Genomic DNA, 57,671 nt, shown 5'->3' with positions numbered 1-57,671 from the left:
TCATAGCAAAGGGTTTTATTAAAGTCTTAAGTTTAAATGTATAAAATCTTTTTATAATCCAAAATTAGGGACTATAAGTTTTTATAGTAATTAAATGCTTCGAGTAATCTTTCGTTAGATATTTGGCAGTCTAAAACAGCCTCTCCAAAGCCCTTCAAAAGTATAAAGTTTATTTTACCGTGCGTATTTTTTTTATCAAATTTTAATAATTCAATAATATGCTGATAATCTTCATGGTTAAGAGAAATTTTTCCATAAATACTCAATAAAGTATTACAAATTTCTTCTTTTTCTTGGCTAGGAAACTCATATTCTGCTTCAGAAAGGTGCAATGCAAGTATCATTCCTGCAGCAACTGCTTCGCCGTGTAATACAGCGTCTTTTGTATCGTGTTCTAATAAATAAGATTCTATAGCATGACCTAGCGTATGGCCAAAGTTTAATGTCTTCCTTAATCCTTTTTCTTTAGGGTCTTTGGTTACAACATTATTTTTTATCTGTACAGACTCATAAATAATAGCATCATAAGACTCTAAGGTGAGATTCTTTAAATCTGAACATTTGTCCCAATACGATTTACTAGTAATTAATCCATGCTTTAAAATTTCGGCATGACCACTTCGCATTTGTTTTCCAGGCAGTGTTTTAAGATAATTTGTATCTACAATAACCATTTCAGAATGTGATATTACGCCAATCTGATTTTTAAGCACTCCTAAATCTACGCCTGTTTTTCCACCAACAGAGGCATCAACCATTGCTAATAAAGATGTAGGTATATTTATATAAGGTATGCCTCTTTTAAAAGTTGAAGCGACAAAACCACCAAGATCTGTTACAACGCCACCACCAAGATTAAGAATAATACTTTTTCGATCTGCATTCAACTCAGATAGAGCATTCCAAACACCTACACAGGTATCAATTGTTTTAAAACTTTCGCCTGGTTCAATCTCAATTGTTTCAATAACAATTTCTGTTTCTAGTTTAGCTAAGAAAATAGGTAAACAATCTTGTAGGGTATTAGAGTCTACAAGAACAAAAATTTTAGAAGGTTTTTCCTCTTTCAAATAACTGTTTAACGCTGTATAACCTTCATTTTCAAAGTACACAATGCTATTGCCAGAAGCTATGGGATCAAATTTCATAAGTTAATTTCAAATTTTAATTCGAAAGTATAACAAACAATTAAAAGTAGTGCTGCAATACCTATATTTGTGCGTCAAAAAAATAGAAATGATTACAACAAAAATATTTAACAATACCAAGAGGGCATTCAGTTTAAAGACAGATGGAGAGTTAAACCGTGCTATTTTCATGTTTAAATCTATTGGCAGTCCTGTTATGGTTAAAGTAGGTACATTTTTAACTAATGTATCTTTAAATTTAAGGTTACCTGTTGAAGGGTTAATAAAGAAAACAGTATTTAATCAGTTTTGTGGTGGTGTAACCGAGGAAGATTGCTTACCTAATATTCGAAAGATATATACAAAGAAGCTACACGGTATATTAGACTACTCTGTAGAAGGTAAAGAAACCGATGAAGAGTTTGATGCTGCTACGCAACGTAAAATAAACATTATAAAGTTTATAGCAGATAAACCAGAAATGCCATTTGCAGTATTTAAACCAACTGGTGTAGGTGCTTTTGATATTTGGGCAAAAGTGACTAACAAGGAAACCTTAACAGCAGAGGAAGAAGAATCTTGGAATAAAATTAAAGATCGTGTTAAACGTCTTTGTAAAACTGCATACGATCTAGATGTATGTGTTTTAGTTGATGCTGAAGAATCTTGGATGCAAGATGCTGCAGATGATTTGATAGAGGAAATGATGGCGCTTTATAACAAAGAGAAAGTTATTATTTTTAATACCATACAATGTTACCGTTGGGATAGATTGCAGTATATAAAAGACTTGCACGAAAGAGGCCAAGCTAAAGGTTTTAAAATTGGAGCCAAGATAGTAAGAGGTGCATATATGGAAAAAGAGAATGCAAGAGCATCTAAAATGGGCTATCCTACACCAATTTGTGAAGATAAAGAAGCTACAGACGTTAATTTTAATGCCGTAATGGCTTACATAATGAATCACTTAGAAGATTTCGAATTATTTATAGGTACTCACAACGAAGTGTCTTCATACTTGGCAATGCAGCTAACACAAGATAGAGATTTAGCTAAAGACGATGGTCGTATTTGGTTTGCTCAACTTTACGGTATGAGTGATCATATTAGTTTTAACCTAGCGGCTAATGGCTATAACTCTGCCAAATTAATACCATTTGGTCCTGTAAGAGATGTTGTGCCATATCTTATACGTCGTGCTCAAGAAAACACATCTGTAAAAGGACAAACAGGAAGAGAACTTGCCTTATTATTAGAAGAAAAAGACAGACGAAAAGGAAAACATAAAAAGACTATTCATTAAATAGAAATTATAGTTTGAATACTTATAGCATTGCAAAGCGCTTACAGTTAAATATCTGTAAGCGTTTTTTTATGTTTTATATCCAAAATACCAGTTTTCTAAAAAAAATCTTAAACCCATTAAAAAGCTCACAAATTACTCCCAAAAATCTTAAAATGACGTTAAATGTTACATCAAAATATTAGTGTAAATAATTGATAAACAATTAGTTATAATGAAACGGGTTGAATTTCATTCACATATCGTTAGCAACAAGTACGCAACCATCTCGTTATCTTTACATCTTAAATAAAAGCAATGTTTAATAACAAAAACCAAAAAATGAAAAATTTAAAAACAATCCTTTTAGGATCTTTAGTAATAGGTTCTCTTGCTGCTTGTAGCAGTGATGATGATAACGGTGGAGATTCTACGCCTCCAACTGCAGATTCTAGAACAGAACTTTACGCTTCTAATAACAATAACGGTAACATTACAGTATTCGATTTAGAAGATGGTACTAGTAAAACACTTTTAACTGCTTCTTTAGCAGCAGAAGGTATTTATTATGATGCAGATGCAGATGCAGTAACACAAGCATCTCGTTCTAACCTTACATTAGATAGCTATGCAGATGCATCAATTTCTAACGATGGTATTACTTTAACTGCTAGCTTATCTAGTGAAGCTGTATTAGAAAACCCAAGAGCAATTGCTGTAAGTGGTGATTTCTATGTAGTAGCAGACTCAGAAGATGTAGATGGTGATGAAGCTACTGCAGATGGTCGTTACTTTATTTTCCAAAGAACAGATTCTGGTTTCACATTAAGAAACACAGTAACTGTTGACTTTAAAGTATGGGAAATTGCATTTGTAGGAGCAGATTTATATGCTGTTGTAGATGCAACTAATGAAGTAGCATTATTCTCTAACTTCTTATCAACTCACACTACAGATGTTTCAATTTCTGCAGACAAGAGAGTTGCTTTTGAAGGTATTGTAAGAACTCACGGTATGGCTTATGATGGTACTACTATGATCTTAACAGATATTGGTGCAGCTTCTGGTGATGGTGCAGATACAGATGGTGGTTTCCACGTAGTATCTAACTTTACATCTAAGTTTAGTGCTGCTGCAGATGGTGGTATGGTTGCTGTTACTGATCAAGTAAGAGTTGCTGGTGAATCTACATTATTAGGTAACCCAATATCTGCTGAGTATGATGCAGAGTCTAACACAGTATTTATTGCAGAGATTGCAAATGGTGGAGGTAGAGTTGTTTCTTTCGTAGGAACAGACTTCGAAGCTGGTGGAGATGTAGCTCCTGCAACAAACGTTGCATTATCTAGTGCTTCTTCTGTATACTTCTACAAGAACTAAGGTATAGTTTAAGTAGATAAAGCAAAAGCTTTAAATTAAAAAGCCCTCGATATAATCGAGGGCTTTTTATATATATAATTATAAGTGTTATTACTTGTTTAGCTTATTTGCAATTGCCTTAGGAAGTGCATCTTTATGTACAGTAACAGAAATAGCTTTTAATTTAAAATAAGCTTTACTCATATAAATATATCCTCCATTAGCGTTACGGTTAGCATCTGTTCCCCAAGAGTTTTTTACTTTATAATATGTATTACCCTTTTGGTCTTTTATGGTACCCACAATATGCATTAAGTGATCATCTGTAGTGTTGTAATTTTCAAACTCCTGTTGTCTGTAATCTTGTGTAATTTGTTTTTCAGGTTTAATTTCACTTAAAATAGCTTTACTGTCGCTATCATTACTTGGGATAACTGCAACACCATGTTTAGAAGAAAATGTTTGCTCGCTTACATCCACATCTAACTCAACAGAAAAACCATTTTTTAAAGCATTATCTGTAACTTCAACCAACTCATCTAAAGGAACGTTATAAAAGCTACCATTAGAAAAATTATCAGGAATATTTAATATAAATGTAGAATAAAACGGCGCTTGTTTAAAAGAAGTTACAGTAATATAATCTTTTGGAGAAATACCTGTCATCTCTAAAAAACTCATTGGCGTAAATGTAGTACCATCATATTCAAATTCATTTACAGTAGCTCCCAAATATGCATCTAGAACACTACTTACAGCCATTTTCCACTTTGGAGACAGTTCTTTAGCAGGATTCTCAATATAACGGTTTAACATAGCGGTTAAAATAGCAACCATCTCAGTATGGTTATGGTCTGTTTGGTTAGTATCTAAACCATCGTATACAGATTGTGGTACTAATCCATATTTAGATACAGAGTGCAATACATCGTGAGCTAATCCACCTTGACTAAATTGTGCTTTGCCTTGACGCATGATATAATTTTCTGCCTTCTCAGGATAAATTTGTCGTACTGTATACATTTCAGATAAATCGATAGGTTTACCTTTTAATCTTATAATTTCAGATTCTAAAAAAGAAGAAGTGGAAAAACTCCAGCAGGTTCCGGTACGACCTTGGCTTATTACAGGCGTACAGGCAATGTTAATGTCTTCTGAAAATTGATAATTCTGTGCTTGTAAAGCTACACTGCTAAAAAACAGGAAAAAGATGATGACTCTCATAATAATAGTTGGTTTTTAAAACTGAAAAGTAATGAAATTTGATTCAACATTCTAAATCCAATTTCAATTGATTATTTTTGAAGCCTCAAACCAAAGACTATGACTCCTAATTGGAAATCCGTAAAAGAATATACAGACATTACCTATAAAAAAAGTGATGGCGTTGCACGTATTGCATTTAATAGACCAGATGTAAGAAATGCATTTAGACCTCATACAACATCAGAGCTTTTAGATGCATTTCACGATGCTCAAGAAGATACAAGCATTGGTGTAGTTTTATTATCTGCAGAAGGACCTTCTTCTAAAGATGGTGTGTATAGTTTTTGTAGTGGTGGAGACCAAAAGGCAAGAGGACACCAAGGTTATGTTGGCCAAGATGGCTACCATAGATTAAATATCCTAGAAGTACAGCGCCTTATTAGGTTTATGCCAAAAGCAGTTATTTGTGTTGTTCCTGGTTGGGCTGTTGGTGGTGGTCATAGTTTACATGTAGTTTGTGATATGACTTTAGCAAGTAAAGAACACGCCATATTTAAACAAACAGATGCAGATGTTACTAGCTTTGATGGTGGCTATGGTTCTGCTTACTTAGCAAAAATGGTAGGACAGAAAAAAGCTAGAGAAATTTTCTTTTTAGGAAGAAACTACTCTGCACAAGAAGCTTTTGAAATGGGAATGGTTAATGCCGTTGTTCCACATGCAGATTTAGAGCAAACAGCTTTTGAATGGGCGCAAGAAGTGCTTGCAAAAAGTCCTACATCTATAAAAATGCTAAAATTTGCTATGAATCTTACAGATGATGGTATGGTAGGACAGCAAGTTTTTGCAGGAGAAGCTACTCGTTTAGCATATATGACAGATGAAGCTAAAGAAGGAAGAGATGCATTTCTCGAAAAACGTAAACCTAACTTTGATAAGAAATGGTTGCCTTAGGAGTGAGCCTTCTGTTTTCTTTTGTTTAAAATTATACGTAATCCAAAAACTATAATTACAGAAATGCAAGCGGTTGTGCCTAAAGCACCACCAAAACCTTCAAAAAAATAACTTGTATTTAAGTAAATAGCAGAAAATACAAGACCACCTAAACCTACGAGATAGTGTTTAGAAATTATTTCTTTTGAAACCATACCTACAAAGGAAGCTCCAAAAAATACAAGTTGTATTTGCAATGCTAAGTCTTCTTTAAATATATCATCAAAAAGAAGACACAATAGTGCTACTATAAAAGATAAGCCAGCAGAAGCTTTTATGGCTCCTAATTTTAAGGTGTTACTAGCTATAAAAGTTGAGAGAGCTGCAATTGTTCCCGTTAATAATAGTATTATTTCAAACATTAATAAACTAGGTTTGTGAGGTATATAAATAATGTAGCAAAAGCAACACCACCAAATGCAATTGTGCCAAGCTTTCCACCAAAACCATTTAAAAAGGGCTTGGCAATAATATAAACCAACCCGCCAAGTGCTCCTGCAAATGCAATGAATAAATAACCATTTGCAACTAAAGTAGACGTCATTCCTATAAATGTACCACAATACAATGCTGCAGGTGCCTCTTTAAATAATTTATGTTTCGGGATAAAAGCGCCTAAAAGTCCTAATGCACTTGCAACAAATACCGTATTGAGACTGGTTTCTACGCTAAGAGCAAAAGTGGCCAATGCGCCAAGTAATACAAATACAACATTTAATGCATCAGAAAATGTATAGGTAACCTTTTTTATTGGTGTGTGTTTATAAGTATATGTAATAAGAAATAGGGCTATAATTAAGGCAATTAAATGATAGTTACTTTGAGATCTTTCTGCCAAGACCGCTACAATAAATGCGTAATGTAATCCTTTAAATATATAAAGTGTAAATCTCAATATAATAGTTAGTTATAGTTGTTTACTTAAATGTATTAATTAATTGATTCTTCGCCAGTAACCTCACCGCTATTTCCAACATTTTCAACTCTGGATTTTGCTAAGTAGACGCCATCTTCTAAGTCGCAAATATAACGAACCAAATCTTCTCTAAGGCTGCAATGTAAATCCCAAGTAGAAGAGGCATCTTTTGCACTACAAAGGGCTCTTATAGTAATAGTTTTGTCACTCATATCTGTAACTTGAACAACTGGTGGATGATCTTGGTCCCAATCTTCATGGTCCTCCAATAATTCCTTGAACTTACTTCTAAGTTTAGAAACATCTGTTCTATAATCAGCTTGTAAATAAATAGGCCTTATTTGATGTGAGCTTGTCATAGACCAGTTTTCAAATGTATTTGAAATTACATATTTAAGCGGCACTACCAATCTTCGTAAATCCCAAGTTCTTACTACCATAAATGTAAACTTTATGTCTTCTACGTAGCCCCAATCATCTTCAATAATTACAGTATCACCAACTCTAACAGGTTTTGTAAATGCTATTTGTAATCCAGCAATAATATTACCTAACGTACTTTGTGCCGCAACACCAATAATTACTGTTGCTACACCTGCAGATGCTAATAAGGAGATACCTAACTTTTCTAAAGATCTAAATTGTGAGAGTATGATGTAACCGCCAATTATAATTACTAAGAAAGTAATTAATCGCCTAGCTACAGAAATGTAGGTAAGTAATTTTCTAGACTCTTCATTTTCTTCTTCAGAGACATCACCAACTTTTCTATCTGCTACATACAGCATTAAGTAATCTATAAATTGCATTATAAACCAAGTGATAGATCCTACAACTACAATTAAGAGACTTGTATATATAACAGTTGCCAATGCGCCAGAGAAGGAGATAAGCTTATTTAAGGTTATATAGAAAAATAAAACCGCTATGGTGATAGCTACTGGCTTTGCAAGCTTATCTGAAATGCTTTTAATCCAATATCTTTTTGAGTTTTTACAAATCTTGCAAACTAGAAAATATATAAATCTTGCTAAAAAATATGCGATTACAATAAGTAGGATAGTACCAACAACTTTCCAAACAGGGACATTTAAAAATTGTACACGAGCCCAATTGGGCATCATAAGATCTAACTCTCTAGGGCCATATTGAGCGTACATATTCTCAATATTATCTGTCGTATTAGCAGATATTAACCAAAAAGCTCCATAATTTTTATACCTAACACGCTGCAATCGTAATACAATATCACGGCCTTTATAATCTACTTCTCCAAATACCAAACTACGTCTTGGTGCTCCTGCAACCGCACTGTTTGTAGTCGTGCTAATGTCTATTTGGCCATCTGGTCTGTCTGATAAATTATCCCAATCTATATTTACTCTTTGGTTTATTACAAAGTATAATTTTTCAGCTAAGATTGCTGCATCTTCTTTTGTAAGTGATTTTGGAAATAAATTAAAATTAAGTGCATAAATGGCTTTATCAAATTCCTTGTTTCTGCAGCTAACTATAAAATGCTCTAAGGTAGCCTGTGGCGTCTGTAAATTATATTCACTAGGAGATAAGCCTATTTGTTCATTTAAACGATCTACAATGTAATAGGCTTCATTAAAATCTCCAATAGGATTGCTTTGATAATTAGCATCATCTTCAAAAAGAGATTCTTTTTTAGGTGGTTGGTCATCTTTCTGTTCCTCCTTTTGTTCTTGAGACCAAGTAATTTGTCCCAGAAAAAAGGCACCCAAAACAATAAATATATAAGTTAAACGTGTAGTTTTTAAATGCATTTTAGGTTGGTTAGGCAATTAATTATGTGACCTAAAGTTAACCATAAAAAAAAGACCTGCATAAGGCAGGTCTTTAAATAATACGTGTTAGCTCTATTTTGGAAACTGAGTTGGGTTGCTTTCGTGCATAATTTCATAAACAGCATCAAAAATATCTTCGGTTGATGGTTTTGAGAAATAATCACCATCTGTACCGTAAGCAGGTCTATGTGCTTTTGCAGTAAGAGTTTTTGGTTTGCTGTCTAAATACCTCCAAGCGTTTTGCTCTTCTAAAATGTGTTGTAATATATATGCTGAAGCTCCACCAGGAACATCTTCATCTATTACTAGAAGTCTGTTTGTATTTTTCACACTTTCAACAATATCATGATTAATATCAAATGGAAGTAGTGATTGTGTATCTATGATTTCAGCATCTATACCAACTTCTTGTAGCTCTTTGGCTGCTTGCTGTACAAGTCTTAAGGTAGACCCGTAAGATACTAAAGTTATGTCTTTACCTTCTTTAACAGTTTCAACCACACCAATAGGTGTTCTAAACTCACCTAGGTTAGTAGGCATTTTTTCTTTTAAACGGTAACCATTAAGGCATTCTACAATTAATGCAGGCTCATCTGCCTCTAAAAGCGTGTTGTAAAAACCAGCCGCTTTAGTCATGTTTCTCGGAACAAGTATATGTATACCTCTTAAAGTATGTAATAATGCTCCCATTGGTGAGCCACTATGCCATATACCTTCTAAACGGTGACCACGTGTTCTTATGATTAAAGGTGCTTTTTGTTTTCCAACAGTTCTGTATTGTAACGTAGCCAAATCATCACTCATGATTTGTAATGCATATAAGACGTAATCTAAATATTGGATTTCTGCAATTGGACGCAATCCTCTTAGCGCCATACCTATACCTTGACCTAAAATAGTTGCTTCTCTAATACCAGTATCTGCAACTCTTAGTTCACCATATTTTTCCTGCATTCCTTCAAGACCTTGGTTTACATCACCAATTTCTCCGGTATCTTCTCCAAATATTAATGTTTCTGGATGATTAGAAAATATATGGTCGAAGTTATCTCTCAGTATTAAACGTGCATCAACATCTTCTGAATTATCGTCATATGTTGGCTTTATCTCATTAACACCTGTGACATTCCATTCGCTTTCACTTACTAAGTGACTGCTGTAGTTTGGTTGAACCTTTTCAATATAAGATGTAAGCCAATTTTCTAGTGTAGATTTAGCTTCAGATGATTCTCCAAATGTATAGCGTAAAGCTTTCCTAGAATAAGATACCAAATCTTTCTTAAGTGGTTCTTTTTTAGAGGCTAGCTCTTCATATAATGCGTTGATGAATGTTTTGTTAGAGCTGGATTCAGCAAGATTTTTTAATAAAGGCAACACCTCTTGGTGTGGTGCTTTTGAAATGTTGGTAAAATCTGACCAAGCGGCCTTTTTACCATCTCTTACTTGCTTTTTAATATCCTTTTCTATCTCAGACAATTGTTCTTCTGTGGCAATGTTGTTAGTAATCATCCATTGGCGCATCTGTACATTACAATCGTATTCTTTTTCCCAAGCTAAACGATCTTCACTCTTATAGCGCTCATGAGATCCAGAAGTAGAATGTCCTTGTGGCTGTGTAAGTTGGTTTACGTGAATTAAAACAGGCACATGCTTTTCTCTGGCAAGCGCACTAGCTTTTTGGTAAGTATCTACCAATGCTGCATAATCCCAACCTTTTACAACCATTATTTCAAAACCTTTGTGCTCGTCATCTCTTTGAAAGCCGCTAAGGATAGTTGATATATTTTCTTTTGTTGTTTGGTGTCTTGCGTGAACAGAAATACCGTATTCATCATCCCAAACACTCATAACCATAGGTACCTGTAAGACACCTGCGGCATTAATAGTTTCCCAGAATAAACCTTCACTAGTACTTGCGTTACCTATAGTTCCCCAAGCAATTTCATTTCCTTTATCAGAAAATTTTTCTGCATCTATACCATCTACGTGTCTGTAAATTTTAGAAGCTTGTGCCAAACCTAAAAGTCTTGGCATTTGTCCAGCAGTAGGAGAGATGTCTGCACTGCTGTTTTTTTGTTGCATTAAGTTTTTCCAAGAACCATCTTTGTTTAAACTGTGAGTTGCAAAGTGACCACCCATTTGGCGTCCTGCACTCATTGGCTCTTTTTCTAAATCTGTGTTAGCATATAGGCCTGCAAAAAACTGTTGTATGTTTAATGCGCCAATTGCCATCATAAAGGTTTGGTCTCTATAGTAACCACTTCTAAAGTCTCCATTTTTAAAGGCTTTAGCCAATGCTAACTGTGGTACCTCTTTACCATCTCCAAAAATTCCGAATTTAGCTTTACCTGTAAGTACCTCGCGACGTCCTAGTAAACTGCACTCTCTACTGGTTACGGCAAGCTTGTAATCATTTAAAACTTCTGTCTTAAAATCTTCAAAAGAAATATCTTTAGCTGTGGAAGGCGATTTTTGCATAATTATGATTCAAAATTTATCATGCAAAGGTAATGGAAATGCATCTGAAAACCAATACAGCAATATGCTAAATAACTAACAATTCAATAATTAAAAGTCATATTTCTAATGAAATTTGCAATAAAAAAATGCAATTGAGATGTTCAATTGCATTTTGTTTAATTTGAAACTAATAAAAGTGATGAATTACTCGATATAATTATCATTTTTTGAAGCTGGTTTAGTGTCTTGCTCCTCGCCAAGTTTTGGTTTGTTTAAAGCAGGACTGTCTACACCGTAAAACTTAAGGATATCTGATGGTGTTTTTACCAAAAGAAAAGACGACCCATTCATAGCTACTGGATACTCAAATACCTGAGGACAGTTATTTAAAATATCTATCCAATCGTGTTCATCAAAATCTCCATCTTTAATTACATCTTTTGCACTAGGATGGTCTTTTGAAATTAATCCGTCTATAGTAGTACCAACACCTTGGGATAATTCTGCCCATTGTGTACCGGTAAGTTTAGTTTCGTTAATATTTATAAGTTGAATTTTCTTATCTGAAGCTTCTAGGTAGCCAAGAGCTTGCTTGGCTATACTAGAGTCTTCTGAATAATAGAAATTCATTTGTTTATTATCTTGTGCTATCACGCCCATTATATTTTTAAGGATTAGTTAGTATCGTAACTATTAATACGTTTTCATAGAAGCTTTTCGCTTCTCTAATTGCGTTTTTAATTGTTCGGCAACTTCTGCAACAGCGTGTTCAAAATTACTATTACTAGATTCTGCAAATAGTCTAGGACCAGGTGCACTTAATCTAATTTCTGCAATCATACCTGTATCTGGCTCAGATGTGTTTTCCTTTTTAAAGAAAACATCTGCCTTTACTATAAAATCGTATCTATTAGCTAATTTATTTATTTTTTCTGTCGTAAATGCTTCTAAACGCTCACTAGCGCTTACGTGCACATAATTAAAGTTAATCTCCATAATATATTTTTATACTAAGATACAAGACAAGCTTAGGCATAGCAAATATTACAGCCTATTTGGGTTTTTTTTAAGATGTGGTTAAAGTTTTTTTAAATGTAACTAAGCTTAATTAGAGTCATCTATTACATCACTTGCTTGAGGATTCTTAATTAAAACCGAAGCTAAAATACCACCGGCAAGAGCCACTACTATTACAGCTAATGAAAGCCATTCAGGTATTTCAATATGATGAACAAAAATCATTTTTAAGCCTACAAAGGTTAGTATAACTACTAAACTGTAGTTAATATATCTGAACTTTTCGAGCATTCTGGAAATTAAAAAATACATAGAACGTAAACCTAATATTGCAAAGATATTAGAAGAGAATACAATAAATGGATCTTCTGTAATGGCAAGGATTGCAGGAATACTGTCCAATGCAAATAGTATGTCTGTGAGTTCTATTACTAAAAGAGCCATAAATAGAGGAGTGGCTGCTTTAATACCCATACGGCGAATAAAAAACTTATCGCCATCTGTAGCAGTAGTGATAGGGTACACTTTTTTTATAGTCTTAAAAATCCAAGATTGCTTTGGGTTAAAGTGACTGTCGTCACTCTTTAGCATTTTAAATGCTGTATAAAGTAAGAAGGCACCAAATACATAAATTATCCAATCAAACTTAGTAATAAGCGCGATCCCAAAGAAAATCATTAATGCTCTAAAAACAATTGCACCTAAAATTCCCCAAAACAAGACCTTATGCTGGTATAATTGCGGAATATTAAAAGATGAAAATATTACAGCAATCACAAAAACATTATCAATACTTAAAGAAAGCTCTATAAGGTAGCCGGTAATGTATTTAAGTACGGCATTATCTGCTGTGAGATTTGTTGGATTCTCTACAATACCTTGTGAAAACAACCACCAAATTACGCCACTAAACGCAAGAGCAAAAGAAACCCAGATAGCAGTAAATATTGACGCTTCTTTAGTCTTTATTATATGTGCCTTTTTGTTAAATACGCCAAGATCTAATGCAAGACAAATAAGTATAAATACGATAAATATAATCCAGACTGTAAGCATAGTTCTTGAGTGGTTTTAAAAAGCAAATTTCGATAATTCAGGATTAATTATCTATGGTTTGCCTTGTTATCTCACTATTTATTTTAATTAAAATTTTAAGGGTTGTACACTATATTTTTAAAACCATAAATTTTAATTATCTATACACTCGCTTATATTGTTAACATAAATTTGGCAAATAATTCTTATTAAAAATAAATATTCTTTAATTATTTGATAAAAATATTCTAAAAATTCAATTTTTGGTATTTTAATAGAGAATTATAGTATAGTTTTATCCTGTATTATTAAAATCACCTCTTTTATTTAAAAGTTTTAGAATAACTAATTATTTTTTAGGGTATAAGTTTTAAGTTTAGTTTTTCCACTTAATTAGTTATAAATAAAGACCTCTTCCTCACCGAAGAGGTTTTTTATTTTTAATTGTCTTCTTAAAAAGTATCTTTGACCTAAACTATACAATAAATACACTAACTAAAATGGAAGGTCTTTTTACACTCGATAATTTTATCACTTTAGGTATGCTAACTCTCTTGCAAATGGTTTTAGGGTTAGATAACTTACTTTATATATCCATGGAAAGCGGTCAAGCACCACCTAGTGAACAAAAGCGAGTGCGTTTATTAGGAATAGGAATAGCTATAGTTTTACGCATTGTATTGCTCTTTGTCTTGGTAAGTTTAATCGATTTGTTTCAAGATCCTGTTTTTGGTTTTCATTTAGAAGATATAGTTGGTGGTGAGTTTAATATTCACAGCCTTATTGTTTTAGCAGGTGGTGTTTTCATAATTTATACTTCAGTAAAAGAAATCTGGCATATGATGTCTTTTAAAGAGCACAATGAAGATCAGCATAATTCAAAACAAAAAAGTGTTACAAGAATTATTATCTCAATCATTATAATGAACCTTGTATTCTCATTCGATTCAATTTTAAGTGCCATTGCATTAACCGATGTCTTTTGGGTAATGGCTGTAGCAATTGTAATTGGTGGTGTTATGATGATTTGGTTAGCAGGAAAAGTAACTGCCTTCTTGAAGAAGAACCGTATGTATGAAGTATTGGGACTATTTATATTATTTATAGTAGGAATTATGCTAATGAGCGAAGGTGGCCATTTAGCACATATGGAGTTTTTTGGAAGTGAAATTACTCCAATGAGTAAAGGAACATTCTACTTTGTTATCATAACATTGGTTATTATAGATATAGTACAAGGCCGTTATCAGAAGAAAATTTCTGGAGGTCTTAACTAAATCCTAAATGCTAAACAACGCCAGTTTTTTTTAATTTTTTTAACGTGAGTCATTTTAACTAAAGTCTATATTTGTGTAATGGCCAGTGAAAAATTAAGACAACACGTTAATAAGGTAATTGATCTTACAGAAAGTGAGATGACAGAGTTTTTAAGCTTGTTTACTGAAGAGAAAGTTTCTAAGAAACACTTTTTAATTCAACCTGGCGATGTTGTAAATTCAGAGTTCTATGTTCTAAAAGGCTGTTTGAAAGCATACTATCTAGATTCTCACGGCGAAAAACACATTATTCAATTTGCTATTGAAGATTGGTGGATTAGTGATTTTGAAGCCTTCTTTAACAATGAACCAGCTAAACTCTATGTTGAAGCAATTGAAGACTCTGTAGTTTTAAAGTTAGATAAAGCCATACTTGAAACTCTATATATCCGTATTCCAAAATTTGAACGATTCTTCAGAATTAAAACAGCAGGAGCATTTGTGTCTCTTAGAAAACGTGTCTTATCAACATTAGAGAAATCTGCAACAGAACGCTATATAGATTTTTGTAAATCTTATCCTAGAATTGAAAGTCGTGTAGCAAACTACCATATAGCAAACTATCTTGGTATAAAACCAGAAAGCTTAAGCCGTATTAGGAAACAGCTAGAAATAGCCTCTTAACTATCTTTAACAGCTTACGCTAACGTACGTCAAGCATTTCAAGCTGTTCTTCATTGTATATTTGGGTAAAACCAAAAAAATTACAATGAAAGATCAACCTATATTACAACCACATAAAATTGGCGACTTGTCGTTACCTAATCGTGCAATAATGGCACCTATGACACGTAGTCGCGCTGTAAACGATGAAAATGCACCTACAGACTTGCACGTAGAATATTACACACAACGTGCTACAGCAGGACTCATAATTACAGAAGGTGCGCAAGTATCTAAACAAGCAGTTGGTTACATACATACTGCAGGAATACACTCTAAAGCACAAGTAGAAGGCTGGAAAAAAGTAACAAAAAGTGTACACGATGCTGGCGGACGTATTTTTATACAATTATGGCATGTAGGCCGTATGAGTCATCCAGATTTTCATGATGGCGATTTGCCAGTAGCACCATCAGCCATAAATCCACACGCACAATCTTATACTCCAGAAGGTTTTAAAGATACTGTAACCCCAAAGGCAATGACACTTGAGGAAATAAAAATTACAGTAAATGATTTTAAGCAAGCAGCAAAAAATGCAGTTGAAGCAGGTTTTGATGGCGTAGAGATACATTCTTCAAACGGATATCTATTTCATCAATTCTTCAGTAGCTTCAGTAATAAAAGAGACGACCAATACGGCGGAAGCATAGAAAACAGAGCGCGTTTCTTTTTTGAAGTTTTAGATGCTGTAAAACAGGTAATTCCGCAGAATAGGATTGGAGCTCGATTTAATCCATCATTACACGGTACATTTGGAATGGAAGTCGTTGAAGATACCATCCCAACATTCGACTATGTGATTGAAAGATTAGAAAAAGAATACGATTTATCCTACATACATTTATCTGAGCCTTTTACAGATGTCTCAGATGTTGATTATGCAGAAGAGCATATAGCAAAGCGATACCGTCCTAAATATTCAGGGACACTAATGATAAATACTGGGTTTACAAAAGATACCGCTAATAAAGTAATAGAAAATGGTGATGCAGACCTTGTTGCTTTTGGAAAACTATATATATCGAATCCAGACTTAGTAGGTCGATTTAAAGAAAATATACCAACTGCAGAATGGGATGCTAATACCTTTTATTCACAAGGTCCTGAAGGCTATATAGATTATGAAGCCAAAACTAGAGACCTTATACCAACAAGCTAAAACTTAATAAGACTTAGCTTTTTAATTAACCAAAAAAAAAGAAAAAATGATACTAGAAAAAGAAATAGAGATAATAAATAGAGAAAGAGAAAATGGTTTTAACACTATTAATCCTCATACAGGTAAAGTAATTGAAGAATATACTTATATGAGTGATGAAGATGTTACAAATGCTGTAAAGAAATGCCATGAAGCATTTACAGAGTGGAAATCTAAATCTTTTGAAGAACGTGGTAAAGTACTTAAATCTATAGGTAAACTTTTAAAAGAGCGTAAAGAGGAATATGCCAAGCTTATGACTCAAGAAATGGGTAAAGTTTATAAGCAAGGTTTGCAAGAAGTAGAGCTTTGTGCAGGAATTTGTGATTATACTGCAAATACTGGAGCAGACGTACTTAAAGATATAGAGCGTGAATTACCTGAAGGAGGAAAAGGAGTAATTACTCATTCTCCTATTGGTATTGTATATGGTATACAGCCTTGGAATTTTCCTTGTTATCAAGCAGTAAGATATAGTATATCTAACTTAATGGCAGGTAACGGAGTATTGCTAAAGCACGCAGAAAATGTTACAGGTTCTGCTAAATTCTTACAGAATGTATATGAGGATGCTGGCTTGCCAAAACATTTATTCACTGTTTTAGTAATGAACCACGAACAGTCTGATAAGGTTATAGAAAACGACCTTGTGAGAGGAGTTACTATGACTGGTAGTGCAGAAGGAGGTAAAGTAGTTGCTCAAAAAGCAAGTGCTGCATTAAAGAAAACAGTAATGGAGCTTGGTAGTAATGATGCTTACTTAGTTTTAGATGATGCAGATGTAGAGTTAGCTGCTAAAACAAGTGTAGAAGGACGTATTTATAATAATGGAGAAACTTGTGTTGCTGCAAAACGTTTTGTGGTAGTAGATGCCGTTTATGATAAGTTTAAAGAAGCATTTGTTAAGGGAATGAAGGATATTAAACATGGTAATCCTATGGATGAAGATTCAGACATCGGCCCAATGGCACGTGAAGATTTACGTAATAAAATACACACACAGCTTAAAGAAAGTGTTGCTAAAGGAGCAAAAATTCTTGTAGGTGGAGAACTTCCTCAAGGCGACGGGTTTTATTATCCAGCAACAATTCTTGAAAATGTGAAACCAGGACAGCCAGCTTATGATGATGAGCTTTTCGGTCCTGTTGCGTCATTAATTAGAGCTAAAGATAATGAAGATGCTATGCGTATTGCCAATGATAGTAGATTTGGTCTTGGTGGTGGTATCTTCTCTAAAGATGAAGACAAAGCCTTTGCGCTTGCCAAAAATCATTTTGATACTGGTATGGTGTTTATCAATTCATTTGGATTAGCACAACCTAACATGCCATTCGGAGGCGTTAAAAACTCAGGATATGGTAGAGAACATGGTGGCTTTGGTATGAAAGAGTTTGTAAATGAAAAGGCTATTATGAGCTTAAACAGCTAGTATAATCTTTAATATAAATTTTATAAATCCAAGTGTAACAGCTTGGATTTATAGTTTTAATAATAATGATGAAAAACACACCTAAACTTCTCATTTTTGATGTAAATGAAACACTTCTAGACCTTTCTTTAATGGAAAGAGCTATGAATAATGCATTTGGAAACGAAGCCGCATTCCAAATTTGGTTTCATAAACTATTAATGTATTCTTTTGCTGAAACAATACAAGAAACCTATAACGATTTTGGTGCTATCGGTAAAGCAGTATTAAAAATGGTTGAAGCTCATTTTAACGTTCATATATCTGAAGCTGAAACTAAAACAATATTAAACCATATCCTTAATTTAAAACCTCACGCAGATGTTGTAGAAGCATTGCAGGCGTTAAAAACTAAAGGATTTATGTTGGTAGCATTAACCAATGGTAGTAAAGATGCTTTGGAACAACAAATTGAAAACGCAGAGCTCTCTGCATATTTTAATGCTTTATTTAGTGTTAGTGCTGTAAAAGTTTATAAACCACACGCCAACACATATAAATATGTTTTAGACTCTTTAAATGTTTCCGTAGAACAAGCAATGTTAGTAGCTGCACACGGTTGGGATATTATTGGTGCACAACAAGCAGGATTACAAACGGCTTTTATTGAAAGAGAAAAAAAATCTATTTATCCATTAGGTAAAAAGCCTACATTAAGTTGCAGGTCATTAAAAGAATTGGTGAAACAGCTCTCTTAGGAAATATATTTCCAAATGGTTTTGTCTTTGCCTAATAACTTATAAATTTTCCGATAAATAGCATTACTGTCGTCACTTAAGCTAGGATCTTCTTTTAAGATTGCATAGGCATAACTTCTTGCTAGTTTTAAAATATTATTATCCTTAACTATATCTGCTATCTTAAGGTTTAAAACACCACTTTGTTGCGTACCCATCATATCGCCAGGACCGCGAAGTTTTAAATCTACTTCGGCTATTTCAAAACCATCGTTAGTACGCGTCATAGTTTCTAGGCGAGTTTTACTATCATCACTAAGTTTATGACCGGTCATAAGAATACAAAAACTCTGTTCTGCACCACGACCAACACGACCGCGCAATTGGTGTAGTTGGGATAACCCAAAACGCTCAGCACTTTCAATTATCATAACAGATGCATTAGGAACGTTAACACCAACTTCAATAACCGTGGTTGCAACCATTATATGTGTTTTACCTTCTACAAAGCGTTGCATTTCATAATCTTTATCTGCAGGCTTCATTTGGCCGTGAACAATAGAAACCTGATACTCTGGCAGAGGAAAATCTCTCACAATACTTTCATAACCATCCATTAAATCTTTGTAATCCAATACTTCACTTTCCTGTATTAATGGATATACAACATAAACCTGTCTGCCTTTTTCAATTTCATCACGTATAAACCTAAAGACACGTAGTCTATGGCTATCAAACCTATGTACAGTTTTAATGGCTTTTCGTCCAGGTGGCAACTCATCGATTACACTTATGTCTAAATCGCCATACACGCTCATAGCTAGAGTACGTGGTATTGGAGTAGCTGTCATCACTAAAATATGTGGTGGTATGGTATTCTTACGCCATAATTTAGAACGTTGTGCCACTCCAAATCTATGCTGTTCATCAATAATAGCTAATCCTAAATTTTTAAACTGCACCTTGTCTTCTAAAACTGCATGGGTGCCAATTAGTAAATTAAGTGTGCCGTCTTCAAGAGCTTCATGAATTAAGGTGCGAGCACTCTTTTTAACTGAGCCTGTTAGCAAATTAACTTTAATATCTAAGTGAGCCACAAGGTCTTTTATACCTTGATAATGTTGTTGCGCTAAAATCTCAGTAGGTGCCATAAGAACCGCCTGAAAATTGTTATCGATAGCTAACAAAACACACATTAGGGCTACAATGGTCTTTCCCGAACCCACATCACCTTGTAATAGTCTATTCATTTGGGCGCTACTGCCTAAATCATTTCTAATTTCTTTAATTACGCGCTTTTGGGCATTGGTTAACTCAAATGGTAAGTGATTCTCGTAAAAGTCGTTAAAAACCTCACCAACTTGATCAAATGGAAAGCCTTTTAAGCGTTGCTTACGTTGTAAGTTCTTAGAAAGCATTTGTAGCTGTATATAAAATAGCTCTTCAAATTTTAGCCTAAATTGTGCCTTGGCTAGTAATTCTGAATTTTTAGGAAAGTGTATGTTTCGTAACGCTTGAGTTTTGCTAATTAATTTTAGTTCCTCTCTTAAAGGTGCGGCAAGTGTTTCCTCATAAGTTGCTCCAGTTTGTATAAAAACCTGTTGCATCATTTTGCCCATAAACCGTTGGGTAATGCCTTTATTGGTTAGCTTTTCAGTAGATGAATAAACAGGTTGCATAGCTATCTTAACCTCTTCTTTATGAGTTGCATAAGGTTCCATTTCTGGATGAGGCATAGAAAACGTTCCGTTGTAATGGTTTACTTTTCCGTAAATTACATATGCTGTGTTTAATTTAAGGTTTTCCTTAATCCATTTATGACCTCTAAACCAGACCAATTCCATTTTACCGGTATCATCTATAAAATCTGCCACTAAACGTTTTCCGCGTTTTTGCTCTACAGTTTTTATGTGTGTAATCTTCCCTATAACTTGAACGTCTGCAGAATTGCGTTGCAGCTCATTTATCTTATAATACTTAGTCTTATCTATATATCTAAACGGAAAGAAATTAAGCAAATCTTGAAAGGTGTGTATGTCTAATTCTGTGCGGAGTAAATCTGCACGATTGGTACCAACACCTTTTAAATAATCTATGGGAGTTTGTAGAAGACTGCTCATTGCCGCTAAATTACAGAATTAAGTGTAATTGAGATTTGATTTGCTAGATTTGTAGTATACAATTTCTGTAATTTATTATTTAAAAAATCGTTTTAAAGGTAAAGTTTGAAACCCTTTTTTTTTTGAGGTAATATTAATTAAGAAATAAATTAAAATATTAATCTCCTGTTGGAGGTTCTCCGTTTATGAAATACCTATTATTTATATTTTTTTGTTCAATTTTACAATGGCCTTTATTAGCACAAACCCAAGATGTTAAGAGAATAGCAGCTGAAATTGAATTGCTGCCTGAATCAAAATCAATTAAATCTAAAGTTGAAGTTATAGTAGATATACTTCAACAAACCAATGAGTTATATTTAGATTCAAAAATTGAAACTATTGAAAGTGTTGTTTCTGGAAATGATACGCTTCAGTTTATAACAGATAACGGAAAGTTGATTATTAGAGGAGATTTCAAACCTTCAGAATATAGCTTCAATATTACTTACACAACCTCTCCAAAGCAAACCCTTTATTTTGTAAACGACCTAAATGAACATCAAGTTTTTACTCAAGGCCAAGGTAAATATACGTCGCACTGGTTACCGAGTATAGATGATATGACAGATAAAATAGAGTTTGACCTTACGATAACAGCTCCACAACATCTCAATGTAATGGCAAGTGGTGTTTTAGATTCTGTTAGTAGCACTAAAACTAAAAAGACGTGGTATTATGACATGAAGCAACCCATGTCTAGTTATTTGGTGGCATTAGCTGCTGGACATTATGATCACAAATCTCTTACAAGCGCCAGTGGTATTCCTATTCAGCTATATTTTGAGCCTAAAGATACTGAGGAGTTTGAGGCAACTTACCGTCATACTTCAACTATTTTTAATTTTTTAGAGTCTGAAATAGGTGTACCGTACCCTTGGCAAAATTATAAACAAGTGTATGTTAAAGACTTTCTCTATGCAGGAATGGAAAACACAAGCTTAACCATTTTTAGCGATGCTTTTGTAACCGACGATATCGGATTTATAGACCGCAATTATGTAAATGTAAATGCTCACGAGTTAGCGCACCAATGGTTTGGCGATTTAGTTACCGAGAAAAGTAGTGCACACCATTGGCTTCATGAAGGCTTTGCAACCTATTATGCATTGTTGGCTGAACGAGAGATTTTTGGAGAAGATTATTACTATTGGAAACTTTATGAGAGTGCAGAACGTCTTAAAGAACTAAGTGATAGTGGCAAAGGAGAAGCTTTAACAAACCCTAAGGCAAGCTCATTAACTTTTTATGAGAAAGGCGCTTGGGCATTACATATGTTGAGGGAAGACGTTGGAGATTTAGCATTTAAAATAGGAGTGAAGCACTATTTAAACACTTACGCGTACAAGAATGTTACAGTAGATGATTTCTTAGCTGCAATAGAAGAAGCTTCAGGAAAAGAGTTGAGCACTTTTAAAGCCAACTGGTTAGAACAATCTGCTTTTAAAGCAGAAGCTGCCTTGAACAGTTTAAAAGCATCTGAATTTATGCAGCACTATTTTAAAATTTCTGCATTAAGAGAAACTCCAATAGAAGACAAGGCAGATTTGTTTTTTAAAGAACTTTCTGCACCAAAAGTAAATACTTATATAGGGCAAGAAATAGTTTATCAGTTAGCAAACGAACCGCATAAAGAAGCTTTGTCTTTAATGCGTATGGCATTTAACACTAATAATCACCTTATAAGACAGGCTATTGTTGCTAATGTAAAGGAAATACCTAAGGCATTGCAGTCTGAATTTGAGTCACTTTTACAAGATAATTCTTACCAAACAAAAGAACTTGCTTTGTATGCCCTTTGGAGCCAATTTCCAAATAAACGTGTTACTTACCTTGAACAATTAAAAGGAATTAAAGGCTTTTCAGATCATAACGTGGAGTTACTTTGGCTTACCTTAAACTTGGCAACTCAAAACTATGAGCCTACAAATAAATCTGAAACATTTCAAAAATTAACAACGTATACCAATACTAAGTATAGTTACCAGATTAGAGAACTAGCATTTAATTACCTATACCAAATTGAAGCCTTTTCAGACGAAAGTTTAATGAACTTGGTTGATGCTACAACACATCACGTTTGGCGATTTAAAAAGTTTTCACGAGAACTTTTAAAAGAACTTATAAAAAAGCCAGATTACAAAAAACGTTTACTACAACTAAAAGCAACGTTCACAAAAGAAGAAAATGCATTTTTAGATACTATATTATAATGAGAGCATTAGTAATTTCTGGTGGTGGTAGTAAAGGAGCTTATGCTGGTGGCGTTGCGCATTACCTTATTAGGCATCAACATACAAAGTATGATTTGTTTCTAGGAAGTTCAACAGGAAGTTTACTGTTACCACACTTAGCATTGGGCAATCTAAATAAGTTGTATAATATATACACCAATGTTAATCAGAACTCTATTTTTAGTTTAAATCCGTTTCGTGTTAAACGCAAGGATAATAGAGAGTTTGTCTCTATAAACTATGTCAATTCTTTATTACAGTTTATAAAACGTAAACGCACGTTTGGAGAAAGTAAAAACCTAAGACAACTTATACGTAAGAATTTTTCTGAAGCCGAATTTCAAAAAGCCCGAACAAACGCTAAAGATATTGTAGTAACAGTATCTAACCTTACTAAAAACAAAGTAGAATATAAGAGTATTCAAGAATGTACCTATGATGATTTTTGTGAATGGATATGGATTTCCTGCAACTACGTACCATTTATGAGTCTGGTTGAAAAAGACGGATTTGAGTATGCAGATGGTGGTTTTGGTTGCTTAATCCCTATACGTGAAGCAATAAGAAGAGGCGCAACAGAAATTGATGCTATTATTTTAGAGAGTGAGAATATGGAACACAATAAAATATTAGGTAAAAATCCGTTTTCACTTATGGTTGGCCTTTTTAGCTTTATGATGGACCAAACCGAAAGACACAATATTGTAGAAGGAAAACTAGCAGCTATAAATAAGGAAGTAACACTAAACTTATATTACACACCATCTAAACTAACTGAAAACTCATTGATATTTAATAAGAAGCTCATGCGTAGTTGGTGGAAGCAAGGATATGCCTACGCAGAACGTAAAGCACAACAGGCAAAGGATAACGAATTAAAGTGAATTCTCTTAAATAAAAATGAATAGCTATTAACTAAAAACAGATTATGTACAATTACAATTTCATATGGGCTTTTGCATTACTATTAACTACTGCTTATAGCCAAGAAAAGGACTGTAATTGTATGACAGCACTAAATGAAGTGTCTGAGGTTATAAAATCCTCTAAAAGCTATAAAGATCAAGTAACTACAGCTAATTTAAGAATAGAGTTACAAGAATGGCGAGAACAAATAAAAGAAGAAATTAAAAATGATTCATTAAGCACGTTTTTTTGTGTAGGCTATATCCAGAAATACATATCATTTATTAAAGACCGACATAACGAAATTTATTGGATACCTGAAGATATACCAGTAAATATACCAAGCTATTCTAAAAATATAGATACTACTTTAACGGCTTCAGACAGTATTTCAGGAGTTTACTTTGCAGGAAGTGATAAGATTTTGGTTAAAAAAAGCGCAAAAGATGAATGGTTAGGTATTACGTTAAATTCAAATTCTGAAGCGTGGACCAAAGGAAAAATTAGGTTAAGAATAAAAAAGACTTCACCAAAAACTTTTGAAATCTTTGAATTTTATAAAAACGGTCTACTTTTTTATCAGAATACTATTTCTATAAGTGAAGGTCGTATTCACTCAACATTTTGGAATAAAGAGGATAATTACTTTTTTAATAAAAATCACGCCGAGAATTTCAACTATATATCTCTAAACCCTTCATTTGATTATGTTGGTATAAAGACGTTATCTAGAACAAAAGCTTTAATGAAAGAAGCTGATAAATTTTATGATGAAACTTTACAAAAATTAGAAAAAGAAAACCTGATTATAGATTTAAGGAATAATGGTGGAGGCTCATTAAAGCAAGCCAAACCTTTAATAAAATATGTAAAACGAAACTCTAGCTTAAAAACGATATATGTTGTTATAAATTTTAAAACTTCAAGCGCGGCAGAGCTTGCTGTATTAGAGTTATTAGAAGACAATCGCACTAAACTTGTTGGAGAAAACTCAAGAGGTATGTTAGCTTATGGATATGGAAACAAAGCTTATAAAACAACAACCTCTTGTATGGATTATAATATAACACTTTCTACAAAACACAATAATAAAGCATATGCGCAATATGAAACTAAAGGGCTAACACCAGATGTTAAACTTAGCAATACAACAAGTTGGATAGAGCAGATTATTAACATTGAAGAGAATTAACACTTAATAGACAGCACACAACTAATGGCTAAACGAAATGTTACTTTCTCTAACCCTATATTAAATGATGAAATTGAAATTCTTTCTGAATCTGAAGAATCCTTAGTATTTAAAACAACGTTATTGCCGCAAAGTGGGCAAACACAAAAGCATTACCACACCAAGATTACAGAAGTATTTAAGGTTATTTCTGGAGAGTTACAGGTATTTATAAATAATAAGCCCTTTCTTTTAAAGGAGAATGAGACCAGGCAAATTTCTCCATTTACAAAACATCAGTTTTATAATCCTACGAATAAGACAGTTGTGTTTAAAGTAACCGTAAATACACCTGGAAAATTAAGAGAAGGCTTACAAATTATGTATGGCCTAGCAGAAGATGGTAAGGTTTATAAAAATGGACTTCCTAAAAATATATTGTTAATGGCAATTGCATTACAAAAAATGGATACGTATGTACCTAATATACCAAGAGGTGTTCAAAATTTAGGAATAATAGTATTGGCATTTTTAGGAAAAACTTTAGGCTTAGAGCAAAAGCTTTTAAGAAAGTATTGTACTTAGTCTATTAATTACTCCTTAACTCTTGTAACAGTACCACGCTGCTTTTCTGGAGATCCTACTAATGAATATTCAAATGTATAGGAGTCTTTTTCTGTGGTGATAATTCTAATTTGTAATGGCTTTTCTTCAGCCATATTTTTGGGGTTAAGATTGGTGAGTATATATTCACAGTCGTTTACCCAACGTACAGAAGCAGTATCACTTTTACCTTGAAACATATCAATTTCAATAGAATCATTTCTAATAAAACGCGAGGTCACTAATTCGCCATTTAAAAAACTTTCAAATTCAAAAGTACCAGTTTTAAATGCTTTACAGTCACGTTCTGGAGCATAACAAGATGCAAGTATTAAACAGATTAAAAGAGCTGCAAAACGCTTCATAGGATCTTTTTTTTGCAAAAATAAGGCATTAATTTTCAAAAGCCTCAAAACTTCCATCAGTATATAAAACAATAATCTTAGCAATAGCATTACTCTTTACATTTCTAGGTTTTGGAGTAATGTGATTTTCAATTGCTTTTGAATGGTGTTCTGCATCAGAAAATAAATCCTGTGTAGGTGATGTATCAAAATCACTAAATGAAGATTGTGGTCTTGGTGGTGAAGAAGACTGAACTGTTGTATTTGATTTTGGGAATGTTCCTTTACCATTTAATAACCAATATAAATCTACTTCATCAAAAGTAGATACAACTTTCATTACAAAATCTAAACTCGGTTTGTTTCTTCCGGAGACAATATGAGAAATAGAAGAGCGCCCAACTTCAATTTTATCTGCAAAAGAAGAGGCACTCAGATCGTAATACTCAAAGATTTTTTCGAGTCGTTTCGTAAATTCAGTACTGTTTACCATTGTAAACTCAAGTTTTAAAATATATACATTACAAATGTAAACTAATTGACAGATATAACCAAAATCAAGCTATAATAACGTTAATTATATTGAATTAAAGGTTGATATAAGTATATGTAACTAATTGAAGTACAATATTTAAAATGTATTAAATACATATCATTATTAATTTCTCAATTATAGTAGAATCACGACCTTCTCTGTGTTTACATAATTAAACTAAATTAATATTTTGTCTGTATACAAATGTAAATTAGACATTGTTTACATTTGTAACGTGGAAAATAATACAATATATCAGCATCTATTTTGGAAGTCTTACAACGATCATTTTTATAAGCCTATAATTAGTCGTTATATACATCCTTATGAAATTAATTCAGCTTTAAAACGCTTTTCAACAATTGGAAAAGTGTCGTTAGAAGGTCACTCTGTTTTAGGAAAACCAATTCACTCTATAACATTAGGAACTGGTTCTTATAAAATATTAGGCTGGTCTCAAATGCATGGAAACGAAAGCACAACTACTAAAGCTGTATTAGATCTGTTATCAATTATAGACGCTCATAAAGACTCTGCAGAAACTGAGGAGATATTTAAAAGCATCACCTTAAAAATAATTTTACAGTTAAATCCAGATGGTTGTGAGGCTTATACGCGCTTTAATGCTAACGAAAAAGATTTAAATAGAGATGCTCAAGATTGCTCTCAGCCAGAAAGTATCGTTCTTAGAGCGGTTTATAAAGAATTTACGCCTCATTTGTGTTTAAACTTACACGACCAACGCACCATTTATAATGTAAATCTTACACCTAAAACTGCTGCAGTATCTTTCTTGTCGCCATCCCAAGATATAGAACGCTCTATTACAGCAAATAGAAAGGTGGCTATGCAGTATATCTCTGCTATGAATACAACATTGTCACATTTAATTAAAGGACATATAGGGCGTTATGATGATGGTTTTAATATTAATTGTGTTGGAGACACGTTTCAAAATCTAGGCACGCCTACTATTTTATTTGAAGCCGGACATTTGGAAGCTTATGATAGAAATGATACCAGGAAAGCTATTTATGCAGCCTTGCTACAGCTAATATATTGTGCAGTTACTAAAAGTTATGTGGCTGAAACTGTAGAGGATTATATTAGCATTCCGCAAAACGACAAGAAGTTTTACGATATCATACTTAGAAATACACCTATTAAAGAAGAAATAAAAGATATAGCTATTCAATATCGTGAAGAATTAGATGGTGGCTTAATTACGTTTAGACCTTACATCGCTAAAATTGATAACTTAAACGATTATTATGCTCATAAAGAGTTAGAATGCAGTGGTTTAGATATTCAAATAAATACTTCAGAAAAACTTGCAGAAGAAATAGATATTGTTAATGTGTTAATAAATGGTAAAAAATTGAGTTTTGTAAAAAATACTTAATGCTTTTATAAGTTCTATTGCGAATTATTCATTAAATTTGCCGGCTAATCACAATTAATCAGAAAATAAATAATTATGGCAAAGTTCAAATTAGATGATATTGATCGTCAGATACTTGATATGCTGATTGAAAACACAAGAACGCCGTTTACAGATATAGCAAAGAAACTTTTAATATCTGCTGGAACGGTACACGTGCGTGTAAAGAAAATGGAAGAAGCTGGTATCATTATTGGTTCATCTTTAACATTGGACTATGAGAAGTTAGGCTATGCTTTTATTGCTTATGTTGGTGTCTTTTTACAGAACACATCTCAAACTAAGTTTGTTATGGAGCGCATAAACCAAATTCCATTTGTTACAGTTGCTCACGTAACTACAGGAAAGTTTAATATCTTCTGTAAGATACGTGCTAAGAATACAAATCACGCAAAAGATGTTATTTATCAATTAGACGATATCGAAGGTGTTTACAGAACAGAGACTATGATTTCTCTAGAGGAAAGCTTAAACGACAAAAAACGTTTAATGCATAGCATTTTTCAACATCAAGAATAATGAATTGGTAGTAATTACTAATTATAAAAACCCCTAACAGTAATGTTGGGGGTTTTTTAGTTAATTTAGTAGCTAAAAAGTTAGAAAATGACAGTTCAAGACATACAGCCAGATGAGTATAACCCATATTATAAAACATATATAGATAAAGTTGGAGATGGAGATTTATTAGAGCTATTATATAAAAGACAAGAGATTACAACTAAATTCTTCAAATCACTTGACGAGTCTAAATACCTATACCGTTATGCTGATGGCAAATGGACTCCTCTCGAAATTCTGCAACATATTATAGATACAGAACGTATATTTTATTACCGAGCATTACGTTTTGCCCGTATGGATGCGACGCCTTTAATTGGCTTTGAACATAATGATTATATAAATCCATCAAGAGCTAATAATAAATCTATGCCACAAATTATTAAGGAGTATGATGTTGAGCGGCAACATTCTTTAGTTTTGTTTCAGAGTTTAGAAGAAGATGTTTTTTCTTTTAAAGGTACGGCAAACGGTAGTGCTATGACAGCTAGAGCCATTGCTGCTATTATGATAGGACATGAAAAGCATCATATTGAAGTTATAAAAGAACGATACTTGTAATGACAGTAAATTTTAAAACATTTTTAAGTCTTATAAAGTCTACTTACAAGCGTTGGGATAATATAGACCCTTTTGCTAAAAGTGCAATTATTGCTTACTACACCTTATTCTCATTGCCTTCTTTATTAATGATTGTGGTAACCATTGCCGGAAAGTTTTTCGGCAGAGATGCTGTTCAAGGTAGGATTACTTCAGAAATAGGAAGCCTTATTGGAGATGGCGCCGCAGAAGCTATAGAAGGTATGATTGCTAATGCCGCGCTTAATGACAGTTCTGCATTTACAGTCGTATTTGGTGTTGGTGCGCTACTCTTTGGAGCAACAGGTGCGTTTTTTCAATTAAAACGTACTATGAATTTTATATGGAATGTAAAGGAGAAAGATCAAACCATTTTAAGAATGGTTATAGATCGTGTAATCTCATTTGGGATGATCCTCGTTGTGGGTCTTATGCTACTTGTTTCCTTAGTAATTTCTGCAACCATAGGTGCTATAAGTGAATATGTAGAGCAAATTGCACCAAACATTACAGCAATTGCCTTAGATATTGGTAATTTCCTGTTCTCTTATATATTTATAACGGCATTATTTGCAAGTATCTTTAAAATCTTACCAGACGTAAAACTTAAATGGAGAGTTACCTTATTAGGTGCATCTGTTACAACACTTTTGTTTTTAATAGGTGAATATTTATTAGGATTTTATTTTGGGCATAGTGAGCCTGCATCTGTTTATGGTGGCGCCTCTTCTGTGGTGCTTATACTGCTTTGGGTTTACTACACGTGTCTCATAGTATTTTTTGGAGCGTGTTTTACTGTAGAGTATGCACTCTATAAAAATGAAAAAGTAGAGCCAAATGAACAAGGAGAATCTGCTTTAGAGCAAGAACTACAAGAGTTAGAGCTTAAAAAAAAACAAGCAGAAGAAGATCATGAGGATTTTAAAAAGCTGGAAAACGGTGTAGACTCATAACATTGTTTAACAAACTTAAACATAAGCTTCACAAAACATTAACCCACTTAGCCTTAACATCTGCTTATATTTGAGATGAATTTAATTACTAATCAAAATAATAAGAAGATGAATAAGAGAGTCGCAATATTAGCAACAAATGGATTTGAAGAAAGTGAGTTAAAGTCACCTTTAGAAGCTATGAAGAATGAAGGATTTACAGTAGATATTGTAAGTCAAGAGTCTGGAAAGATAAAAGCTTGGGATAATGGAAATTGGTCTAACGAATATACAGTAGACAAAACATTGGATAATGTTTCAGCTAGTGATTATAATGCTTTAATGTTACCTGGTGGTGTAATTAACCCAGATATTTTACGAAGAGATGATAAGGCTATTAGCTTTATTAAAGATTTCTTTAAACAAAGTAAACCAGTAGCAGCCATTTGTCACGCACCTCAATTATTAATTGAAGCAGATGTGGTTAAAGGCCGTAAGTTAACATCATTCAACTCTATTAAAACAGACCTAGTAAATGCAGGAGCAAACTGGGTAGATGAAGAGGTTGTAGTAGATGAAGGCTTTGTAACTAGTAGAAATCCTGATGATTTACCAGCATTTAATGCAAAATTAATTGAAGAGGTAAAAGAAGGTAAGCACGAGTTACAACACGCTTAATTATCAAATAATTTTTGAAAAAGGGAACAGAAATGTTCCCTTTTTTTATAGAATAAATAGAAATGCACATTTGTATAAAATTCTAATATAGATTAATTTGAAATTACATCTATAATTCCGAAATTTATACTTTAAAATAAAAACTTATGATGACTATAGACAGCGTTTTAGAACGCTTAAAAGAAGGGAATAAAAGATACACAGAAGATAAGCTTGATAGAAAGCTGCAAGATAAAAGTCGCCGTGGCGATTTAACTGGAGGACAAGAGCCTTACGCAATTGTATTAAGTTGCGCAGATAGTAGAGTAGTGCCAGAATTAGCTTTTGATGCTGGTCTAGGAGAGCTATTTGTTGTGCGTGTTGCTGGTAATGTAGCAAACACATCTTCTATTGCTAGTATAGAATATGCTGTAGCTAATATTGGAACACCTGTAATTGTTGTGTTAGGACACGAGAGTTGTGGTGCTGTAACTGCTGCTGTAAATGGTGGAGATAACGGTTATAACTTAAATCATTTATTATCACACATTTCTCCAGCGTTAGCAAAGTCTGATGATAATGCAGAAGTTAATGAGGTAGTGAAAACAAATGCAAAGCTTACTGTAGATGAATTAGCTAGCCGTAGCTCAATCATTAAAGATGCAATTGATAGCGGAAAATTAAAAGTAGTTCCTGCATATTATAATTTAGGATCTGGAGAAGTAGAGTTTTTATAAGCCCTACATTTTATAAAACTAAAACGAGAGCTAAAATGGCTCTCGTTTTTTTTGTTCTAATTTATAGATAGAAGCATTATTGACTTAGCATTATCTGTATTCTGGGTTTTCAAAACTCCACCTAGAGCCATTATCCCAATCTTCTCTTGAATTACCATATTTTGGATAACCGTTATTTTCTTTCATTACTTTGGCTAGATGTAAGAGGTTGTACGTCAAAAATGTAGTATTTCTATTAGTAAATTCATTGTTTTTAGCGTCTGCTTCCTCATCTAAATAACTTGGTCCAGGACCAACTTCACCAATCCATCCTGCGTCTGCTTGCGGTGGTATGCTGTAACCTATATGTTGCATTGCATATAATAATCCCATAGCACAGTGTTTTACGCCATCTTCATTACCTGTTATTATACAACCGCCAACCTTGCCGTAAAACACGTATTGTCCTTTATTATTAGTTTTGCCACTCATACCGTATAAACGTTCAATAAGTTTAGTGGCAACAGAAGACTTTTCTCCTAACCAGATAGGTGTACCAATAATTAAGATATCAGCATCCATAATATCTTTATATAATTTTGGCCAATCATCTGTATCATAACCATGTTCTGTCATGTCTGGATAAACACCATATGCAATATCATAATCTACTACACGATGATAGTTTACTGTAACACCTTCAGATTTCATGATATTCATAGAAACATCTATTAAGCCCTTTGTATGACTTTTTCTTGGAGATATTTTTAATGTACAGTTTAAATAAAGTGCTTTAAGAGAAGAAAAATCTGGCTTAGACATAGTGTTATTTTAGGTTTATCCTAAAGATACTGGTTTTATATCTATTGTGAAATGTTAATAGGAGCAACCTGTCCTGGTTGCATGTCTTCTAAATGGTAGTTGCCAATACGTATACGTACTAATCGTAATGTAGGAAAGCCAACTTTTGCAGTCATTTTTCGAACCTGTCTAAATTTTCCTTCGCGAATTGAAATAGATAACCAGCTAGTTTCGCCGTGTCTAGAGCTTCGTATTGCTTTTTGGCGTTCAGGAAATTGAGGTGTTTTATTTAGTTTAAATGCGGTACACGGCTTTGTATCATATTGCTTACCATTAATAGGAATAGTAAGTCCGTTACGCATTTCATTTATAGCACCTTCTGTAATGTCACCACTAACTTGTACAATGTATTCTTTTTCGTACTTAGAGCTTGTAACAGCGGCACTCACTTTACCGTCTGTAGTTAATAGGAGTAAACCTTCAGACATTTCGTCTAACCTACCAATACTCATAGTGCCTTCAGGAAAATTATATAATTCGCCTAATAGTTTTTTATTTCGGCGTTTCTTGCTGTTATTTATAAACTGACTAAGATAACCGTCTGGTTTATAAAGTTTAAAATGTTTGTGTGTAGAGTTTTCAGCATTCATAACTAAGAAAATTGCCAAGCTAAGATTCTACTTTTTTTGTGACCTTGACTCATTTCTATAACTTTTACAGAAGCTTTTAGTTTCTTAAGCTGCTTTTCAAGTTTAGGTAAGTTTTCTTTTCTGGAGACTAATGTTGTAAACCAAGTGACATTTGCTTTAAAAGCTGCACTTTGTTTAATCATACGTTTAATGAATAGAGCTTCGCCACCATTACACCAAAGCTCGTGAGATTGTCCACCAAAATTTAGCTTTAACTCTGTTGTGTCGTTTAAGTTTTTAAGCTTTTTTAAAGCCTCACGTTCTGCATCTTTTTCTGAGGTATAAAATGGTGGATTGCACATAGTAAAAGTAAATTGATCATTTTCATTTATAATGCCTTCAAAAATATTAGCATTGTTTTCTTGATGCTTTATTGAAATTTTTTCACTTAAACCTTTGGTGTAATTAACATTTTTAATTGCTTGTATTACAGAAGTTTTGTTAATATCAGAACCTACCATATCCCAATTGTATATTTGAGTTCCTAAAATTGGATAAATGCAATTTGCACCAACGCCAATGTCTAATCCCTTAACTTGTTGTTTTTGATCTATAAGGTCTGAAATGTGGTGAATATAATCTGCGCGACCAGGAATTGGAGGACATAAAAAATGTTTAGGAATATCCCAATCTGTAAGATTATAATGGTGTTTTAATAACGCTTTATTTAGATGATATACAGCGTCGGGATTAGAAAAATCTATACTAAGATTTCCATACGAGTTTTTAAAAACAAAGTCTTGTAGCGGTTTATGTGTGCTAATTAAAGCAGTAAAATTATAGTCGCCGTTATGTATATTATTAGGATGCAGAGAAAAGAATGGTTTAAAATGCTTCGAAAACGTAACCTAGCAGCCAATATAAGATTAGAAAAACTACAATAGTACCAATACAACCACAACGGCCACCACCAATTTTCTTAGCACCCCAAAATGCAACAAGTGCTCTTAGTAATTTTTTCATAGTAATTTATTTTAAACGTTTACCAACAGTAGTAAATGAAAGTCCTTGTTGTCCTGAAGTAGAAATCATAACAGCTTCAAACAATGGTTCGGAAGAGTTAGGTTGTACAACCCAATCAAAAATGAAATTACCTCCAGTGCCGCCTTCTTTATCTATTTCATCTATAACAATTTCTACAGTTTCCATTGGTTTCAAATAAATAGGATCTGTAAAATAGGTACGTATTAAATCGCCTTCTGTATTAAAATATTCTGCCTTAGTAAGAAATACAGAGTCACTCCTATGTGTATTTCTTAAACTTATTGTAGCAGTTAAATCATGTGTTCTATGTTCAGACAAACTATAAATTTCAGAATACACAGAAAGGTAGGTTGAGCCTTGCTCTAAACTGTCTAGTACAGAAATATCTTTTATAGCTCTCTTTTTCCAGTTTACAGGATCTACAGTGCTAAAATCCTTTTGCTCCTGGCAAGACCAAAATAGTAATGATATTACAGTAAGTAAAAGGAAGTGTTTCATATTAACTCATTTTAGTAATCAATGTTTGTAAAGAGACATCTTCTTGCTCACCAGTTTTCATAGATTTTAAGGCTAACAAATCATTTGCTATTTCGGTTTCTCCAGCAACTACAACAAATGGTATATTTCTTTTGTTAGCATAATCAAACTGTTTACCCATTTTTTTCTTGTCTGGATATAATTCTGCAGATACACCGTTAGCTCTTAATTTCTTAATAGCTTGCATAGCATATAATGCCTCTGTTTCTCCAAAGTTAACAAAAAGGACCTTTGTATTTTCAGAAACCGTATCAGGAAATTTATTAAGTTCTTCTAAAACAAGGTAAATTCTATCTAAACCAAAGGAGATACCAACACCACTCATATCTTTAAGGCCAAAAATACCTGTAAGATCATCGTAACGGCCACCACCGCCAATACTTCCCATACTTACACCTTCTGGAGCACTAACCTCAAAAATAGCACCTGTATAGTAGTTTAGGCCACGCGCTAAAGTTATATCTAAATCTAAAGTTGCAGTTTGTAATGGTAGTTGTGATATGGCTTCTTGTATAAACTCTAATTCCTTAATACCTTCCATTCCTATTTCTGAAGATTCAAGGATACTTTTTACCGTTTCAATTTTATCTGAAAAACTTCCAGAAACATTAAATATGGGTTGAATTTTAGAAATAGCTTCTTCAGAAATACCTTTAGTAAGCATTTCTTCTTTTACATTTTCCTCGCCAATCTTATCTAATTTATCTAACGCTACAGTAAAGTCTATAAGTTTATCGCTAGCTCCAATAACTTCAGCAAAACCGCTTAACACCTTCCTGTTGTTCATCTTTATCGTTGTGCCATCAAGATTTAACGCAGTAAAAACACTGTCATAAAGTTGAATAAAATCTACTTCTTGAAACAAACTTTTACTACCAACAACATCTGCATCACATTGGTAAAACTCTCTAAATCGTCCTTTTTGAGGTCTGTCTGCTCGCCACACTGGTTGTATCTGGTAGCGTTTAAACGGAAAGTCTATTTCATTTTGATGTTGTACAACATACCTAGCAAAGGGTACAGTTAAATCATAGCGAAGTGCTTTTTCTGAAATTTTAGGAGTCATTACAAGACTGTCTTTTTCAGCATATGTAGTATCATCTACTTTTTTAAGAAAATCTCCGCTGTTTAATATTTTGAAAATAAGACGATCGCCTTCATCTCCATATTTTCCCATAAGGGTTGCGCTATTTTCAAAACTTGGAGTTTCAATAGGTTGAAAACCGAAATTTTGAAACTTAGATTTTATAGTATCTACAATGTAATTTCTCTTTGAAACTTCAATAGGAGAGAAGTCTCTTGTGCCTTTTGGTATGCTTGGTTTCTGTGCCATAATTATTTGAAAGCGCAAAGATACTTAAAGAAACTTCAAAATTTAAGTAACTTTATCATTGGTATGGCGTCTTATGAGTGAATTTTATTTAGTAGAACCGTAATCCTATGTTTGGACTCTTTAAGGAAAATGTACGAATAGCTTTTGATAGTATTAAAAGCCAATTACTTAGAACCATTTTAACGGTAATGATTATTGCTATTGGTATTACTGCACTTGTGGGAATACTTAGCGCAGTTTCTGCACTAGAAAATACAATTAGCGGCGATTTTTCTGCTATGGGAGCCAATACATTTAATATAAGACAGTATGAGTTTAATATACAAATGGGAGGTCGTCCAGGAGAACGCCAAAAGGTAAATCCTATTTTGAGTTATAATGAAGTAAAAGAATTTAAAGAAAAATTTGAGTATCCATTTTCTCAAACCTCCATTTCCTTTACAGGTACAGCAAGTGCCGAAGTAAGATTTGAAACCGAAAAAACAGATCCAGAAGTTAGAGTATTAGGTGTAAACGAATACTTTTTAGACAATTCTGGTCTTAAATTAGAAAAAGGCAGAAATTTTACAGTCTTTGATATTGAAAACAATAACAACGTTTGTATTCTAGGAGCTGATTTTTATGAAGTTCTATTTAAAGACATAAATCCTATTGATAAAACGATTAGTATAAGAGGCGTAAAGTTTAAGGTAATAGGAATTTTAGAAGAAAAAGGCTCTACGTTTGGGAACAATCAAGACTTAAGGGTACTTATACCTATTCAAAATGCACGTTCTATTTTTACTGCGCCAAATATAAACTATGAGATGAGCGTGAAAATAGATAATAAAGAAATGATGGAAGGTGCTCAAGATGAAGCAACTATAACCTTTAGAAATATAAGAGGTCTTAGTCCTGTACAAGACAATAACTTTGGGATTGAGCGTAGTGATAGCTTATTAAATCAAATCTTTGCAATTACAGGGTATCTAGATATTGCTGCTTGGATTATTAGTATAATCACAATTTTTGGATCTTCAATAGCACTTATGAATATTATGTTGGTTTCTGTGACAGAACGTACTCGAGAAATTGGGGTTAGAAAAGCTTTGGGAGCAAAACGTAATACAATTGCCACTCAGTTTTTTATGGAAACCTTAATTATTGGACAATTAGGAGGTTTAATAGGTATTATATTAGGTATTCTTATAGGTTATGCTGTGGCATCTGCTGCAGAGTTTGATTTTGTAACGCCTTGGGTTGCTATTTTGTGGGCAACAGGTATTACCTTTTTAATTGCAGTAGTTTCTGGTAGTTATCCAGCTTTAAAAGCATCTAAACAAGATCCTATTGAGTCTCTTAGATACGAGTAACATTAAAACGTAAAGTACTTAACAATAGTCTCATAAAGATCAAACTGAGGTTCTTTAGGATCTAAGTAAAACTCTAGGTTGTCTAAGATATCTCCGTACTTGCTATTATCTATTGTAAAAATAATTACTGGGCTTTTAGTAGAGTAAAATATTTTCTGGAGTTGTTCATTATCAACTCTTGCAGAGTAATTTCCACTTAATAACCCTAAGTAAGAGAAATAACCATCGTATTCTGATAATACTGTTGCTACAGTATTAAATTTTTCATCTAGGATATTTATTTTAATTCGGCTAAACGGTTGTTGAGTACCATTTTTAGACCTGAAGACATATCCTGCAACTTCACCAGATATTTTTACAGGAACTTCAATAGTAGTAATTTTATTTGGGCTAAGTGTAATATTGTAAGAATCGTATTTTAATTTATAAGCAACACTTTCTGTGTTGTCTGTATTTAGCTCAACATAATAATCTATGTAGGGTTCTAAACTATTAAATTGTAAATCTCCATCAGGCATCTGGTTTCCATTTCTACCTTTGTTTAACTTACCGCCAAGGCCTACAACTACAGGTTCATCCTCATCTTTTATATCATTGTCGTTTAAATCTAAAAATGGTTTAAACACAAGATTAGCTCTGTTTAGAGTTATGTTTTTATCAAAGCTTAAGTGGTTGTCATAATTATTAAATAGTAAACCACCAGATATATTTTGCCCTAAGGTTACTAAGTCTTCACTAATAGCAATATTTGCTCCAGTACGAGCAAAGTTAAAGTCCCATCGTAATCCTAAGCTAAATAAGTTTGAGTTTGAAAAGAACTCTCTTGTATAACTAAAATCTAGTAATCCTCTTCCGTATAAATTCTTTCTAATTCTTACTCTGGCATAGTTAATTTTGTTTTGTGAGATTTCATATAATATCTCTGGCGACATTAAAAACCCGTTATAGATTTCAAAGGTTGTAAATCCTCTTAATCTATATAAGGCATTGGCGTTAGCATTTTTTAAAATACTGGTAGTTAAGTTAGAACTTAGACCAAATATTTTTCCATTATAAATGTATTGAGTGTTGGTAGAATAATTACCATTTCTGTTAGATCTGTAATCGAATCTAAATCTTGAAAACCCTTGTATAAACTTATATCTTAAAGGAAATGCTACAGTAGCATCTAACTGCCTGTTTGCTCCTTGAAATACTACAGTTTGGTTTTCATCTAACTCTGTATAGTTTGCCTGAATATTAAAGTTAGACGTTGAAAAGTAATTTATAGTACTCTTAAATCTTACACCTAAAGCATATTCTGAAGAAAAGATAAGGTTATTCTTTATTTTAAGGTTTGTAGATAAAAAAGGGTAAAAGCTTATATTACCTCTTGTCTTTACATATTCTGTACCTGCGTTTAATGTTAAAAACCTAGTTGCACCATAACTTCCTCTTACTTGAGAAAATACACTTCCAATTTCTTCTGCAAATGTTCCAGCAGTAATTTGATATTCAAATTCTTTTGGCGGTAAAAAACTAAATGGAACATTTATAAATCGTTCTTGTGTTTGCTCTTCCCCAAAACGTCCAAAAAACCTTAAATCGACATTAGTTCTTCCATAAACTACAGGTATAGAGAAACTAAAAAGGCCTGTGGCATCTGCTTCAGTATAATCTACCAAGACATCATTTATATAAAGCTCTACAGTCCAAAAGGGTTCTGTATATTCTGTAAGGTTGTAGTATTCAAAAGTGTTTCTTAATTGAGTAGACCTGTTTGTAATCTGTCCACCAATTAAAGGTGCGAAGTTTGTAGCGATTGAGTTTGTACCAACATTTCCTAAACTAAACTGCTTAAAATTAGTGTCTGAGTTATCGACATATTTATAGGTAGCAGAAAAATTTCTTAACGTAAGTGGCGTTTGTGCGTTACTTACAAAATTAGCAGCTAAATCTCCTCCCAAAAGCTGACCACCTGTGGAGACTTGAAACCTGTTAAAGGAATTACCATTTATAACTTGAGAGGTGTTAACTGCATAGGTGAGCGCACCAAACTCTATCCAAGGTCTTTCTCTTCTAGCTAATGTATCTCCTACATAAACAGTGTTTGTAATCTTATTAAGATTAAGGCGTCTTTCTAAAATCCTAGCTTCTTTCATAGCAGGAAGTTCAATAGCGCTTTTTGTGACAATAGCTAGTTCTCTATAAATAAAGCTACTTTCAAATTTAAAAACAGCATCTAATCGTTCTAAACTTAAATACAGGTTTCCTTGACTTAAATACACGTCATCTTCACCTAAAGCATATCTATTATCTCTAAAAATAATTTCTTGCTGTTCTGTATCTATGATATAGACATCTTCTGGAGAGCTTATAAAACCTTCAACTATTGATGAATCATCATTTATGAGAGATAACTTAACTTTTGTTATTGCAAATAACTCATTTATAGAAATATAGGTTTTGTTTTCACATATAATTGAAGACACTTCAGAATCCCGTAAACCTTCTATAAATAACCTTACAATGACCTCGTCACAATCTTGAGAAATTTGAGAGTATGATTGAAACGGTAATAATGAAATTAAAACAAACCCTAATAGAATGAGACTCCGAATTAATATTTTGAATGGAATAATGCGTAAAGTTTTACTCATTCAGAATTAATTATAAACATAACTTCTACGTCGCCATTATAATGCCCTGGCGAATTATTGCTTATGAGTAGGCTAGCCCCTAAAGAAACTGTGAGTGGATTTAATACCGATATATTAAAAGACTCATCATTTGGTAATTCTGGTTGCAAAAGAATAGTCTCATTAAATTGATTCACCAAATATACATCTGATGTGGATATTGATACATTAATAGGGAATACACTTGTTGTGGTAACTAAAAATTTAGCGGCACTTATTGTACTTTGGTTTAAAACTGTAATATTTTGTGATGTGGTTAGTGTAGAATTCTCTGTTAAATTTAAAACTCCAGAAGATTGACCACCTAAAGTAAACATGCCAAAATTATAAGGTTCTATATTTTGTGCAAGTATAGTTTGACCTATACTATATGTGTAAGTTGAACAAAGGAATAAGATAAGAAGAACTTTTAAATTATTCATTAGAGTTTTATTACATATTCAGCGATAATATCATTAATATTTCGTTCCTCTTTACTTGTTAGCGTAATTTGTATATTTCCTTCGCTTAAATTAGAAAATTCATCTGGCATGAGCATATTTACAACTCTATGATCATTTTTGGCATAGATTGCAATCCCAGGAATTTCTCCTATATTTTCTATACTACCATCACCATATAGGTAATCTATACTAATGGATCCATAAATAGACATATTACCAGACTTTGTAACTTTAAAAGAGAGCGCTCTTTTATTGTTTTCAGTAAATGGTAAGCTAACATCTTCAATAGCAACTGTTGTATTGTAAGCTCCTTTTCTAATAATATTAGGTATAGTTAAACCGTAAACTGCTTTAAGATTAACGCCCATAGCAGCCTCATTGTCTACCTCTAATACATTTGATCTTGCATTATTTCTAGGCACACCTTTAAAAAGTAAATGGGATCTATACTCTCCATCTTCCAATTCTGAAAAATTTCTCATTTGCAGCTTTACAGTTTGGGTTTGGTTAGGAGCTAAGGTTACTCGTCTTGGGAAAAATCTAAAATTTTTACTTGATGGGTTTTCAATAGAGTCTTCAGGTACTCTTTTAAAAACACCTGAATTATCTACCTTATAATTAACATACAACAAATTATATGTAGCGGTATCTTTTCCTCTATTTGTGAGGTATAAAGTTTCTGAGCGTTTATTTCCATTCTCAAAAACTACTCGTCTTGGCACTACAGATAAATCGCCTTGAGGGTAACAACTTGGTATACTTAATAATAAGAATAAGATATATAAAGCGTGTTTCATAATTAATAATAATAAGAGATGTGTTTATAAAAGTATTAATAAGTTGAGATAAAAAAAAGTACCATCTAAAAAAGATGGTACTTTTTAAATTAATATGTTGTGTAGGTTTATAAGTAATTTACAGTAACATCAAAAGTACCAGTGTATAAACCAGCAGCTTGATCTGCACCTACATTAAGTTTAGCACCTACCGTAAAATCTTCTGTTACACTCAAATCACCTAATACACCACCTAAAGTTACACCAGCAACTGGTAAACTAGATGTAAACGTATCAACAGTCATTGTGTCGTCGTTAGCATTTGTAATATCTATAGATGTAGGTAATGATATTGTAAAGATAGATATACCAGAACCAGTTACTTCAAAAGCTGCAGCTTCTGGACTAGCAGCTGTTTGATCACCTAATATTTGACTTACAGAACCAACACTTATAGTTAAACCTCCAGCAGGAGCTAATATAAATGATGAAGCTGAAGAAGATGGAATTACCACACCAAAATTAAGATCATTTGTTTTTTCAATTGTTAAGTCTTGTACAATTGTTGCAGAGGCATTTGCAGTTGCAGTATTTGTTAATTGTGCCGTAGCAGTTAAAATGCCAAATGTTGAAAGAACTGCAGTAAATACTAAATTTTTAAAAGTTTTCATAAGAGATTGTTTTTGAATTGTTAAATAAGAGACTAAATGTTTATTGTATTAATACACAAGCTAAATTATATTATTTATAAATATAAAATGTTAACAGTTTGTTAATTTAGGAAACATTTCACACCTAATATGTTAAAAGCTAATTTCATAGATAAAAAACACTAAGTAAATGTTAATTAAATATTATGCAATGCATTACACATTTACTTTAACAGTTGTATAAGCTTAAATGCTATGTGCAACTTGTTAAATAATAATCCATAGTCATTCAATTTTCTTAAATAATATCTGTTTAAAATAAATATTAGAGCTAAGCGTTTCAATTGTAGTTTTAATTACATTTGTGCCTATGCAGCAACGTTATTATGTTTTAGCCGCCATTGCATTATTCTGTTTCCTAAATATTAATTTTATATATGGACAGATAGGTGGTCAGTCTACATATCAATTCCTAAACCTTATAAACTCTCCTAGACAAGCTGCTTTAGGTGGAAAGAATATTACTATATATGACCAAGATCCCACATCTGGTCTTTACAATCCTGCCAATATAAATTTCAGAATGGACAACCAATTGTCTGTTAACTATGTAAATTATATAGCAGATGTAAATTATGGTACTGCTAGTTATGCTTATTTATATGATAGGAGAACTCAAGTTATTCATGCAGGCATTACTTACATAAACTATGGAAGCTTTGATGGGTATGATGAAAATGGTAATGCTACAAACACTTTTAGTGGTGGAGAAGCAGCACTGTCTTTAGGATATGCTTATAATATACCATACTCAGATTTTTATATTGGAGCAAATGCAAAGTTTATATCTTCAAAATTAGAACAATATTCATCTTTAGGAGGCGCATTAGATCTTGGTATAACTTATTTTTATGAAGACTGGGATTTAGTTATAGCTGCAGTTGCTAGAAATATAGGTACTCAATTTACTGCGTATGATGATACTTATGAAAGTATCCCTTTCGAAGTTAATTTCGGAATTTCACAACAATTACGAAAAGTACCATTGCAGTGGCATTTAACCTTTGAGAATTTACAGCAATGGCAAATAGCTTTCAGAAATACAAATAGAGATGAAGAAGATCTTTCTGGAAATGTTATTGAAGATGATCCAGGATTCTTTAATAATGTATTAAGACATACAATATTAGGAGTAGAGCTATTTCCAAAAGGAGGCTTTAATATTAGGTTAGGATATAGCTTTAGAAGAGGAGAAGAATTAAGAATTGTAGACCAAAGGTCTTTTGCAGGCTTAAGTGCTGGTTTTGGTGTCAAATTTAATAGAGTACGTTTTAATTATGCCTATTCTCGCTATAACAGCGCAGCTAGCTCAAGCTTTTTTGGTTTAAATATAGATTTACAATAATGCAGAAAAAAATTACAATTGCAATTGATGGGTATTCCTCTACAGGAAAAAGTACAGTCGCAAAACAATTAGCTAGCCATCTTAATTATATATATGTTGATACAGGAGCGATGTATAGAGCAGTAACGTTATATGCATTAAATAACAATATTATTTCTGAAACAGTTTTTAATAAAGAAAAGCTAATTAATGAATTAGATAATATTGAAATAACTTTTAAATACAATGAGACAAAGGGGTTTGCCGAAGTGCTATTAAATTCAATTAATGTAGAGCATCAAATACGAACTTTAAAAGTTTCAAATTTTGTTAGTCCAATAGCAACTGTTTCAGAAATAAGAAAAAAACTAGTAAGCCAACAACAGCGCTTAGGTAAAGACAAGGGTGTTGTTATGGATGGAAGAGATATAGGTACAGTAGTATTTCCAGATGCCGATTTAAAATTATTTATGACCGCATCTGCAGAAGAACGTGCTCAAAGAAGATATAAAGAACTTATTGAAAGAGGCGATGCTGTAAATTATGAAGACATATATAATAATGTTGTCGAAAGAGATTTAATTGATACTACACGTAAAGACTCTCCATTAGTTAAAGCAAAAGATGCAATTGAAATTGATAACTCTCAACTAACTTTAGATGGCCAATTTCATACCATACTACAACTTGTAAAGGATAAATTAGCGGGCAGATCATAAATCTCGCTTGATTATTAACACAGGTTAGTATTATTTGTTAATTCTTACAAAAAATACTGGTTTTAATCATATTTTATCGCCAATCGGTGTTAATGAAATGTTAAGCAGTTAAATTTAGGTTAAAGAGGTTGTGGTGAAAATCCAACAGTCCTTATTAATCGTTAATACTTTAAGACATAGTGTTTTAAAGCTACTGTGTACTAAACTAAGTTTAACTAAATCAACATTTCATTATGAAACAAAAAACTACTCGGAACTTATTTCTTACATTTTCCTTGTTGTTTGTTGCTGGCCTATCTTTTGGTCAAATTGTAACAAACGGCGATGATGCTGGACCAGGTTCCTTACGAGACGCAGTTGCTCAAGCTAACGCAAATGCAGGAGCAGACGTTATTACATTTAATGGAAACTTTACAGTAAACCTAACTTCTGGAGAGATATTAGTTACAGATGATGTAACAATTACAGGAAATGGTACTGGTAATACAATTATTGATGGTTCTTCCAATTCTGGAAGAATTTTTAATTTTCAGATGGATGGTGGCATTATTGCAGGAGCATCCTCAACACTAGATGCAATCACTATTCAAAACGGTTCAATTACAGGAACAGCAGATGGTGGTGGTGCTATATTTGTATCAGCTAATGATATTGTAGCTCCTAGTTCTTTAACTATAGTAAATTGTGATTTTAATAACAATTCCACAGAATCAGATACGTCTGGTGATGGCGGTGGTGGTGCAATTTATGCTTCAGATGTTTCACTAGATATTACAGGAACTGAATTTAATAATAACATAGCAACTGCTGCTTCTGGTAGTGGTGGAGCAATTTATTATGAGTCTCAAAGTGTTTTAACAACATTCTCTTTAGTAAATTCAGATTTAACAGGAAACATTGCTGGTCGTGCTGGTGGTGCGATTGAAACTAATACACCTAATGTATTAACAATTACTAACGTAACTTTTGATGGTAACCAAGCAACTGGTACACCTGGTAATGGTGGAGCGTTACATAATACAGGTATAAGTGATACAAACGTAACAGGTTCTACTTTTATAAATAATATTGCAGGATCAGAAGGTGGAGCATTATGGAATCAAGCTGGCGGAACAATGACCGTAAATGCCTCAACTGTAACTGGTAATGAAGCACAAGGAAACGATAGCTCTAACGGTGGTGGAGGTTTATTCAACAACGGTGGTACTTTAATAGTTTCTGGCGCAACTTTAGTAAATAATAATTCTGCTACAGGAACTTCTGGTTCTGGTGGTGGTATTTTAAGTACAGATGGAGATGTTACAGTTACAGATCCAAATACTACAGTAAATAGTAACATAGCAAACCGTGCTGGTGGTGGTATCGAAATAATAGATGGGTCACTTACATTACAAGATGTCTCACTTAATAGTAATAATGCTGGTGTTGCACCAAATGCTTCAGCAAGTCCAGGTAATGGTGGTGGTTTACACGTTTCCGGAATTGCTACTATTATAATTAATGGAGGTAATATTCAAGGAAATATAGCAGCTAACGAAGGTGGTGGACTATGGAATCAACTTGGAAGTACAATGACAGTAGGAAATACACCAACACCTAATTTCTCAGATAATATCGCAAGTGGAGATGCGCCTACTACAGGTGGTGGTGCAATATTCAACAATGGTGGAGACCTTATAGTATTAGCAGGAAATAATATAGTCAATAATCTTGCAGATGGTGTTTCAGGTTCTGGTGGAGCTATTTTAAGTAATGGAGGTACTGTAACAATTACTGAAACAACATTCACTAATAACGTATCTACACGTGCTGGTGGTGCTATAGAACATACTGGCGGAACCCTTAATTTAACAGGTGTAAATTTTGACAGTAATAATGTTGGTGTTACATCTCCTTTAAATTCTAATCCTGGTAATGGAGGTGCTTTACACGTAGGTGGTGATGCAACTACTAATATTACAGGTGGTTCAGTTATTAATAACCAAGCTGCTAATGAAGGTGGTGGATTATGGAATGGCTCTGGCATAATGACAATTATTGATGTTGTTATTGATGGAAACAGTGCTCATAGTGCTGCTGCAGCAACATCTGGCGGTGGTGGTATCTACAATGAAGGAGGTACTGTAACAACAGATGCTACGACACAAATAATAAATAACATTGCTACAGTAGGACCTTCTGGTTCTGGTGGTGGTATTTTAAATGCAGGTGGAACATTTACTGCTACAGGAACAACAATTACTAATAATACAGCAAATAGAGCTGGTGGTGGTATTGAAGCAAATAATACAGATTCAGGAAGTGTACCAGGTATTGTAAATTTAACTAATGTAACATTAGATAATAACAATGCTGGTGGTGTTGCTCCTGCTCCTGGAAACGGTGGCGGACTACACGTAAGTGGGTCTAGTGCTATTAACATTACAGGAGGAACCGTAAGTGGAAACACAGCTTCCAAAGAAGGTGGCGGACTATGGAACAACCAAGGTGTGATGACTATCACCGGAACAACTATAGATGGTAACGATGCGCAGGGAGACCTTGTTGCAGATCCATTGGAAATTGTAGGTGGTGGAGGAATCTTCGCTGAGGATGGAGCCGGATCGGTTGTCATCGGAGCGGGAACGATCATCTCGAACAACTTCGCCTCAGGAACACAAGGTTCTGGAGGAGGAATCCTTATGGCTACAGGAACTACATTGTCAATAGACGGTAGTGCAGGAGCTGTAATGATCACAGGAAACTCTGCAAGCAGAGCAGGTGGTGGATTGGAGGACTGGTCTCTAGACACGAACACCAACACATTGACCAACGTTGTGTTTATGAACAACACGGCAGGCTTGGATGCAGGAGCATTCACGGCAGATGGCGGTCCAGGAAACGGAGGAGCAATCCACGTTACGGGTCCAGGAAACAATACGATCACAGACGGATCTGCTTCAGGAAACCTTGCTGCCAATGAAGGTGGTGGATTCTGGAACGGATCAGGAGTAATGACGATAGTAAACACCGTAATAGATGCGAACACTGCCTCTGGTAGTGATGCTGCTGTAGCAGGTGCTGCAGGTGGTGGAGGAATATTCAATGAAGGAGGAACTGTGGATATCTCAGGAACAGCTTCAGTGACCAACAACATCGCAGATGGTGCACAGTCAACTGGTGGTGGTATCTTGAATGCTTCAGGAATACTGACAGCAAATGGAACAACAATAACAGGAAACCAATCCAACAGAGCTGGTGGTGGTATTGAGACCAATGGTTCAAGTTCAGTGACACTTACAGATGTTGCTTTAGATGGAAATATGACAGGTGTGGTAACCGGTCCTGGTGCTCCAGGAAATGGTGGTGGACTTCACGTAAGTGGAGCAGCACCAGTAACAATCACAGGAGGAACCGTAAGTGGAAACACAGCTTCCAAAGAAGGTGGCGGACTATGGAACAACCAAGGTGTGATGACTATCACCGGAACAACTATAGATGGTAACGATGCGCAGGGAGACCTTGTTGCAGATCCATTGGAGATTGTAGGTGGTGGAGGAATCTTTGCTGAGGATGGAGCCGGATCGGTTGTCATCGGAGCTGGAACGATCATCTCGAACAACTTCGCCTCAGGGACGCAAGGTTCTGGAGGAGGAATCCTTATGGCTACAGGAACTACATTGTCAATAGACGGTAGTGCAGGAGCTGTAATGATCACAGGAAACTCTGCAAGCAGAGCAGGTGGTGGATTGGAGGACTGGTCTTTAGACACGAATACCAACACATTGACCAACGTTGTGTTTATGAACAACACGGCAGGCTTGGATGCAGGAGCATTCACGGCAGATGGTGGTCCAGGAAATGGAGGGGCAATCCACGTTACGGGTCCAGGAAACAATACGATCACAGACGGATCTGCATCAGGAAACCTTGCTGCCAATGAAGGCGGTGGATTCTGGAACGGATCAGGAGTAATGACGATAGTAAACACCGTAATAGATGCAAACACTGCCTCTGGTAGTGATGCTGCTGTAGCAGGTGCTGCAGGTGGTGGAGGAATATTCAATGAAGGAGGAACTGTGGATATCTCAGGAACAGCTTCAGTGACCAACAACATCGCAGATGGTGCACAGTCAACTGGTGGTGGTATCTTGAATGCAGCCGGAACATTGACTGCAAACGGTACAACAATCACAGGAAACCAATCTAACAGAGCTGGTGGCGGAATCGAGACTAACGGAAGTGGTCCTGTAACCCTTACTGATGTTACTTTGGATGCTAACCAAACAGGAGTTGTAACAGGAACAGGAGCTCCAGGAAACGGTGGTGGTATCCACGTTAGTGGGGACAGTGCTGTAACAATCACTGGAGGAACCTCAAATGGGAATACGGCTGCCAATGAAGGTGGTGCACTTTGGAACGGTTCAGGAGTAATGACAATCGTAGACACTACTATAGATGCCAACACGGCATCTGGTAATGATGCAATGTCTCCAGGAGCTGCCGGTGGTGGCGGAATCTATAATGAAGGAGGAACTGTGGATATCTCAGGAACAGCTTCAGTGACCAACAACATCGCAGATGGTGCACAGTCAACTGGTGGTGGTATCTTGAATGCTTCAGGAATACTGACAGCAAATGGAACAACAATAACAGGAAACCAATCCAACAGAGCTGGTGGTGGTATTGAGACCAATGGTTCAAGTTCAGTGACACTTACAGATGTTGCTTTAGATGGAAATATGACAGGTGTGGTAACCGGTCCTGGTGCTCCAGGAAATGGTGGTGGACTTCACGTAAGTGGAGCAGCACCAGTAACAATCACAGGAGGAACCGTAAGTGGAAACACAGCTTCCAAAGAAGGTGGCGGACTATGGAACAACCAAGGTGTGATGACTATCACCGGAACAACTATAGATGGTAACGATGCGCAGGGAGACCTTGTTGCAGATCCATTGGAGATTGTAGGTGGTGGAGGAATCTTTGCTGAGGATGGAGCCGGATCGGTTGTCATCGGAGCTGGAACGATCATCTCGAACAACTTCGCCTCAGGGACGCAAGGTTCTGGAGGAGGAATCCTTATGGCTACAGGAACTACATTGTCAATAGACGGTAGTGCAGGAGCTGTAATGATCACAGGAAACTCTGCAAGCAGAGCAGGTGGTGGATTGGAGGACTGGTCTTTAGACACGAATACCAACACATTGACCAACGTTGTGTTTATGAACAACACGGCAGGCTTGGATGCAGGAGCATTCACGGCAGATGGTGGTCCAGGAAATGGAGGAGCAATCCACGTTACGGGTCCAGGAAACAATACAATCACAGACGGATCTGCTTCAGGAAACTTAGCAGCAGCTGAAGGTGGTGCGTTTTGGAATGGGTCTGGAACAATGTTAGTTACTGGAACTTCATTTGATTCAAATATTGCAAGTGGAGCAGACGCAACCAATGGTGGTGGTGCTTTGTTTAATATCGGAGGTACACTTACTGTATCTGGTGCTTCAATTACAAATAACGTAGTTGATGGAACATCAGGTTCTGGTGGTGGTATTTTAAATGTAAATGGTGGTATACTTTCTGTTACAGATACTGATATTTTAGGGAACTCTGCATCTCGTGCAGGTGGAGGAATCGAAGATAACTCTACTGTTGATTTAGGTGATGGCGCATTAGTAGGATCTGTAACTTTATTTGGTGTTCAGCTTAATAACAATATTGCTGGAAGTGCACCAGGAAATGGAGGTGGTTTACACCTTACAGGTGGTGCAGACTCTAACATTACAAGTAGTGTTATTAATGGTAATACAGCATCTAATGAAGGTGGTGGTGTTTGGAATGGATCTGGAGTTATGACAATTTCATTAACTACTATTGATGGTAATACAGCCAACGGCGCTGCAGCTACTAATGGTGGTGGCGGAATATTCAACAATGCTTCAGGAACTATAAATTTAAATACATCAACAGTATCTAATAATGTTTCAACTGGTGCAGCTGCTCAAGGTGGTGGTATACATAACAAAGCTACTACAACGCTTAATGTTACAGCAAGTACTATTTCAGGAAACACTTCGGCATCTAATGGTGGAGGAATTTATAACAACGGAACAGCATCTATACTAAATGCTACTATTGCAAATAATACTGCTACTGCAAACGGTGGTGGTGTATCTGGAGAGTCTTCTGTTACAGTTAAAGGTTCAATTATAGCCACAAATACTGCCGCTACAGGAACAGATGTAGATGGTACTTTTGTTTCAAACGACTATAATTTAATAGGTGATGATAGCGGTAATGCTTTCCCAGAGTCTGCAAATGATATTGAGAATGTGAACCCAGCAATTGGGCCATTAGCAGATAACGGTGGTACTACATTAACTCATATGTTATTGAGTACTAGTGCTGCAGCAAATGCTGGAGATCCAGGAGATACTTCTTTAGATCAAATAGGAAATGCAGTTTTCGGTGATGCTAGAGACATAGGAGCACTTGAAGACCAAGATGCCTTAGGTGTAGAAGATTTTGGTAACTCGCTTAGCGATACAGTGCTTTTCCCAAATCCTTCAACTAATGGAAATGTTAGTTTAAACATTCCTACTAATATTACAAATACAGTAACTATTAGAGTGATAGATATGACAGGAAAGCAAGTACACTCACAACAAGCTACCTCTGGATCAGTAACTCTTAACTTAAATAGGTTAGCAGTTGGTACTTACTTGGTAAATATTTCTGATGGAAATACAAGTAGCACTTTAAAACTGTTAATGAGTAGATAATCAATTTTTATAATTGTTAGCTGAGAATCGCTTCAGATTAATTTCTGAAGCGATTTTTTTATGAAATAGATTATAATAGTGGTTTGATAATCAATAAAAAGATTGTATTTTTGCACACCTTTAGCGAAAGTTAATGGAAGACTGAAAGTATACTGAAAATCAATTTATTAATACTTCTACATCTTTTTTCGCATAATGTCTTCCTAAGTAAATGTAGAATACAAATTATTTAATCAGCAATGGCTGAAGAAAAAACAACTCCAAAAGTCTTAGAAGAGCAAGTAGACACTCAAGCTACAGCAACTGCAGAAGAGACTACAAAAAAAGCAAATTACATCTCTCCAGCTCAGGAAAACCCTGAGAAGTTCCTTGAGGAATTTAACTGGGAAAACTACAAAGAAGGTATTGAGCCTATCGATGAAGGGAAACTAGATGAGTTTGAAAAATTAGTGAAAGACAACTTTGTTGATACATTAGATGATCAGTTAACTACTGGTACTGTTATTAACATTACAGATCGTGATGCTATTATAGACATTAACGCTAAGTCTGAAGGTGTAATTTCTCTTAATGAGTTCCGTTACAATCCAGATCTTAAAGTTGGTGACACTGTAGATGTAATGATTGATGTGCGTGAAGATGCAGAAGGTCAATTAATATTATCTCACCGTAAAGCACGTACGATTAAAGCTTGGGAGCGCGTAAATGACGCTCACGACGATGGTACTATCGTTAATGGTTTTGTAAAATGCAGAACTAAAGGTGGTATGATTGTAGATGTATTTGGTATCGAGGCATTCTTGCCAGGTTCTCAAATTGATGTGAAGCCAATTCGTGATTACGATGCTTACGTTGGTAAAACAATGGAATTTAAGGTTGTAAAAATCAACCATGAATTTAAAAACGTTGTAGTATCTCACAAAGCGCTTATCGAAGCAGATATCGAAGAGCAGAAAAAAGAAATTATTGGGCAGCTTGAAAAAGGTCAAGTACTTGAAGGTACTGTTAAAAACATTACATCTTACGGTGTATTTGTTGATCTTGGTGGAGTTGATGGATTGGTACACATTACAGATCTTTCTTGGTCTCGTATTAACCATCCAAACGAAATCGTTGAGCTTGACCAGAAACTTAACGTTGTTATCCTTGACTTTGATGAGGACAAAACACGTATCCAACTTGGTCTTAAGCAACTAAGCAAGCATCCTTGGGAAGCACTTGGTGATGAGCTAAAAGTTGGTGATACAGTAAAAGGTAAAGTAGTTGTTATTGCAGACTACGGTGCGTTTATTGAAGTAGCTGAAGGTGTAGAAGGTCTTATCCACGTTTCTGAAATGTCTTGGAGCACGCACTTGCGTTCTGCACAAGATTTTGTAAATGTTGGTGACGAGGTAGAAGCTCAGATCTTAACTATGGATAAAGAAGACCGTAAAATGTCTCTTGGCATGAAGCAACTATCTCAAGATCCTTGGACAGATATCACGTCTAAGTATCCAGTTGGTTCACGTCACGAAGGTATTGTACGTAACTTTACAAACTTTGGTGTGTTTGTTGAATTAGAAGAAGGAATTGATGGATTAATTTACATCTCAGACCTTTCTTGGACTAAGAAAATTAAGCATCCATCTGAGTTCTGTAACGTAGGAGATAAATTAGAAGTAGTTGTTCTTGAATTAGATGTTGAAGGACGTAAGTTAAGCTTAGGTCACAAACAAATTGAAGACAACCCTTGGAACAAGTATGAAGGTGAGTTTGCAGTAGGTACTAAACACACTGCTACTATTTCTGACATAGTTGACAAAGGTGCTACTATTGAATTTAACGAAGATATTACTGCATTTGTACCACAACGTCACCTTGAGAAAGAAGACGGAAGCAAATTAGGTAAAGGTGAAGAAGCAGAATTCGTAATTATTGAATTCAATAAAGAATTCAAGCGTGTTGTTGCATCTCACATGTCTTTACACAAAGAAGAAGAAGCTAAAATTGTGAAGCAAGCTGCTAAGAAAGCTTCTGAAGCAAATGCTGACAAACCAACACTAGGTGATGCTAACGCAGAACTACAAGCGTTGAAAGATAAAATGGAAGGTAAGAATTAATTTCTGCTAACTATTGCACATAAAAGCCTTTCAGATTAAATTCTGAAAGGCTTTTTTTATTAATTCAATTTTAATTACAGTCTGTATTGGCTGTGTGCTGTAAACTTTCAATAAAATCATTACTTTTGTGTTATAGAAGACCACACTTTATGAGTCAGAAAGTATTATTAAATGCTAAGGAAGTCAATATTATTCTTCATAGGTTGACTTGTCAATTAATAGAGAATCATAAAGATTTTTCAGAAACCGTTTTAATAGGTATTCAACCAAGAGGAATTTATTTAGCACAACGTATAAAGTCACTTTTAGAAGAAGATTATAAAATTCCTAATATTAAATTAGGAGAACTAGATATAACGTTTTTTAGAGATGATTTTAGAAGGTCAACAAAAATACTTGAAGCTAACAAAACACGTATAGACTTCCTAATTGAAGACAAAAGGGTAGTGCTGGTAGACGATGTTCTGTATACAGGAAGAAGTATTAACTCTGCCTTAACTGCGTTACAAAGTTTTGGAAGACCAAGACATGTTGAGTTACTTATATTAATAGACAGAAGATTTAGCAGACACTTACCAATACAACCAGATTATAGAGGACGACAGGTAGACGCTATAAATGAAGAACAAGTAAAGGTGCATTGGAAAGAAAATAACCAAGAAGACACCATATATTTATTACAGGAAACAGAGCAGTAGCTATGAGTGAATTAAGTGTAGACCACTTACTGGGAATAAAATACATTACCAAGGATGATATAAACCTCATTTTTGAAACTGCCACACAGTTTAAAGAAGTAATTAATAGGCCAATTAAAAAAGTGCCTTCGTTACGAGATATAACAATTGCCAACTTATTTTTTGAAAACAGTACTCGTACAAGGCTATCTTTTGAGTTAGCTGAAAAACGTCTTAGTGCAGATGTTGTAAATTTTTCTGCAGCATCATCTTCTGTAAAGAAAGGTGAAACATTAATAGATACAGTTAATAACATCTTGTCTATGAAAGTAGATATGGTTGTTATGAGACACCCAAATCCTGGAGCTGGAATATTCTTATCTAAACATATAAACGCAAGCATAGTTAATGCTGGTGATGGTGCACATGAACACCCAACTCAGGCGCTGTTAGATTGTTTTTCGATTAAAGAAAAATTAGGAGAGGTTAACGGGAAAAACGTGTTAATTGTTGGAGATATCTTGCATAGTCGCGTTGCATTAAGCAATATTTTAGCATTAAATTTACTTGGAGCAAAGGTTAAGGTCTGTGGTCCTAAAACTTTAATTCCTAAATATATAGAATCTTTAGGGGTTTCTGTTGAAACAGATTTACGAAAGGCATTGCAATGGGCAGATGTAGCCAATATGTTGAGAGTACAAAATGAACGTATGGATATTAGTTACTTTCCTTCTACTCGAGAATACGCACAACAATTTGGGATAAATAAGTCCTTAATAGAATCTTTAGACAAAGAATTAGTAGTAATGCATCCTGGACCTATAAACAGAGGTGTCGAAATGACTAGTGATGTTGCAGATAGTGAAAATGCTATTATACTAAACCAAGTTGAAAATGGAGTTGCTATTCGAATGGCTGTAATATACCTATTAGCATCAAAAATTAAACAATAATGAATCTTACCAAAGAAGAAAATTTCTACATCATAGAAGATGATAGAGATGATATTAAAGATTTTGCATCTTTCATAGACTATAAAAGAGCACATTTTTCTAATCAAAATCTTATTATCGACTTACTGAAATATGGCACTTTAACTTTAGAAGAGCTTTTAATGTTCTTAAAGTCTTCTAACGATCATAGGGGAGACAACAAATCTTTTGTAATTGTAAACGACACTATAAACATTGATACAGTACCAGATGAGCTAATGGTAGTTCCTACACTACAAGAAGCTAAAGATGTAATTCAAATGGAAGATATTGAGCGTGATCTTGGATTTTAAAATTAAATTATGAAGCTTACCATAATTGGTTGCAATGCCGCTACACCTACAACTACAGGAAACCCAACTGCGCAGGTGTTAGAGGTAAATAACCAAATGGTATTAATAGATTGTGGTGAAGGCACGCAAACTGCCCTAAGAAAAAATAAAATCAGATTTTCTAGAATAAACCACATCTTCATCTCACATTTACATGGTGATCATTTTTATGGACTAATTGGCTTAATTTCAACATTTAGTCTTCTTAAGCGTGAAAAAGATCTTCATATTTTTGGCCCTAAAGGTCTTAAGGAGATTATATTACTTCAATTAAAGTTATCTAAATCTTGGACTAATTTTAAATTATTATTTCACGAGCTTGAAAGTAAAGCCTCTGAAACAATATTAACTCATGAAAAATTTTTAGTTCAATCCATTCCACTTAAACATAGGGTTTATACTAATGGTTTTCTTTTTAAGGAACAACCAAAAGAAAGGAAACTCCTTATTCATAAAGCTTTAGAATACAACATTGACAAAGTTTATTATAAAGGTATTAAGAAAGGAAAGGACGTTGTTTTAGAAGACGGTACAATAATACCCAATAGGGAATTAACAGAAGATCCTCCAAAAGTGAAGTCTTATGCTTTTTGTAGTGATACCATGTATACAGAATCAATAGTTCCTATAATACAAGGCGCTAATGCTCTTTATCATGAAAGTACATTTTTGGAGCAACATAGTGAGTTGGCAAAGCTTACAAAACATACAACCGCAGTGGAAGCTGCACACATAGCAAAAAAAGCAAATGTCGGCTTGTTAATTCTAGGACATTTTAGTACTAGATATCCAGATTATAACATGTTTAAAAACGAAGCAATCTCTGTATTCGAAAACACAGAGATTGCTAAAGATGAAAGAGTATTTGAGTTTTAAACGCTTAGCGTCTAATTAACTTTAATGTTTTAAACTGTTGTCCTTGCTGAATTTTAACAAGATATACACCAGAAGCTAGATTACCTATATTGATTCTAAAAGCTTCGGAAGTACCTTTAGTGGTTAACACACGATTTCCTAAGATTGAATAAATTTCAACTTTAGAATTATCAGCATTAGGTAAGTTAAAGTTTAATGTATTGCCATTTGTAGGATTAGGATACATTTTAAACTCTTGCAATACAACAGTATTAGTTGATAAAGAGTTTCCCCAAATTTCAAAAACCCAATCTTCATTATCAATAAAAGGATTTCTATTACCCTGAAAATCAAATATTGCTTCTTGTCGTTGTAGTTCTTTTGCGCTTACAGGATCATTTACGTGCCATTCATAAAGCATATTTAACGCCCAATCTTCAAAAACCTGATCAGAAGATCCATCAAGCATAGAGTCGCCATCTGTATCATTAGTTTCCCATCCGCTAATTAAATTTTCGTAGCGCGTAGCAACGTAAAAGTATTGTCTTGCTATATCTCCCTTAAATTCATCAATAGGTTCAAAAACATTACCGGTCGGACCTGCTAATGCGCTAGAGCCTATCTTAGAGCCATTGTTAGATGTGTATGATACATTAGAAACTTCGCCGTATGCTAAATTTCCTCTCATACCGTTTACTTTTTTGTCTGCTGGTATTACGTGAAAAGGGTCAGTAAAAATTGGTAACCCATCATTATCAAACCAACTTCTTGGAAAAGAGTGTTCTCTATTAAAAAACTCACACTCATTTCCGCCACCAGAGCCCATATCTTGGTCTACTACAAACTCAAAATCACAATCTGAATACATTTCCCAAACAAAAGTGTTTCCGTTTTCTATTCTAGAGTCAGAATCTTCATAAACATCCCATAAGTCGCCATAAGACTGTGGCATATGAAAAGGTTGCCCATTGGCATCATCTACATTATCTATAATATTGTGTAATGCGGTTTTTAAACTATAGCCTGTTTGGCCTTGAGCATTATTATAATAACCCGATGGTGCTTGAGCAGCAAGCGTTAAAGTTAAACAGCAAAATGCTGTAAAAAGTAATTTTTTTCTCATTTCAATTAACTATTTTTTTCTAATAATGCCATGTAAAATCCATCATAACCTGATGTGGATGATAGCATTGATTTATCTTTTATTAATTTAAATTCTTTTCCTTCGTCACGCTTTAAGAATGCTTTTACCTGTTCATTATTTTCGCTAGGAAGAATAGAACACGTAGCGTAAACCATCTTACCGCCAGACTTTACCATTTTTGAGTAGCTATTTAATATTTCAGCTTGAGTATTTCTTAGCTTATCTAAAAATTCAGGCTCAAGTTTCCACTTTGCATCTGGGTTTCTACTTAAAACCCCTAAACCACTACAAGGTGCATCAATAAGAACACGATCTGCTGAGTTATAGAGTTTTTTTACAACCTTAGTACTATCAATATGTCTTGCTTCAATATTATGAGCGCCAGCTCTTCTTGCACGGCGTTTAAGCTCTTTTAGCTTATTTGCATAAATATCTAAAGCTATGATCTGACCTTTATTTTCCATTAAAGCTGCAAGGTGAAGGCTTTTTCCGCCAGCTCCTGCACAAGTGTCTATAACTCTCATTCCGTTTTCAACATCCAAAAAAGATGCCACTAATTGTGAGTTTGCATCTTGTACTTCAAACAAGCCATCTTTAAATGCCTTTGTAGTAAATACGTTTTGGCGCTCAACAAGTTGCAGAGCATCATCATAACCCTTTACGGGTTGAACTACTATATTTTCATCAAGTAATAAGCTCTTTAGCTTGCGTGTGTCTGTTTTAAAAGAATTTGCTCTTAATATAACTGGAGCTTGCTCATTTAAAGCTGCTATTTCTTTATCCCAAACTTTACCTAATTCTTTTTCACCTAGTTCATCCATCCAATCTGGAATAGATTCTCTAATTTTTCTAATCTTGCTCAACTCATCAAAACGCCCTTTTATACGACGTGTTGGAGTAGGCTCTATCTGTGGCCAGTCTGGTAAATTAATTCCTCTTAGTACACACCAAACAGCAAAAAGTCTAAAAAGATTTTCTCTTGAAAAAGGTTCTTTAACTTCAGCTATTTCAGCATAAAGACGTTTCCACCTTACAATATCATAAGTGGTTTCTGCAATAAAAGCACGATCTCTAGCTCCCCAACGCTTATCACGTT

The 57,671-nt window shown here is 34.2% G+C and carries 52 protein-coding genes (2 of these 52 cut by a window edge); 27 read left to right on the top strand and 25 right to left on the bottom strand.

All coding sequences use genetic code 11. The features are described from left to right. Together CA2559_RS10450 and aroB are read right to left on the bottom strand one after the other, a co-directional pair. Positions 1-4, bottom strand: the 5' portion of a protein-coding gene (locus tag CA2559_RS10450; RefSeq protein ID WP_013187855.1) for a hypothetical protein. 326 nt of this gene lie to the left of the window's left edge; only the first 4 of its 330 coding nucleotides appear in the window; the start codon lies at positions 2-4; the stop codon falls past the left edge of the window. Positions 5-71: 67 nt separating this feature from the next. Further along, on the bottom strand, positions 72-1,148 hold the full coding sequence (aroB, locus tag CA2559_RS10445; protein ID WP_013187854.1) for a 3-dehydroquinate synthase: 1,077 nt from the start codon (positions 1,146-1,148) through the stop codon (positions 72-74). A gap of 88 nt (positions 1,149-1,236) precedes the next feature. On the opposite strand from aroB, the gene CA2559_RS10440 reads away from it, so the two are divergent. Both CA2559_RS10440 and CA2559_RS10435 read left to right on the top strand, forming a co-directional pair. After that, a complete protein-coding gene (locus tag CA2559_RS10440; RefSeq protein WP_013187853.1) occupies positions 1,237-2,430 on the top strand; it encodes a proline dehydrogenase family protein in 1,194 nt (397 codons plus the stop codon). A gap of 321 nt (positions 2,431-2,751) precedes the next feature. Beyond that, positions 2,752-3,789: a hypothetical protein gene (locus tag CA2559_RS10435; protein WP_041241197.1), complete on the top strand. Its 1,038-nt coding sequence runs from the start codon at positions 2,752-2,754 to the stop codon at positions 3,787-3,789. A gap of 90 nt (positions 3,790-3,879) precedes the next feature. Here the strand turns inward: CA2559_RS10435 and CA2559_RS10430 are convergent, their stop codons facing one another. Further along, positions 3,880-4,992, bottom strand: coding sequence for a C1 family peptidase (locus CA2559_RS10430; protein WP_013187851.1), 1,113 nt, complete (start codon positions 4,990-4,992; stop codon positions 3,880-3,882). 99 nt (positions 4,993-5,091) lie between these two features. Between CA2559_RS10430 and CA2559_RS10425 the strand changes: the two genes are divergently transcribed. Next, entirely contained in the window at positions 5,092-5,928 is an 837-nt protein-coding gene (locus tag CA2559_RS10425) for a 1,4-dihydroxy-2-naphthoyl-CoA synthase (RefSeq protein WP_013187850.1), read from the top strand. Here the strand turns inward: CA2559_RS10425 and CA2559_RS10420 are convergent. The 7 genes from CA2559_RS10420 to CA2559_RS10390 form a co-directional block, all read right to left on the bottom strand. Next, positions 5,925-6,329 carry a hypothetical protein gene (locus CA2559_RS10420; RefSeq protein ID WP_013187849.1) on the bottom strand — a complete coding sequence of 135 codons (405 nt, stop codon included), beginning with the start codon at positions 6,327-6,329 and terminating at the stop codon, positions 5,925-5,927. The genes CA2559_RS10425 and CA2559_RS10420 overlap by 4 nt on opposite strands. Continuing rightward, positions 6,329-6,862 (bottom strand): hypothetical protein, encoded by a 534-nt coding sequence (locus CA2559_RS10415; RefSeq protein ID WP_013187848.1) that lies wholly within the window; start codon positions 6,860-6,862, stop codon positions 6,329-6,331. The genes CA2559_RS10420 and CA2559_RS10415 overlap by 1 nt, the downstream gene beginning before the upstream one ends. Positions 6,863-6,897: 35 nt before the next feature. After that, a complete protein-coding gene (locus tag CA2559_RS10410) occupies positions 6,898-8,673 on the bottom strand; it encodes a mechanosensitive ion channel family protein (RefSeq protein WP_013187847.1) in 1,776 nt (591 codons plus the stop codon). Positions 8,674-8,766: 93 nt separating this feature from the next. Next, positions 8,767-11,172 (bottom strand): alpha-ketoacid dehydrogenase subunit alpha/beta, encoded by a 2,406-nt coding sequence (locus CA2559_RS10405; RefSeq protein WP_013187846.1) that lies wholly within the window; start codon positions 11,170-11,172, stop codon positions 8,767-8,769. Positions 11,173-11,358: 186 nt separating this feature from the next. Next, a complete protein-coding gene (locus CA2559_RS10400) occupies positions 11,359-11,784 on the bottom strand; it encodes an arsenate reductase family protein (RefSeq protein ID WP_148232805.1) in 426 nt (141 codons plus the stop codon). A 63-nt stretch (positions 11,785-11,847) separates the two neighbouring features. Then, the gene (gene hpf / locus CA2559_RS10395) at positions 11,848-12,150 is read right to left on the bottom strand and encodes a ribosome hibernation-promoting factor, HPF/YfiA family (RefSeq protein WP_013187844.1); all 303 of its coding nucleotides are present in this window, start codon (positions 12,148-12,150) and stop codon (positions 11,848-11,850) included. A 108-nt stretch (positions 12,151-12,258) separates the two neighbouring features. Next, entirely contained in the window at positions 12,259-13,227 is a 969-nt protein-coding gene (locus CA2559_RS10390; protein WP_013187843.1) for a TerC family protein, read from the bottom strand. 479 nt (positions 13,228-13,706) lie between these two features. Here CA2559_RS10390 and CA2559_RS10385 point away from each other — a divergent pair, with 479 nt between their 5' ends. From CA2559_RS10385 to CA2559_RS10365, 5 genes are all read left to right on the top strand, one after another. Continuing rightward, positions 13,707-14,483 carry a TerC family protein gene (locus tag CA2559_RS10385; protein ID WP_013187842.1) on the top strand — a complete coding sequence of 259 codons (777 nt, stop codon included), beginning with the start codon at positions 13,707-13,709 and terminating at the stop codon, positions 14,481-14,483. A gap of 78 nt (positions 14,484-14,561) precedes the next feature. Beyond that, positions 14,562-15,146, top strand: a complete 585-nt coding sequence (locus CA2559_RS10380) for a Crp/Fnr family transcriptional regulator (RefSeq protein ID WP_013187841.1) — start codon at positions 14,562-14,564, stop codon at positions 15,144-15,146. 85 nt (positions 15,147-15,231) lie between these two features. After that, positions 15,232-16,347, top strand: coding sequence for an alkene reductase (locus CA2559_RS10375; protein ID WP_041240992.1), 1,116 nt, complete (start codon positions 15,232-15,234; stop codon positions 16,345-16,347). 46 nt (positions 16,348-16,393) lie between these two features. Then, the gene (locus CA2559_RS10370; protein WP_013187839.1) at positions 16,394-17,815 is read left to right on the top strand and encodes an NAD-dependent succinate-semialdehyde dehydrogenase; all 1,422 of its coding nucleotides are present in this window, start codon (positions 16,394-16,396) and stop codon (positions 17,813-17,815) included. A 65-nt stretch (positions 17,816-17,880) separates the two neighbouring features. Then, entirely contained in the window at positions 17,881-18,552 is a 672-nt protein-coding gene (locus tag CA2559_RS10365; RefSeq protein WP_238524708.1) for a haloacid dehalogenase type II, read from the top strand. Here the strand turns inward: CA2559_RS10365 and recG are convergent. After that, the gene (recG, locus tag CA2559_RS10360; protein ID WP_013187837.1) at positions 18,549-20,651 is read right to left on the bottom strand and encodes an ATP-dependent DNA helicase RecG; all 2,103 of its coding nucleotides are present in this window, start codon (positions 20,649-20,651) and stop codon (positions 18,549-18,551) included. The genes CA2559_RS10365 and recG overlap by 4 nt on opposite strands. Positions 20,652-20,836: 185 nt before the next feature. Between recG and CA2559_RS10355 the strand changes: the two genes are divergently transcribed. From CA2559_RS10355 to CA2559_RS10340, 4 genes are read left to right on the top strand one after another with little or no spacing between them, the layout of a single operon-like run. Further along, a complete protein-coding gene (locus CA2559_RS10355) occupies positions 20,837-22,903 on the top strand; it encodes a M1 family metallopeptidase (protein ID WP_013187836.1) in 2,067 nt (688 codons plus the stop codon). Then, positions 22,903-23,808 (top strand): patatin-like phospholipase family protein, encoded by a 906-nt coding sequence (locus tag CA2559_RS10350; protein ID WP_013187835.1) that lies wholly within the window; start codon positions 22,903-22,905, stop codon positions 23,806-23,808. Before CA2559_RS10355 ends, CA2559_RS10350 begins: the two co-directional genes overlap by 1 nt. Before the next feature lie 44 nt (positions 23,809-23,852). Next, a complete protein-coding gene (locus tag CA2559_RS10345; protein ID WP_013187834.1) occupies positions 23,853-25,022 on the top strand; it encodes a S41 family peptidase in 1,170 nt (389 codons plus the stop codon). Positions 25,023-25,046: 24 nt separating this feature from the next. Continuing rightward, on the top strand, positions 25,047-25,586 hold the full coding sequence (locus CA2559_RS10340) for a cupin domain-containing protein (protein ID WP_013187833.1): 540 nt from the start codon (positions 25,047-25,049) through the stop codon (positions 25,584-25,586). Between the two features lie 8 nt (positions 25,587-25,594). Here CA2559_RS10340 and CA2559_RS10335 read toward each other — a convergent pair whose 3' ends face one another. Then, positions 25,595-25,969 carry a hypothetical protein gene (locus CA2559_RS10335; RefSeq protein WP_041241192.1) on the bottom strand — a complete coding sequence of 125 codons (375 nt, stop codon included), beginning with the start codon at positions 25,967-25,969 and terminating at the stop codon, positions 25,595-25,597. A gap of 28 nt (positions 25,970-25,997) precedes the next feature. Beyond that, positions 25,998-26,441 (bottom strand): helix-turn-helix domain-containing protein, encoded by a 444-nt coding sequence (locus CA2559_RS10330; RefSeq protein ID WP_013187831.1) that lies wholly within the window; start codon positions 26,439-26,441, stop codon positions 25,998-26,000. A gap of 277 nt (positions 26,442-26,718) precedes the next feature. Between CA2559_RS10330 and CA2559_RS10325 the strand changes: the two genes are divergently transcribed. The 6 genes from CA2559_RS10325 (at position 26,719) to CA2559_RS10300 (ending at position 31,390) form a co-directional block, all read left to right on the top strand. Further along, positions 26,719-27,885, top strand: a complete 1,167-nt coding sequence (locus CA2559_RS10325; protein ID WP_013187830.1) for a M14 family zinc carboxypeptidase — start codon at positions 26,719-26,721, stop codon at positions 27,883-27,885. A gap of 75 nt (positions 27,886-27,960) precedes the next feature. Continuing rightward, complete coding sequence (locus tag CA2559_RS10320) at positions 27,961-28,443, top strand: Lrp/AsnC family transcriptional regulator (RefSeq protein WP_013187829.1); 483 nt, start codon at positions 27,961-27,963, stop codon at positions 28,441-28,443. A gap of 87 nt (positions 28,444-28,530) precedes the next feature. Then, on the top strand, positions 28,531-29,046 hold the full coding sequence (locus CA2559_RS10315; RefSeq protein ID WP_013187828.1) for a DinB family protein: 516 nt from the start codon (positions 28,531-28,533) through the stop codon (positions 29,044-29,046). Then, positions 29,046-30,017, top strand: a complete 972-nt coding sequence (locus CA2559_RS10310) for a YihY/virulence factor BrkB family protein (protein ID WP_013187827.1) — start codon at positions 29,046-29,048, stop codon at positions 30,015-30,017. Before CA2559_RS10315 ends, CA2559_RS10310 begins: the two co-directional genes overlap by 1 nt. 108 nt (positions 30,018-30,125) lie before the next feature. Then, positions 30,126-30,674 carry a type 1 glutamine amidotransferase domain-containing protein gene (locus CA2559_RS10305; RefSeq protein WP_041240991.1) on the top strand — a complete coding sequence of 183 codons (549 nt, stop codon included), beginning with the start codon at positions 30,126-30,128 and terminating at the stop codon, positions 30,672-30,674. Positions 30,675-30,820: 146 nt separating this feature from the next. Then, on the top strand, positions 30,821-31,390 hold the full coding sequence (locus CA2559_RS10300) for a carbonic anhydrase (RefSeq protein ID WP_202944741.1): 570 nt from the start codon (positions 30,821-30,823) through the stop codon (positions 31,388-31,390). Between the two features lie 90 nt (positions 31,391-31,480). Here CA2559_RS10300 and CA2559_RS10295 read toward each other — a convergent pair whose 3' ends face one another. The 6 genes from CA2559_RS10295 to hisS all read right to left on the bottom strand — a co-directional run bounded on the left by CA2559_RS10295 (position 31,481) and on the right by hisS (position 35,713). Further along, positions 31,481-32,191 carry a flavodoxin family protein gene (locus CA2559_RS10295; protein ID WP_013187824.1) on the bottom strand — a complete coding sequence of 237 codons (711 nt, stop codon included), beginning with the start codon at positions 32,189-32,191 and terminating at the stop codon, positions 31,481-31,483. Between the two features lie 41 nt (positions 32,192-32,232). Further along, positions 32,233-32,820 carry a pseudouridine synthase gene (locus CA2559_RS10290; RefSeq protein WP_013187823.1) on the bottom strand — a complete coding sequence of 196 codons (588 nt, stop codon included), beginning with the start codon at positions 32,818-32,820 and terminating at the stop codon, positions 32,233-32,235. 2 nt (positions 32,821-32,822) lie between these two features. Then, on the bottom strand, positions 32,823-33,623 hold the full coding sequence (rlmF, locus tag CA2559_RS10285) for a 23S rRNA (adenine(1618)-N(6))-methyltransferase RlmF (RefSeq protein WP_316927763.1): 801 nt from the start codon (positions 33,621-33,623) through the stop codon (positions 32,823-32,825). Positions 33,624-33,684: 61 nt separating this feature from the next. Further along, positions 33,685-33,822, bottom strand: coding sequence for a hypothetical protein (locus CA2559_RS13880; RefSeq protein WP_013187821.1), 138 nt, complete (start codon positions 33,820-33,822; stop codon positions 33,685-33,687). A gap of 6 nt (positions 33,823-33,828) precedes the next feature. Next, positions 33,829-34,341, bottom strand: a complete 513-nt coding sequence (locus CA2559_RS10275; protein WP_013187820.1) for a DUF3124 domain-containing protein — start codon at positions 34,339-34,341, stop codon at positions 33,829-33,831. Position 34,342: 1 nt separating this feature from the next. After that, on the bottom strand, positions 34,343-35,713 hold the full coding sequence (hisS, locus tag CA2559_RS10270; protein ID WP_013187819.1) for a histidine--tRNA ligase: 1,371 nt from the start codon (positions 35,711-35,713) through the stop codon (positions 34,343-34,345). A 107-nt stretch (positions 35,714-35,820) separates the two neighbouring features. On the opposite strand from hisS, the gene CA2559_RS10265 reads away from it, so the two are divergent. Beyond that, positions 35,821-37,065: an ABC transporter permease gene (locus CA2559_RS10265; RefSeq protein ID WP_013187818.1), complete on the top strand. Its 1,245-nt coding sequence runs from the start codon at positions 35,821-35,823 to the stop codon at positions 37,063-37,065. A gap of 2 nt (positions 37,066-37,067) precedes the next feature. On the opposite strand, the gene CA2559_RS10260 is transcribed toward CA2559_RS10265, so the two are convergent. The 4 genes from CA2559_RS10260 to CA2559_RS10245 form a co-directional block, all read right to left on the bottom strand. After that, a complete protein-coding gene (locus CA2559_RS10260) occupies positions 37,068-39,704 on the bottom strand; it encodes a hypothetical protein (RefSeq protein ID WP_013187817.1) in 2,637 nt (878 codons plus the stop codon). Further along, entirely contained in the window at positions 39,701-40,165 is a 465-nt protein-coding gene (locus tag CA2559_RS10255; RefSeq protein ID WP_013187816.1) for a DUF4402 domain-containing protein, read from the bottom strand. Before CA2559_RS10255 ends, CA2559_RS10260 begins: the two co-directional genes overlap by 4 nt. Further along, positions 40,165-40,983 carry a fimbrial biogenesis chaperone gene (locus CA2559_RS13845; RefSeq protein WP_013187815.1) on the bottom strand — a complete coding sequence of 273 codons (819 nt, stop codon included), beginning with the start codon at positions 40,981-40,983 and terminating at the stop codon, positions 40,165-40,167. The genes CA2559_RS10255 and CA2559_RS13845 overlap by 1 nt, the downstream gene beginning before the upstream one ends. 107 nt (positions 40,984-41,090) lie before the next feature. Then, on the bottom strand, positions 41,091-41,633 hold the full coding sequence (locus CA2559_RS10245; protein WP_013187814.1) for a DUF4402 domain-containing protein: 543 nt from the start codon (positions 41,631-41,633) through the stop codon (positions 41,091-41,093). A 349-nt stretch (positions 41,634-41,982) separates the two neighbouring features. Here CA2559_RS10245 and porQ point away from each other — a divergent pair, with 349 nt between their 5' ends. The 8 genes from porQ (at position 41,983) to CA2559_RS10205 (ending at position 55,452) form a co-directional block, all read left to right on the top strand. Beyond that, positions 41,983-43,017 (top strand): type IX secretion system protein PorQ, encoded by a 1,035-nt coding sequence (gene porQ, locus CA2559_RS10240; protein ID WP_013187813.1) that lies wholly within the window; start codon positions 41,983-41,985, stop codon positions 43,015-43,017. After that, complete coding sequence (cmk, locus tag CA2559_RS10235; RefSeq protein WP_013187812.1) at positions 43,017-43,715, top strand: (d)CMP kinase; 699 nt, start codon at positions 43,017-43,019, stop codon at positions 43,713-43,715. Before porQ ends, cmk begins: the two co-directional genes overlap by 1 nt. Positions 43,716-43,948: 233 nt before the next feature. Further along, positions 43,949-50,476, top strand: coding sequence for a T9SS type A sorting domain-containing protein (locus tag CA2559_RS10230; RefSeq protein WP_148232803.1), 6,528 nt, complete (start codon positions 43,949-43,951; stop codon positions 50,474-50,476). Positions 50,477-50,715: 239 nt separating this feature from the next. Further along, positions 50,716-52,575, top strand: coding sequence for a 30S ribosomal protein S1 (rpsA, locus tag CA2559_RS10225; protein WP_013187810.1), 1,860 nt, complete (start codon positions 50,716-50,718; stop codon positions 52,573-52,575). A gap of 149 nt (positions 52,576-52,724) precedes the next feature. After that, positions 52,725-53,273 (top strand): bifunctional pyr operon transcriptional regulator/uracil phosphoribosyltransferase PyrR, encoded by a 549-nt coding sequence (gene pyrR / locus CA2559_RS10220; protein ID WP_013187809.1) that lies wholly within the window; start codon positions 52,725-52,727, stop codon positions 53,271-53,273. Positions 53,274-53,275: 2 nt separating this feature from the next. Next, the gene (locus tag CA2559_RS10215; protein ID WP_013187808.1) at positions 53,276-54,205 is read left to right on the top strand and encodes an aspartate carbamoyltransferase catalytic subunit; all 930 of its coding nucleotides are present in this window, start codon (positions 53,276-53,278) and stop codon (positions 54,203-54,205) included. Next, the gene (locus CA2559_RS10210) at positions 54,205-54,537 is read left to right on the top strand and encodes a hypothetical protein (protein ID WP_013187807.1); all 333 of its coding nucleotides are present in this window, start codon (positions 54,205-54,207) and stop codon (positions 54,535-54,537) included. Before CA2559_RS10215 ends, CA2559_RS10210 begins: the two co-directional genes overlap by 1 nt. Before the next feature lie 9 nt (positions 54,538-54,546). Next, complete coding sequence (locus tag CA2559_RS10205) at positions 54,547-55,452, top strand: ribonuclease Z (protein WP_013187806.1); 906 nt, start codon at positions 54,547-54,549, stop codon at positions 55,450-55,452. A gap of 4 nt (positions 55,453-55,456) precedes the next feature. Here the strand turns inward: CA2559_RS10205 and CA2559_RS10200 are convergent, their stop codons facing one another. Both CA2559_RS10200 and CA2559_RS10195 read right to left on the bottom strand, forming a co-directional pair. Then, the gene (locus CA2559_RS10200) at positions 55,457-56,554 is read right to left on the bottom strand and encodes an endonuclease (protein WP_013187805.1); all 1,098 of its coding nucleotides are present in this window, start codon (positions 56,552-56,554) and stop codon (positions 55,457-55,459) included. 5 nt (positions 56,555-56,559) lie between these two features. After that, positions 56,560-57,671, bottom strand: partial view of an RsmB/NOP family class I SAM-dependent RNA methyltransferase gene (locus CA2559_RS10195; protein ID WP_013187804.1) — the 3' portion only. 100 nt of this gene lie beyond the right edge of the window; 1,112 of the gene's 1,212 nt are visible here — the last part of the coding sequence; its start codon lies off the right edge, out of view — the gene reads right to left on this strand; the stop codon is at positions 56,560-56,562.

Origin of the sequence: Croceibacter atlanticus HTCC2559 (assembly GCF_000196315.1) — a bacterium.
In the GTDB taxonomy this organism is placed as follows: domain Bacteria; phylum Bacteroidota; class Bacteroidia; order Flavobacteriales; family Flavobacteriaceae; genus Croceibacter; species Croceibacter atlanticus.
This window is presented reverse-complemented; position numbering and strand designations above follow the sequence as displayed.

Excerpts from the sequence above, each read along its gene's own strand:
- aroB (WP_013187854.1), bottom strand. The coding sequence starts at position 1,148 with ATGAAATTTGATCCCATAGCTTCTGGCAATAGCATTGTGTACTTTGAA.
- CA2559_RS10440 (WP_013187853.1), top strand. The coding sequence starts at position 1,237 with ATGATTACAACAAAAATATTTAACAATACCAAGAGGGCATTCAGTTTA.
- CA2559_RS10435 (WP_041241197.1), top strand. The coding sequence starts at position 2,752 with ATGAAAAATTTAAAAACAATCCTTTTAGGATCTTTAGTAATAGGTTCT.
- CA2559_RS10430 (WP_013187851.1), bottom strand. The coding sequence starts at position 4,992 with ATGAGAGTCATCATCTTTTTCCTGTTTTTTAGCAGTGTAGCTTTACAA.
- CA2559_RS10425 (WP_013187850.1), top strand. The coding sequence starts at position 5,092 with ATGACTCCTAATTGGAAATCCGTAAAAGAATATACAGACATTACCTAT.
- CA2559_RS10420 (WP_013187849.1), bottom strand. The coding sequence starts at position 6,329 with ATGTTTGAAATAATACTATTATTAACGGGAACAATTGCAGCTCTCTCA.
- CA2559_RS10410 (WP_013187847.1), bottom strand. The coding sequence starts at position 8,673 with ATGCATTTAAAAACTACACGTTTAACTTATATATTTATTGTTTTGGGT.
- CA2559_RS10405 (WP_013187846.1), bottom strand. The coding sequence starts at position 11,172 with ATGCAAAAATCGCCTTCCACAGCTAAAGATATTTCTTTTGAAGATTTT.
- CA2559_RS10400 (WP_148232805.1), bottom strand. The coding sequence starts at position 11,784 with ATGAATTTCTATTATTCAGAAGACTCTAGTATAGCCAAGCAAGCTCTT.
- hpf (WP_013187844.1), bottom strand. The coding sequence starts at position 12,150 with ATGGAGATTAACTTTAATTATGTGCACGTAAGCGCTAGTGAGCGTTTA.
- CA2559_RS10390 (WP_013187843.1), bottom strand. The coding sequence starts at position 13,227 with ATGCTTACAGTCTGGATTATATTTATCGTATTTATACTTATTTGTCTT.
- CA2559_RS10385 (WP_013187842.1), top strand. The coding sequence starts at position 13,707 with ATGGAAGGTCTTTTTACACTCGATAATTTTATCACTTTAGGTATGCTA.
- CA2559_RS10380 (WP_013187841.1), top strand. The coding sequence starts at position 14,562 with ATGGCCAGTGAAAAATTAAGACAACACGTTAATAAGGTAATTGATCTT.
- CA2559_RS10375 (WP_041240992.1), top strand. The coding sequence starts at position 15,232 with ATGAAAGATCAACCTATATTACAACCACATAAAATTGGCGACTTGTCG.
- CA2559_RS10370 (WP_013187839.1), top strand. The coding sequence starts at position 16,394 with ATGATACTAGAAAAAGAAATAGAGATAATAAATAGAGAAAGAGAAAAT.
- CA2559_RS10365 (WP_238524708.1), top strand. The coding sequence starts at position 17,881 with ATGATGAAAAACACACCTAAACTTCTCATTTTTGATGTAAATGAAACA.
- recG (WP_013187837.1), bottom strand. The coding sequence starts at position 20,651 with ATGAGCAGTCTTCTACAAACTCCCATAGATTATTTAAAAGGTGTTGGT.
- CA2559_RS10355 (WP_013187836.1), top strand. The coding sequence starts at position 20,837 with ATGAAATACCTATTATTTATATTTTTTTGTTCAATTTTACAATGGCCT.
- CA2559_RS10350 (WP_013187835.1), top strand. The coding sequence starts at position 22,903 with ATGAGAGCATTAGTAATTTCTGGTGGTGGTAGTAAAGGAGCTTATGCT.
- CA2559_RS10345 (WP_013187834.1), top strand. The coding sequence starts at position 23,853 with ATGTACAATTACAATTTCATATGGGCTTTTGCATTACTATTAACTACT.
- CA2559_RS10340 (WP_013187833.1), top strand. The coding sequence starts at position 25,047 with ATGGCTAAACGAAATGTTACTTTCTCTAACCCTATATTAAATGATGAA.
- CA2559_RS10335 (WP_041241192.1), bottom strand. The coding sequence starts at position 25,969 with ATGAAGCGTTTTGCAGCTCTTTTAATCTGTTTAATACTTGCATCTTGT.
- CA2559_RS10330 (WP_013187831.1), bottom strand. The coding sequence starts at position 26,441 with ATGGTAAACAGTACTGAATTTACGAAACGACTCGAAAAAATCTTTGAG.
- CA2559_RS10320 (WP_013187829.1), top strand. The coding sequence starts at position 27,961 with ATGGCAAAGTTCAAATTAGATGATATTGATCGTCAGATACTTGATATG.
- CA2559_RS10315 (WP_013187828.1), top strand. The coding sequence starts at position 28,531 with ATGACAGTTCAAGACATACAGCCAGATGAGTATAACCCATATTATAAA.
- CA2559_RS10310 (WP_013187827.1), top strand. The coding sequence starts at position 29,046 with ATGACAGTAAATTTTAAAACATTTTTAAGTCTTATAAAGTCTACTTAC.
- CA2559_RS10305 (WP_041240991.1), top strand. The coding sequence starts at position 30,126 with ATGAATAAGAGAGTCGCAATATTAGCAACAAATGGATTTGAAGAAAGT.
- CA2559_RS10300 (WP_202944741.1), top strand. The coding sequence starts at position 30,821 with ATGATGACTATAGACAGCGTTTTAGAACGCTTAAAAGAAGGGAATAAA.
- CA2559_RS10295 (WP_013187824.1), bottom strand. The coding sequence starts at position 32,191 with ATGTCTAAGCCAGATTTTTCTTCTCTTAAAGCACTTTATTTAAACTGT.
- CA2559_RS10290 (WP_013187823.1), bottom strand. The coding sequence starts at position 32,820 with ATGAATGCTGAAAACTCTACACACAAACATTTTAAACTTTATAAACCA.
- CA2559_RS13880 (WP_013187821.1), bottom strand. The coding sequence starts at position 33,822 with ATGAAAAAATTACTAAGAGCACTTGTTGCATTTTGGGGTGCTAAGAAA.
- CA2559_RS10275 (WP_013187820.1), bottom strand. The coding sequence starts at position 34,341 with ATGAAACACTTCCTTTTACTTACTGTAATATCATTACTATTTTGGTCT.
- hisS (WP_013187819.1), bottom strand. The coding sequence starts at position 35,713 with ATGGCACAGAAACCAAGCATACCAAAAGGCACAAGAGACTTCTCTCCT.
- CA2559_RS10265 (WP_013187818.1), top strand. The coding sequence starts at position 35,821 with ATGTTTGGACTCTTTAAGGAAAATGTACGAATAGCTTTTGATAGTATT.
- CA2559_RS10260 (WP_013187817.1), bottom strand. The coding sequence starts at position 39,704 with ATGAGTAAAACTTTACGCATTATTCCATTCAAAATATTAATTCGGAGT.
- CA2559_RS10255 (WP_013187816.1), bottom strand. The coding sequence starts at position 40,165 with ATGAATAATTTAAAAGTTCTTCTTATCTTATTCCTTTGTTCAACTTAC.
- CA2559_RS13845 (WP_013187815.1), bottom strand. The coding sequence starts at position 40,983 with ATGAAACACGCTTTATATATCTTATTCTTATTATTAAGTATACCAAGT.
- CA2559_RS10245 (WP_013187814.1), bottom strand. The coding sequence starts at position 41,633 with ATGAAAACTTTTAAAAATTTAGTATTTACTGCAGTTCTTTCAACATTT.
- porQ (WP_013187813.1), top strand. The coding sequence starts at position 41,983 with ATGCAGCAACGTTATTATGTTTTAGCCGCCATTGCATTATTCTGTTTC.
- cmk (WP_013187812.1), top strand. The coding sequence starts at position 43,017 with ATGCAGAAAAAAATTACAATTGCAATTGATGGGTATTCCTCTACAGGA.
- CA2559_RS10230 (WP_148232803.1), top strand. The coding sequence starts at position 43,949 with ATGAAACAAAAAACTACTCGGAACTTATTTCTTACATTTTCCTTGTTG.
- rpsA (WP_013187810.1), top strand. The coding sequence starts at position 50,716 with ATGGCTGAAGAAAAAACAACTCCAAAAGTCTTAGAAGAGCAAGTAGAC.
- pyrR (WP_013187809.1), top strand. The coding sequence starts at position 52,725 with ATGAGTCAGAAAGTATTATTAAATGCTAAGGAAGTCAATATTATTCTT.
- CA2559_RS10215 (WP_013187808.1), top strand. The coding sequence starts at position 53,276 with ATGAGTGAATTAAGTGTAGACCACTTACTGGGAATAAAATACATTACC.
- CA2559_RS10210 (WP_013187807.1), top strand. The coding sequence starts at position 54,205 with ATGAATCTTACCAAAGAAGAAAATTTCTACATCATAGAAGATGATAGA.
- CA2559_RS10205 (WP_013187806.1), top strand. The coding sequence starts at position 54,547 with ATGAAGCTTACCATAATTGGTTGCAATGCCGCTACACCTACAACTACA.
- CA2559_RS10200 (WP_013187805.1), bottom strand. The coding sequence starts at position 56,554 with ATGAGAAAAAAATTACTTTTTACAGCATTTTGCTGTTTAACTTTAACG.